Annotated in this window: 54 protein-coding genes and 7 pseudogenes (1 of these 61 running past the window's edge); 26 read left to right on the forward strand and 35 right to left on the reverse strand. The window is 61.3% G+C overall.

What is annotated here, in order from left to right:
• Window positions 1–608, forward strand: a 608-nt coding sequence (locus tag NKI25_RS25765) for a tyrosine-type recombinase/integrase (protein ID WP_352999726.1), incomplete at its 5' end; no start/stop codon positions are given.
• Between the two features lie 2 nt (window positions 609–610).
• Window positions 611–1,802 (forward strand): annotated as a pseudogene (locus tag NKI25_RS25770) (IS91 family transposase).
• A gap of 588 nt (window positions 1,803–2,390) precedes the next feature.
• Here the strand turns inward: NKI25_RS25770 and NKI25_RS25775 are convergent.
• Window positions 2,391–3,546, reverse strand: a pseudogene (locus tag NKI25_RS25775) (IS110 family RNA-guided transposase).
• Between the two features lie 274 nt (window positions 3,547–3,820).
• Here NKI25_RS25775 and NKI25_RS25780 point away from each other — a divergent pair.
• Together NKI25_RS25780 and NKI25_RS25785 are read left to right on the forward strand one after the other, a co-directional pair.
• Complete coding sequence (locus tag NKI25_RS25780; protein ID WP_352999727.1) at window positions 3,821–4,678, forward strand: alpha/beta fold hydrolase; 858 nt, start codon at window positions 3,821–3,823, stop codon at window positions 4,676–4,678.
• Between the two features lie 130 nt (window positions 4,679–4,808).
• Window positions 4,809–5,444, forward strand: coding sequence for an SGNH/GDSL hydrolase family protein (locus tag NKI25_RS25785; RefSeq protein ID WP_352999729.1), 636 nt, complete (start codon window positions 4,809–4,811; stop codon window positions 5,442–5,444).
• 319 nt (window positions 5,445–5,763) lie between these two features.
• Here NKI25_RS25785 and NKI25_RS36530 read toward each other — a convergent pair.
• The 13 genes and pseudogenes from NKI25_RS36530 to NKI25_RS25845 form a co-directional block, all read right to left on the reverse strand.
• A pseudogene (locus NKI25_RS36530) lies at window positions 5,764–5,962 on the reverse strand (ISAs1 family transposase); the annotation flags it as partial.
• Between the two features lie 251 nt (window positions 5,963–6,213).
• Window positions 6,214–6,537, reverse strand: coding sequence for a hypothetical protein (locus tag NKI25_RS25790; protein WP_352623662.1), 324 nt, complete (start codon window positions 6,535–6,537; stop codon window positions 6,214–6,216).
• A gap of 76 nt (window positions 6,538–6,613) precedes the next feature.
• A pseudogene (locus NKI25_RS25795) lies at window positions 6,614–6,925 on the reverse strand (hypothetical protein); the annotation flags it as partial.
• A gap of 487 nt (window positions 6,926–7,412) precedes the next feature.
• A complete protein-coding gene (locus tag NKI25_RS25800; RefSeq protein ID WP_352708057.1) occupies window positions 7,413–7,859 on the reverse strand; it encodes a cupin domain-containing protein in 447 nt (148 codons plus the stop codon).
• Window positions 7,860–8,050: 191 nt separating this feature from the next.
• Window positions 8,051–8,233, reverse strand: coding sequence for a hypothetical protein (locus NKI25_RS25805; protein WP_352637940.1), 183 nt, complete (start codon window positions 8,231–8,233; stop codon window positions 8,051–8,053).
• An 895-nt stretch (window positions 8,234–9,128) separates the two neighbouring features.
• Window positions 9,129–9,821: an amino acid ABC transporter permease gene (locus NKI25_RS25810; RefSeq protein ID WP_352623666.1), complete on the reverse strand. Its 693-nt coding sequence runs from the start codon at window positions 9,819–9,821 to the stop codon at window positions 9,129–9,131.
• An 18-nt stretch (window positions 9,822–9,839) separates the two neighbouring features.
• Window positions 9,840–10,556 (reverse strand): amino acid ABC transporter permease, encoded by a 717-nt coding sequence (locus NKI25_RS25815; RefSeq protein WP_352623668.1) that lies wholly within the window; start codon window positions 10,554–10,556, stop codon window positions 9,840–9,842.
• A 69-nt stretch (window positions 10,557–10,625) separates the two neighbouring features.
• Complete coding sequence (locus NKI25_RS25820; protein WP_352623670.1) at window positions 10,626–11,453, reverse strand: transporter substrate-binding domain-containing protein; 828 nt, start codon at window positions 11,451–11,453, stop codon at window positions 10,626–10,628.
• Between the two features lie 24 nt (window positions 11,454–11,477).
• A complete protein-coding gene (locus NKI25_RS25825; RefSeq protein WP_352623672.1) occupies window positions 11,478–12,218 on the reverse strand; it encodes an amino acid ABC transporter ATP-binding protein in 741 nt (246 codons plus the stop codon).
• Window positions 12,219–12,272: 54 nt separating this feature from the next.
• Window positions 12,273–12,836, reverse strand: a complete 564-nt coding sequence (locus tag NKI25_RS25830; RefSeq protein WP_352623674.1) for a peroxidase-related enzyme — start codon at window positions 12,834–12,836, stop codon at window positions 12,273–12,275.
• Window positions 12,833–13,315: a CMD domain-containing protein gene (locus tag NKI25_RS25835; protein ID WP_352623676.1), complete on the reverse strand. Its 483-nt coding sequence runs from the start codon at window positions 13,313–13,315 to the stop codon at window positions 12,833–12,835. Before NKI25_RS25835 ends, NKI25_RS25830 begins: the two co-directional genes overlap by 4 nt.
• Window positions 13,312–14,772, reverse strand: coding sequence for an NAD(P)-binding domain-containing protein (locus NKI25_RS25840; protein ID WP_352708054.1), 1,461 nt, complete (start codon window positions 14,770–14,772; stop codon window positions 13,312–13,314). Before NKI25_RS25840 ends, NKI25_RS25835 begins: the two co-directional genes overlap by 4 nt.
• Window positions 14,769–15,782 carry a LysR family transcriptional regulator gene (locus tag NKI25_RS25845; protein ID WP_352623679.1) on the reverse strand — a complete coding sequence of 338 codons (1,014 nt, stop codon included), beginning with the start codon at window positions 15,780–15,782 and terminating at the stop codon, window positions 14,769–14,771. The genes NKI25_RS25840 and NKI25_RS25845 overlap by 4 nt, the downstream gene beginning before the upstream one ends.
• Before the next feature lie 200 nt (window positions 15,783–15,982).
• Here NKI25_RS25845 and NKI25_RS25850 point away from each other — a divergent pair, with 200 nt between their 5' ends.
• The 5 genes from NKI25_RS25850 to NKI25_RS25870 all read left to right on the forward strand — a co-directional run bounded on the left by NKI25_RS25850 (window position 15,983) and on the right by NKI25_RS25870 (window position 21,021).
• The gene (locus tag NKI25_RS25850; RefSeq protein WP_352623680.1) at window positions 15,983–17,053 is read left to right on the forward strand and encodes an NAD/NADP octopine/nopaline dehydrogenase family protein; all 1,071 of its coding nucleotides are present in this window, start codon (window positions 15,983–15,985) and stop codon (window positions 17,051–17,053) included.
• Window positions 17,054–17,559: 506 nt separating this feature from the next.
• A complete protein-coding gene (locus NKI25_RS25855; protein ID WP_352623682.1) occupies window positions 17,560–17,841 on the forward strand; it encodes a metal-sensing transcriptional repressor in 282 nt (93 codons plus the stop codon).
• 23 nt (window positions 17,842–17,864) lie between these two features.
• Window positions 17,865–19,193, forward strand: a complete 1,329-nt coding sequence (locus tag NKI25_RS25860; RefSeq protein WP_352786104.1) for a cation diffusion facilitator family transporter — start codon at window positions 17,865–17,867, stop codon at window positions 19,191–19,193.
• Window positions 19,194–19,248: 55 nt separating this feature from the next.
• Complete coding sequence (locus NKI25_RS25865; RefSeq protein ID WP_352623686.1) at window positions 19,249–20,571, forward strand: MFS transporter; 1,323 nt, start codon at window positions 19,249–19,251, stop codon at window positions 20,569–20,571.
• A gap of 9 nt (window positions 20,572–20,580) precedes the next feature.
• A complete protein-coding gene (locus tag NKI25_RS25870; protein WP_352623688.1) occupies window positions 20,581–21,021 on the forward strand; it encodes a YqaA family protein in 441 nt (146 codons plus the stop codon).
• A 77-nt stretch (window positions 21,022–21,098) separates the two neighbouring features.
• Here the strand turns inward: NKI25_RS25870 and NKI25_RS25875 are convergent, their stop codons facing one another.
• From NKI25_RS25875 to NKI25_RS25885, 3 genes are read right to left on the reverse strand one after another with little or no spacing between them, the layout of a single operon-like run.
• The gene (locus tag NKI25_RS25875; protein WP_352999731.1) at window positions 21,099–21,974 is read right to left on the reverse strand and encodes a DUF1259 domain-containing protein; all 876 of its coding nucleotides are present in this window, start codon (window positions 21,972–21,974) and stop codon (window positions 21,099–21,101) included.
• Window positions 21,975–22,012: 38 nt separating this feature from the next.
• Window positions 22,013–22,483 carry a chromate resistance protein ChrB domain-containing protein gene (locus NKI25_RS25880; protein ID WP_352623691.1) on the reverse strand — a complete coding sequence of 157 codons (471 nt, stop codon included), beginning with the start codon at window positions 22,481–22,483 and terminating at the stop codon, window positions 22,013–22,015.
• Window positions 22,480–23,454: a Fe-Mn family superoxide dismutase gene (locus NKI25_RS25885; protein ID WP_352623692.1), complete on the reverse strand. Its 975-nt coding sequence runs from the start codon at window positions 23,452–23,454 to the stop codon at window positions 22,480–22,482. The genes NKI25_RS25880 and NKI25_RS25885 overlap by 4 nt, the downstream gene beginning before the upstream one ends.
• Before the next feature lie 111 nt (window positions 23,455–23,565).
• Here NKI25_RS25885 and NKI25_RS25890 point away from each other — a divergent pair, with 111 nt between their 5' ends.
• Both NKI25_RS25890 and NKI25_RS25895 read left to right on the forward strand, forming a co-directional pair.
• The gene (locus NKI25_RS25890) at window positions 23,566–24,543 is read left to right on the forward strand and encodes a chromate resistance protein ChrB domain-containing protein (protein WP_352999733.1); all 978 of its coding nucleotides are present in this window, start codon (window positions 23,566–23,568) and stop codon (window positions 24,541–24,543) included.
• Window positions 24,540–25,485 (forward strand): annotated as a pseudogene (locus NKI25_RS25895) (chromate transporter). Before NKI25_RS25890 ends, NKI25_RS25895 begins: the two are co-directional and overlap by 4 nt.
• Here NKI25_RS25895 and NKI25_RS25900 read toward each other — a convergent pair.
• Both NKI25_RS25900 and NKI25_RS25905 read right to left on the reverse strand, forming a co-directional pair.
• Window positions 25,406–25,810 carry a TetR/AcrR family transcriptional regulator gene (locus NKI25_RS25900; protein ID WP_352623695.1) on the reverse strand — a complete coding sequence of 135 codons (405 nt, stop codon included), beginning with the start codon at window positions 25,808–25,810 and terminating at the stop codon, window positions 25,406–25,408. The pseudogene NKI25_RS25895 and the gene NKI25_RS25900 sit on opposite strands and share 80 nt — an antisense overlap.
• Before the next feature lie 175 nt (window positions 25,811–25,985).
• Window positions 25,986–26,345 carry a hypothetical protein gene (locus tag NKI25_RS25905; RefSeq protein ID WP_352784683.1) on the reverse strand — a complete coding sequence of 120 codons (360 nt, stop codon included), beginning with the start codon at window positions 26,343–26,345 and terminating at the stop codon, window positions 25,986–25,988.
• Window positions 26,346–26,355: 10 nt separating this feature from the next.
• On the opposite strand from NKI25_RS25905, the gene NKI25_RS25910 reads away from it, so the two are divergent.
• The 4 genes from NKI25_RS25910 (at window position 26,356) to NKI25_RS25925 (ending at window position 29,085) form a co-directional block, all read left to right on the forward strand.
• On the forward strand, window positions 26,356–26,958 hold the full coding sequence (locus NKI25_RS25910) for a class I SAM-dependent methyltransferase (protein WP_352623774.1): 603 nt from the start codon (window positions 26,356–26,358) through the stop codon (window positions 26,956–26,958).
• A gap of 137 nt (window positions 26,959–27,095) precedes the next feature.
• Window positions 27,096–27,623 (forward strand): hypothetical protein, encoded by a 528-nt coding sequence (locus NKI25_RS25915; protein WP_352784680.1) that lies wholly within the window; start codon window positions 27,096–27,098, stop codon window positions 27,621–27,623.
• 87 nt (window positions 27,624–27,710) lie between these two features.
• Window positions 27,711–28,355 carry a DUF1007 family protein gene (locus tag NKI25_RS25920; protein ID WP_352623700.1) on the forward strand — a complete coding sequence of 215 codons (645 nt, stop codon included), beginning with the start codon at window positions 27,711–27,713 and terminating at the stop codon, window positions 28,353–28,355.
• Window positions 28,356–28,371: 16 nt separating this feature from the next.
• Window positions 28,372–29,085 carry a HoxN/HupN/NixA family nickel/cobalt transporter gene (locus tag NKI25_RS25925; protein WP_352786113.1) on the forward strand — a complete coding sequence of 238 codons (714 nt, stop codon included), beginning with the start codon at window positions 28,372–28,374 and terminating at the stop codon, window positions 29,083–29,085.
• 222 nt (window positions 29,086–29,307) lie between these two features.
• On the opposite strand, the gene NKI25_RS25930 is transcribed toward NKI25_RS25925, so the two are convergent.
• The 3 genes and pseudogenes from NKI25_RS25930 to NKI25_RS25940 form a co-directional block, all read right to left on the reverse strand.
• Window positions 29,308–29,646, reverse strand: coding sequence for a hypothetical protein (locus NKI25_RS25930; protein ID WP_352623701.1), 339 nt, complete (start codon window positions 29,644–29,646; stop codon window positions 29,308–29,310).
• A gap of 588 nt (window positions 29,647–30,234) precedes the next feature.
• Window positions 30,235–30,429: pseudogene (locus NKI25_RS36535) on the reverse strand (phosphoribosyltransferase family protein); the annotation flags it as partial.
• Between the two features lie 538 nt (window positions 30,430–30,967).
• Window positions 30,968–31,168, reverse strand: a complete 201-nt coding sequence (locus tag NKI25_RS25940; RefSeq protein WP_352786116.1) for a hypothetical protein — start codon at window positions 31,166–31,168, stop codon at window positions 30,968–30,970.
• Window positions 31,169–31,655: 487 nt separating this feature from the next.
• Here NKI25_RS25940 and NKI25_RS25945 point away from each other — a divergent pair, with 487 nt between their 5' ends.
• Window positions 31,656–32,663 (forward strand): alpha/beta fold hydrolase, encoded by a 1,008-nt coding sequence (locus tag NKI25_RS25945; protein ID WP_352623706.1) that lies wholly within the window; start codon window positions 31,656–31,658, stop codon window positions 32,661–32,663.
• A gap of 4 nt (window positions 32,664–32,667) precedes the next feature.
• On the opposite strand, the gene NKI25_RS25950 is transcribed toward NKI25_RS25945, so the two are convergent.
• Entirely contained in the window at window positions 32,668–32,970 is a 303-nt protein-coding gene (locus NKI25_RS25950; RefSeq protein WP_352784672.1) for a hypothetical protein, read from the reverse strand.
• A 73-nt stretch (window positions 32,971–33,043) separates the two neighbouring features.
• Between NKI25_RS25950 and NKI25_RS25955 the strand changes: the two are divergent.
• A pseudogene (locus NKI25_RS25955) lies at window positions 33,044–33,340 on the forward strand (ABC transporter permease); the annotation flags it as partial.
• 273 nt (window positions 33,341–33,613) lie between these two features.
• Here NKI25_RS25955 and NKI25_RS25960 read toward each other — a convergent pair.
• From NKI25_RS25960 to NKI25_RS25995, 8 genes are all read right to left on the reverse strand, one after another.
• Complete coding sequence (locus NKI25_RS25960; protein ID WP_352999735.1) at window positions 33,614–36,040, reverse strand: heavy metal translocating P-type ATPase; 2,427 nt, start codon at window positions 36,038–36,040, stop codon at window positions 33,614–33,616.
• 38 nt (window positions 36,041–36,078) lie between these two features.
• Window positions 36,079–37,506 carry a multicopper oxidase family protein gene (locus NKI25_RS25965; protein WP_352708044.1) on the reverse strand — a complete coding sequence of 476 codons (1,428 nt, stop codon included), beginning with the start codon at window positions 37,504–37,506 and terminating at the stop codon, window positions 36,079–36,081.
• A gap of 78 nt (window positions 37,507–37,584) precedes the next feature.
• Window positions 37,585–38,253, reverse strand: a complete 669-nt coding sequence (locus NKI25_RS25970) for a methyltransferase family protein (protein WP_352623715.1) — start codon at window positions 38,251–38,253, stop codon at window positions 37,585–37,587.
• A gap of 2 nt (window positions 38,254–38,255) precedes the next feature.
• On the reverse strand, window positions 38,256–38,570 hold the full coding sequence (locus NKI25_RS25975; RefSeq protein WP_352642943.1) for a DUF2933 domain-containing protein: 315 nt from the start codon (window positions 38,568–38,570) through the stop codon (window positions 38,256–38,258).
• A complete protein-coding gene (locus tag NKI25_RS25980; protein WP_352784663.1) occupies window positions 38,567–39,085 on the reverse strand; it encodes a hypothetical protein in 519 nt (172 codons plus the stop codon). Before NKI25_RS25980 ends, NKI25_RS25975 begins: the two co-directional genes overlap by 4 nt.
• On the reverse strand, window positions 39,060–39,275 hold the full coding sequence (locus NKI25_RS25985) for a DUF5676 family membrane protein (RefSeq protein ID WP_352784661.1): 216 nt from the start codon (window positions 39,273–39,275) through the stop codon (window positions 39,060–39,062). The genes NKI25_RS25980 and NKI25_RS25985 overlap by 26 nt, the downstream gene beginning before the upstream one ends.
• 75 nt (window positions 39,276–39,350) lie before the next feature.
• A complete protein-coding gene (gene copM / locus NKI25_RS25990) occupies window positions 39,351–39,938 on the reverse strand; it encodes a CopM family metallochaperone (protein ID WP_352999737.1) in 588 nt (195 codons plus the stop codon).
• A 183-nt stretch (window positions 39,939–40,121) separates the two neighbouring features.
• Window positions 40,122–40,499 (reverse strand): hypothetical protein, encoded by a 378-nt coding sequence (locus NKI25_RS25995; protein WP_352642947.1) that lies wholly within the window; start codon window positions 40,497–40,499, stop codon window positions 40,122–40,124.
• Window positions 40,500–40,793: 294 nt separating this feature from the next.
• Here NKI25_RS25995 and NKI25_RS26000 point away from each other — a divergent pair, with 294 nt between their 5' ends.
• The 4 genes from NKI25_RS26000 (at window position 40,794) to NKI25_RS26015 (ending at window position 47,943) form a co-directional block, all read left to right on the forward strand.
• Window positions 40,794–43,217 carry a phosphoketolase family protein gene (locus NKI25_RS26000; protein WP_352642949.1) on the forward strand — a complete coding sequence of 808 codons (2,424 nt, stop codon included), beginning with the start codon at window positions 40,794–40,796 and terminating at the stop codon, window positions 43,215–43,217.
• A 51-nt stretch (window positions 43,218–43,268) separates the two neighbouring features.
• Complete coding sequence (locus NKI25_RS26005; protein ID WP_352623727.1) at window positions 43,269–44,489, forward strand: acetate/propionate family kinase; 1,221 nt, start codon at window positions 43,269–43,271, stop codon at window positions 44,487–44,489.
• A 1-nt stretch (window position 44,490) separates the two neighbouring features.
• Window positions 44,491–45,786, forward strand: coding sequence for an ATP-grasp domain-containing protein (locus NKI25_RS26010; protein ID WP_352623729.1), 1,296 nt, complete (start codon window positions 44,491–44,493; stop codon window positions 45,784–45,786).
• 1,926 nt (window positions 45,787–47,712) lie between these two features.
• Entirely contained in the window at window positions 47,713–47,943 is a 231-nt protein-coding gene (locus tag NKI25_RS26015) for a glucoamylase family protein (protein WP_352623777.1), read from the forward strand.
• Window positions 47,944–48,249: 306 nt separating this feature from the next.
• Here the strand turns inward: NKI25_RS26015 and NKI25_RS26020 are convergent, their stop codons facing one another.
• Window positions 48,250–49,836, reverse strand: coding sequence for a serine hydrolase (locus NKI25_RS26020; protein ID WP_352708042.1), 1,587 nt, complete (start codon window positions 49,834–49,836; stop codon window positions 48,250–48,252).
• Between the two features lie 384 nt (window positions 49,837–50,220).
• Window positions 50,221–50,439 (reverse strand): hypothetical protein, encoded by a 219-nt coding sequence (locus NKI25_RS26025; protein WP_352623737.1) that lies wholly within the window; start codon window positions 50,437–50,439, stop codon window positions 50,221–50,223.
• Between the two features lie 161 nt (window positions 50,440–50,600).
• Here NKI25_RS26025 and NKI25_RS26030 point away from each other — a divergent pair, with 161 nt between their 5' ends.
• On the forward strand, window positions 50,601–51,323 hold the full coding sequence (locus tag NKI25_RS26030) for a hypothetical protein (RefSeq protein ID WP_352999740.1): 723 nt from the start codon (window positions 50,601–50,603) through the stop codon (window positions 51,321–51,323).
• A gap of 42 nt (window positions 51,324–51,365) precedes the next feature.
• On the opposite strand, the gene NKI25_RS26035 is transcribed toward NKI25_RS26030, so the two are convergent.
• A complete protein-coding gene (locus tag NKI25_RS26035) occupies window positions 51,366–51,626 on the reverse strand; it encodes a hypothetical protein (protein WP_352641576.1) in 261 nt (86 codons plus the stop codon).
• Window positions 51,623–52,519 (reverse strand): LysR family transcriptional regulator, encoded by an 897-nt coding sequence (locus tag NKI25_RS26040; protein WP_352708035.1) that lies wholly within the window; start codon window positions 52,517–52,519, stop codon window positions 51,623–51,625. Before NKI25_RS26040 ends, NKI25_RS26035 begins: the two co-directional genes overlap by 4 nt.
• Window positions 52,520–52,679: 160 nt before the next feature.
• Between NKI25_RS26040 and NKI25_RS26045 the strand changes: the two genes are divergently transcribed.
• The 4 genes from NKI25_RS26045 to NKI25_RS26060 all read left to right on the forward strand — a co-directional run.
• Window positions 52,680–53,126, forward strand: coding sequence for a (2Fe-2S)-binding protein (locus NKI25_RS26045; protein ID WP_352623742.1), 447 nt, complete (start codon window positions 52,680–52,682; stop codon window positions 53,124–53,126).
• A gap of 10 nt (window positions 53,127–53,136) precedes the next feature.
• Window positions 53,137–55,377 carry a xanthine dehydrogenase family protein molybdopterin-binding subunit gene (locus NKI25_RS26050; RefSeq protein ID WP_352623744.1) on the forward strand — a complete coding sequence of 747 codons (2,241 nt, stop codon included), beginning with the start codon at window positions 53,137–53,139 and terminating at the stop codon, window positions 55,375–55,377.
• Window positions 55,374–55,742 carry a c-type cytochrome gene (locus tag NKI25_RS26055; protein WP_352623746.1) on the forward strand — a complete coding sequence of 123 codons (369 nt, stop codon included), beginning with the start codon at window positions 55,374–55,376 and terminating at the stop codon, window positions 55,740–55,742. Before NKI25_RS26050 ends, NKI25_RS26055 begins: the two co-directional genes overlap by 4 nt.
• 64 nt (window positions 55,743–55,806) lie before the next feature.
• On the forward strand, window positions 55,807–55,991 hold the 5' end (the start) of the coding sequence (locus tag NKI25_RS26060) for an arginase family protein (RefSeq protein ID WP_352999743.1). It continues 235 nt past the right edge of the window; only the first 185 of its 420 coding nucleotides appear in the window; the start codon lies at window positions 55,807–55,809; the stop codon falls past the right edge of the window.

Genomic DNA, 55,991 nt, shown 5'->3' on the forward strand with positions numbered 1-55,991 from the left:
TGGCGCACCCGCGCAAGCTGCCGGTGGTACTGAGCCGCGACGAGGTTGCCCGGCTGCTCAACGCCACCACCTGCCTCAAGCACCAGGCCGCGCTGTCGGTCGCTTATGGCGCGGGCCTGCGCGTGGCGGAGGTGTCGACGCTGAAGGTCGCCGACGTCGATAGCGAGCGCATGCTGCTACGTGTCGAGCGCGGCAAGGGCGGGCGATACCGGAACGCCATACTGTCGCAAGACCTGCTCTTGTTGCTGCGCCAGTGGTGGAAGGTCGGACGCCAGCAGGGGGTGATGCACCGCGAGGGCTGGCTGTTTCCGGGGCAGCATGCGATGAAGCCCATCAGCACCCGCCAGCTCTATCGCGTGGTCGTCGAGGCAGCGCAGGCCGCCGACATCGCCAAGCGGGTCGGGCCGCACACGCTGCGCCACAGCTTTGCCACCCACCTGCTCGAAGACGGCACCGACATCCGGGTGATCCAAATCCTGCTCGGGCACGCCAAGCTCGACAATACCGCCTTCTACACCAAAGTCGCGACCCGCACGGTGCGCACGGTCACGAGCCCGCTCGACAAGCTCGGCCTGTTCAAGGAGGCAGAGATCTCGCCCGACAGCTGAGCGTGCACTCCTCTGTCGAGGCCGCCGACATTTTCCGTGCTGCTGGGCCAGCCTACCGGGCCGCCCATGCAGGGCACCTGAGCCTGCAGCAACTCAAGGTCATGTCGGCGATCGAGCATTATCGCACCGCCGTACTGGGCGGTCATGTCGAAGCCTGCGAGGACTGCGGGCATTGGCGCATCGCCTACAACAGCTGCCGCAACCGGCATTGTCCGAAGTGCCAAGGTGCGGCCGCACGTACATGGCTTGCCGAGCGCGAAGCCGACCTGCTGCCGGTCGGCTACTTCCATGTCGTGTTCACGCTGCCGGCAGAGGTCGCCGATATTGCCTTCCAGAATAAAGCGCTGGTCTACGACCTGCTGTTCCGTGCGGCATCGGAGACGATGCTGACGATCGCGACCGATCCGAAGCATCTGGCACGCGCATCGGCATCACCGCCGTCCTCCACACATGGGGCTCCGCGATGACCCACCATCCGCACGTGCACATGATCGTGCCGGGCGGCGGCATCGCGCTCGACGGGAAGCGCTGGGTATCGTCGCGCCCGGCCTTCCTCCTTCCGGTGCGCGTGCTCAGCAAGCTCTTCCGCCGCCTGTTCCTTACCCGGCTGATCGCGCTTCACGACGCGGGCCGGCTCGCCTTCGTCGGATCGATGGCCCATGTAGCCGACCGACGCGCCTTTCTGCGTCATCTCAATCCTGTTCGCAGTAAGCGATGGGTGGTCTACGCCAAGGCGGGTTCACAGGGCCGGAGGCGGTCCTCGCCTACCTGTCGCGCTACACGCACCGGGTCGCGATCTCGAACAGCCGCCTCATCCGCCTCGACGAGAGCGGCGTCACCTTCCGCTACAAAGACTATCGCCGCGACGGCGTCGACCGGCAGCAGGTCATGACGCTCGCTACCGACGAGTTCATCCGCCGCTTCGTGCTCCACGTGTTGCCAAAGGGTTTCCACCGCATCCGGCACTACGGCCTGCTTGCCGGCTCTGCTCGCAAGGCCAGCCTCGCGCTTGCTCGTGAACTCCTGAACGTCGCCGCACCGTCCGACGATGACACCACGGACGAACCGGACAACTTCCGCCCGCCATGCCCCTGCTGTGGCGGCCGCATGATCGTGATCGAGGTGTTCGAACGACGGAGGCAGCCGCGCGGACCGCCACACGGTTCCCCGTCGACCGGGAGCAGTACGCCATGACCCGGCATGGAATGGTTCAGCCTTCAGCTGCAGGCACTCAGCCTCCGGCAACGGATCGACGCACGTCTATGGTGATTATCGACGCCGACAGAGCCGCGCCCAGCCGCCCACCGTCCCGACAACACCGCGCGAGGGCGCAACGAAGCGGTCTGTCCGCATTCACCCCAGCGCGGCGGTCACGCCATCGCCGACATCTGCCGAAATCCGAAATCCCCATAGCCATCGTCTGCGGCCCGCGGGTTCCTTCCTCGGGGACTTTCGTACGCCTGCCGGCGCCCGAAACTCTTATATGGGGATGGTCAACTACAAACGGCATCACGTCGACATTGTCATGTACCTCCGCGGCAATCCGTAGATCCATTCGATGGGTCCGTTAGCGTGACGCGGTTCGCGAACGAACCCAGTCCACCTTATATTCGGTCAGGGCGCATGCACCTGTTCCATGATCCCGCTTGCGGCGGATTCGGAACCCAAGAGACGAAACCATTCTTCAACGGCGGCTGTTTGAGGCCATGAGTTTCGTCGGTTCGTCTACCGAGGATCTGCCAGGCCCTGGTCGGTCCTGGAGATTATTAGAACGATTAGCGTCTACGCTGATGGTTTCGTCAGGAGAGCTCCTTCTATAACGACTCCGGCGTTCACGTATTTCCACAGCGCAACAAGCAGTTTCCGAGCGAGGGCGATGATCGCCGTCTTCTTGTACCGGCCACCATTCTGGATGACTCGCGCCCTGAACCACTGGCTGAGTGCGGAATTGGGTTGATGGCGAACCCAGAGCCACGCAACCTGGACAAGCGTCGACCGGAGCCTTGGATTGCCGGACTTCGAGACTCCCTGCTCGCAATTAATCTGCCCACTTTGCCAGGGCGTTGGCACCAAACCAGCGTAGGCGGCAACCTGTCGTCGATTGTCAAATTTGCGCGACAATCCCTCAGACCACAGGACGGCCGCGAACTCCGGACCTATTCCCTTGAGGCTGAGCAGCAGGGCCGGTGTTGGCTCATCTGCCGCGACGAGCAAGGCGTCGCGTGCCTCTTCAACATCCTTGATCTGCTGGATCAGCAACTCGATGCGATCAAGCTCGCGGCTGATCTGCGCCATGAGCGCTGGCGGCAGTGGACGCCCATCTCCGGTAATGAGCGCGTCGAGGCATCTGCGTCGATCGCCTTTCAACGGTTCGTATCCGGACACACCTTGGCTGAACAAAAGGCCCTTTATCCTGTTGACGTGCCTGATCCGCTCGTTCGTCAGCGCCTTCCGCTCCCGCACCAACCGGCGACGGTCTTCCTCCTCCGGCGTTGGCACTCGCAACATCGCGCAAACCCGAGGCTCGCCGCGGTTGTAGGCCAACAACGCTCGAACCAGTGCTTCCCCATCAATCCTGTCGGTCTTGGCCCGCCGGCGGCGACGTGATGTGGCAATGGATGCCGGGTCCACGACTAACTCTCGATGCCTTCGCGTTCGAGGACCCGATGTATCCAGAATCCATCCAGACAGCTTCCTGGATTGATATGACCCGGAAACGCTGCCCTGTCCGCACTTCCGCCTTTCGTTGCAGCTCTGCGAAGTGATCGAGCAAACCCGGAATGTCGCCCCCCGACACGAGGTGTCTCGACAATCTCTCGCCTCCACCTGGCGAAAGCGAAGTCACGAGCCATTTTTAACGAGACAGTTCTAACGAGACAAATATTGCGGCAAGATCGACGCGGATAGCGGCCGGGGCTTTGGTGGTGTTGGCTTGCATGCTGACCTCCAGGTGATGTTTAGCGACTTCACTCTGGCAGAGCGCTGGTCGCCTTCCATCCCCATAGGATCTTCACGAGTGCCGATCGGCAGCTATCCGCCCTTGAGCCTTTCAAGCCGGACAGTCCGCTACCCGGCCTCCACTTGGACCTTCGGCTCCCATGCCCATCTGCCGGGGGGATGCGACGGCTGAGCGTGCATGTTGTCGGGACGACGCAGCCTGATCTAAATCCTCATTGCGCTGGATCAGTTTTAGGACACCCGCGTTTCCAGCCATGATCTCACTCGCGCCTGAACATCAGTTCGTCAACGCCGGAAGCATTCGGCTTCATGTCGTTCAGGCCGGGCCTGCCGGGGGTAAGCCGGTCATGCTCCTGCACGGCTTCCCGGACTTCTGGATCGGCTGGAGACGGCAGATCGGTACGCTCGCTTCCGCCGGATATCGGGTCATCGTTCCCGACCAGAGGGGCTACAACACCAGCGACAAGCCAGAGGGCATCCGCGAGTACACGCTCCCCAAGCTCCTCGGCGATGTCGTCGCCCTGGCCGACGCGCTCGGCATCGGAAGGTTTCACCTCGTCGGCCATGACTGGGGCGGCATCGTCGCTTGGGCCGCCGGGGCAAAGTTGCCTCATCGCCTGGACAAGCTCGTCATCCTGAATGCGCCACATCCCGAGGTGGTGTTTACCCATGCCCTGCGATCTCCGACGCAGTTTCTGCGGAGCAGTTACGTGGTTTTCTTCCAGATCCCCTTGCTGCCCGAAGCCGTTTTGGGTGCGCGCCGCTCGGCCTTGCTCGCACGAGCACTCATGACATCCAGCCGGGAAGGCGCCTTCGAAGAAGAGGAGATTGCAGAATATCGGCAGGCTTGGGAGCGGCCGGGGGCGCTGACCAACATGCTCAACTGGTATCGCGCCTTGCGCTTTCGCCCGAGCCTGAAGGAGCGGATCACGACGCCCACTCTTGTTATGTGGGGGATGCAGGACCAGACTCTGGAATCCGGGCTGGCCAAGCGCAGTCTCGCCCTTTGCGACGATGGCCGCCTGCAGACTTTCGAGGAGGGGACGCATTGGGTTCAACGCGAAGAAAGCAACGCGGTGAATGCGGCGCTTCTGGCGTTCCTGGAGGGCTGAGATGCGATACGGTTCTGCAGGCGGTTCGAGCCGGCGCGAGCTGTTGACGACGCTCGCCGTCACCATCACAGCCTACCACCTTACCTCCGTCGCTGATGCATCAGAGGCAGAGGCCTCAACGGAGCGTCCCATGCCGCATGTCGTCCTTCTTGGGGATTCGATCTTCGACAACGCGGCTTATGTTGCCGGCGGACCTGACGTCGCGTGGCAGTTGCGGGAGCGCCTGCCCGAAGGGTGGCGTGCAACTCTCAATGCCGTCGACGGTGCTGTCACGAGCGGCGTCGAGCGGCAGCTTGAACGGCTCGCGCAGGATGCGAGCCATCTCGTCGTCAGTGTCGGTGGCAATGATGCTCTTCGTCATGCGGGTCTTCTGGATCAGGCGGCTCGTTCGGTAGCCGAGGCTCTGGACAGAATCAGCGATGTCCGGGAGCAGTTCGAGCAGGATTACATGAGGATGCTCGAGGGGGTGCTGAGCCGGGATCTGCCCACGGCCATATGCACGATCTACGAGGCACGCTTTCCCGACCCGCAGCGTCGCAGGATTGCCGCAAGTGCCCCAACGATCTTCAATGACGTCATCACCCGGTCGGTCTTCTCCCGCGGTTTGCCGCTCATTGACCTGCGCCTGGTCTGCAATGAGGATGCGGACTTCGCCAATCCGATCGAACCTTCCGTTCGTGGCGGCGCGAAGATCGCGACAGCCATTGCGGCTCTCGTGGCGGAACACGATTTTGCTCGGCGCCGGTCGGAGGTCTTCGCCGGTTGAGCGGCTTCTCGTTCGTCTGATCAGGCAGCGCTCGCGCAGGTAAGGCCGGTTGGATGCACGGCAACCAGTCACTATCTTTTGTGGCGCGTCGAGCAGGGGCTTTAGGATTAGAGCCGCAGCTTCATGTGCACGTGGTCGATCCGGAGACGAACCAAGGGCGGCCGGTGTATTCACGGACGAGTGCCTGCCTCTACCCCTCTGCGTAAACGGACGGGAGTGGTCCATTATCTGAGCACTGGCTACATGACGTGAGGCAGACGACGAAATGTCGCCTTGCACATCGAACGTGCGCTATCAATTCCCGCTCATTGAAAGACGACGAGACGGTGACAGTGCGTTCCTCGATGCGGCCATGGGCCTTGTCGAGATCGACACGCTGTCGAGGTAATGGCAGAGGCAGCATCGAAGTAGCATTCGATCTCGGTACGCAGCGTCGGCTGGTTGGCCTTGACGGCGAGCAGATAGTCGGCGCTGGCATTGCGAATGGCGGTAGTGATCGAGGCGTTGGTGGCGATGGCACAATCTCGACCCGGCCTTGGGGCCCTCTGATATTGCCTTCCAGAAAGTCGTCGAAATCTGGGGCTGCAAGCATGTCTTTGAACTGGTCGCCGAGTACGGACCTCGTCTTCCGCGCCTCCCAGCTCAGCAACCAACTCTTCTCGGCCGTCGACGATCAAGAGTATGTCCTCGGCATCCCGGCTAGAAAGCAGATCCTTTCCACCTCTGCCAAGGTATGCCTCCAGCTTCGTCGCGACGAAGAGTGCCGGTGTCAGGCGACGGAGATGAGCTTATCGTCCAACGGACAATCGACCGCCGTCTCAATACCCGCTTCATACCAACGATTGCTGAATCCGAGGATTTTGGGATCGTCCGGCATGAAGTCGACTTTGATCCGGCCAAGATGCGTTCGGCAAATGACACTGTCGTTGGGTGACTCCGAGAAACCCCGCTCTCGAAGCCGTTCCAGGAGCTGCGCCCATTCCGAAAAGCCGGCCAGATCGACAATTAGGTCGACGTCGTCAGTCGCCCTGACATCCTCGAGCGTGATGGCATCGGTGATGAAAAGAGCGGTCGTACATCCGCCGACGAACACAAGAGCTTGCGCAGGTCATCGCCTAGAGCTTCCGCGACAGCCCTTAGCATTGCTAGTAGCTGGCCTTGGATGCTGGTCATTTCTGCGCGAGCCTTTCCGCAAGACGCTCCGCCGCGAGGGCAGCCTCGCGCTGGTTTCCGAGTCTTATTGCGTCCGCAAGGGCAAGATACTCATACAGCCGATCATCCCTTTGAACGGCTTCAGGAACGCTTTTAAACATCGGCGTCACCGATTGTCCCATGTCGCGGCCGCTGGCATAAGGCCACACATAGATGTAGGTGCCAGCGCTTATTAGCACGTTCTTTAGGATGGGCGCCGCAAAAGCGGTCGGGATTCCGCGCTGCATTGCTCCAGGCTTCGCTGGAAAAACGAACTTCAACCCGTGCACGCGCTAGGAGCAGGCAAATATCGCAATCCAGGTAAGGTTCCCAGCTATGGCCCGCTCGACCCCGCCACGATCTCAGCATACCGCTCCCTGGGATCTCCCCAATCGGTCTATGTTCAGATGTTATGGCGCTTCGGTTTGATCCGTTCAGAGCGCATGGGAGAGGTGCGGGCCTGTAGGGCAAGGGCTGGCACCGTCCGTTCCGCCGCCCTAGTCGAGATCAGGTGGGAGCGGCGGGACGGCTGCGTGACGAACAGTGTCGGGGCTCCTCATTGAAGAGCCGCAGCTTCGGTCTGTTCGTATCATGCGCCTTTTTCGCCCTGAGCATTTGAGACGTCGCGTCGTTCCGAGTGCCGGAGCACTATGCTGAGCGGGGCGCAGCAAAGGTGGCCTTCATCTCCGCGTCCAGACCCTCGAAGGCCATTTCTTAGTGCCGAAGCTACCGGTCATTCGGGCCGCTGGCGCCCTTTGTGTTTTTCTGACTTGCTTCTCAGTAGGCGATCTGCCCGTCGCGGTTCGGTGTGCCAAGGACGTGGGTTCTCGGCGGCAGCATCACCTGGTCGAAGCTCTGCGTGAACATCGCTGCCGCAAAGAAAGCCACGGCGCGGAGCGTTTCGGTCCCGGTATTCTCAAGATCGTGGCGAAATGGTGTGGGCAACACAAACACGCTACCGGGCGCGACGGGGTGAGTGGTACCATCCTCGCAGTACAGCAGGCCGGTGCCTGCAATTATGTATTGGGTTTCCTCAGTGGCGTCAGTATGCCAGCCCAGGCGACCCCCTGGCTCGATCTCATATACAATTGTCGAAGAAGCCGTTGATCCGTTCCCGCCAAAACGGGCGAAGGCACCCTGCCAACGCACAGCGGGGTCGCTCTCACCCCAAACCTTGGAGCGAGGCAGATTGTTAGAATCGATAACCGGACCCATGCTGATCATGCCCCACAAGTTGTTTGACGTGGTCACCGTACTGCATGATATCAGACACCCAAAGCCGTTGCTTCGGACGCGGTTAAGAATAGCTTCCCGAGCACCGGGGCGTGCGCTTCTATTCGCTTGCCGCGCAACGGCTAATTTGGCTTTGGTGAGTCGAGGTTCAATCGCTGTGGGGCTTTTGGGCAAGCGCGCAGCTAGGCCGCCTTCTTGATCTCCGCGACCTGAACGCCCAGTCGGAACGCCTGACCGTCTGCAAACGAACGCGCGTAGCTCTCAGATGTAAAAGCGACCGTGGTGGTGGTGCCGTTGACCGTCACGCGAACCGACCACTCTTTGTCCCTAATGATTTCAACGGCATGTTGCTCATGCGCAGCCATGCATTCCTCCCAGAATCTTCCGTTGAGGATGGGAGGATAGCGTCGTAAAACTGGTTTGCATGCAAATAATCCGACACCGCGACGTCGAAATGCCGAAACACGCACAGCTAGGCTCGTTCCTTGGCGAGGTTGAAAAGTGCGGTGGCAGTCTCTTCAGCCGTCCAGCCTTGCTCGATGCAAGAGGACACCAGAGCGGCGTACGCACCTTCGAGGGCGACTGCGCAGTTCACGCTCCTGTCCGGGCTGTCCTGGGAGAGAAGGGGCGGTTCGACTTGTGCTGTTTGGGACATGCAGATAATTGGCGGAGTGCCAGCAAGTTCCTCCGCACTCGCGCTTCGCACCGCGGTGCCGCCCAAACACGCGGATTACCAGGCGGACAAAAAAGCCCCGGCGCTGGGTCGTTGCGCCGGGGCTTTGGGCAGGTACAAGCTACACCAACATGTCCGTTTATGAATGTACGCTAATATAAAGTAAAAAAACGGTGAACCACGCATAGGCCGAAGGGCGCACGCTCAAAGCTGGGGTGAAGCGGCAATATCAGTGATGACAAGTTGCGCACCCTGATTGTTCCACCCAGCTTTCGACCGAACGAGGGGCGAGGATGCTGGCTGTGTTGATTTGCCATGATGATGTACTCCGTGACCGCTCATGCCGATGAAGCGGCTCGAACCGCAAATCTCAAAATGTCTAGTGATGGCCACTGGGACCCCGGAGGGAGAGGAACCGACATCCCACCTTCTCTAGCTGAGGAACTGTCTCTCGTGCCTGACGCCGCCGGCGATTACCGGAAATTGAACCGCCACATTGGTGGCGCGCCATCTGAAAAAATTTGTACGGGCGGCGGAGCCGTTATCGAGCATGAAAGGGCTTTTCGAGGGTGCCGACGAGCCTTCGTTCATGTCCGCACCCTAAGGGCTTGCTCCAGTCTGTCGGCGATCTGTGTGACGATATAGGCAATCACCATGTAGATCACGACGGCAATCACGAACGCTTCGAGGTAGTAGTAATTCAGCGCGGCGGTCAACTGGGACTGGGCGAAGATGTCGACAACCTCGATGGCGAACCCGAGGGAAAGCGCCTTCATGATCACCATCATCGAGGTTGTCAGGTCTGGAATTGCGGTGAGGGCCACCTGGGGAAATAGGATCCGTCGGAACAGTTGGCCGCTTGTATACCCCAGCGAATGGGCGGCGTCCGACTGACCGGTATCGAAGGCGTTGAGGGCTCCTTTGATGATCTCCGCTTGGAACGCCGCAACACAACCGGTGACTGCAATGACAAGGATTACCCAGTTGGGCGTTTCGTGGGCGTTGAAGTTGATCCCGAGCAACGAGAGCAGGAACTGGAGTGCTGGGGGCAGACCGAAATAGGCGAGGAAAATCACGATCACCATCGGAACGCCCTTGAAGACGACCTTGTAGGCCATGATGAGCTCTCGCAGCACGGGGATCCGCCTATGTTCGACGAGCGCAAAAAGGCTGCCGACAATCGTGGACAGGATGAAAATCGTGAAAGCCATGCCGAGCGTCACGGGTACGGCGCCCAGAATTTCCTGCGAGTCCTGGAGCATAATATCGGTATCAAACATGGTCGGATTACCCCTACGTCACACGCTCGCGACGGCCGCGTTCTTGATCTGAGCTGTTGTCGTCGTCTCTGGCGCTTGCATCGGTGAGCGGAGCTCGAAGAAGCGCACGACGAGCCACGCGACAAGGCACATCAGCGAATAGATAACCGCCAGCACGAGGTACGTTTCGAACTGGTACTGGTTATAGTCGCGCTCCATGATCAAGTGCGCGGTCGCCATCACGTCCGCAGCCCCGATGTACATGACCAGCGCAACGTTATGGATCAGGTAGATGATGGAGTTTCCATAGCCCGGCAATGCGAAGTGCACCGCTTGCGGTCCGACTACGCGGGTGATCTTCTGTCGGAAGGTATATCCCAGACTGTCGGCCGCATCATGCTGGCCGCGATCGACGGCCAGGTATGCAGGTCGCATGACTTCCGACAGATACCCTCCATGATAGAGGCTCAGCCCCACCATCGCAGCGATCGTTGCAGAAATAAAATCCTCGGCGCCGAACAGGATCACCAACAAGGGCAGCCCGTAGAACGCGACGAACAACTGCAGGACGACGGGAACACTCCGGGCATAGGACACGTAGAGGTCAGTCAGGTGACTGATCACCGGTATCCTCCGAACCCGGAGTGTTGTCGCGACGAGAGCCAAGCAAAAGCCGACGACCATGGCCGTAAAGGTGATGGCGAGCGTCAGCGGCAACGCCGAGAGCAGCTCGGGAATCATAGCAGAAACATCCACTTTGAAACGCTCCTTCTTTCAATTCAGCCTTACCGCTGGCTATCGCTACAAGGTTGGGGAAAGGTCCTGTTACTTCATGTATTTGACGATGTCCTCGCCGAACCATTTCTGCGAGAGCTTTTCGATCGTGCCATCGTCTTTTAATTCCTTGAGAACCTTGTTCACGTCGTCGGCTAAAACCTTGTTTTCGTCCGACCTGTGAATCAGCATGTAGGTGTTGTTGCTGAAGACCGGATCGGACGCCACAATATCGAGCTTCTTTTCCTCGATGACGGTCTGCTCACCGAGATTCGAAGGCAGAACAAGCGCGTCGAATTTACCGTTCTGAACTTCGTCCAGTCGGTTCGGATAGGGAATACCGGCGCTCGATGCCGTAACATCAAGCTTGTATTTTGGATTTTCTTTTTGCCAGTTCATAATAAACTTGTATGTTCCACCGCCGGCCGTGGTCGGAACGATCCTCTTGCCGACAAGGTCCTTCATTTCCTTGATGCCGCTGCCTTTTTTGCTGTAGATCTTCATCAGGCTGGCGCCCATGGGGTTTTCCGGAATGAAGAACTGCTTGGCGCGCTCAGGCGACTTGTAGTAGCCACCGACGGCGATGTCGTACTTGCCCGTGGCGAGGCCGGTTTCCTGCGCGATATCCGAAACACCTTCCATTTCGAACTTATACTGCGGCAGCTTTGCGTTGATCGCTCTCAGAAGATCGGGCTCATAGCCTTGCGGCTCGACGCCGATCGCGCCCCATGCCAGCGGCTTGGATTCCGCCGACGTCGCGATCTTGATCGTGCGAACGGTCTGACCATAGCTGATCCCTGCGGTTGCAAGGGCAATTGCGATGCCGCCGGCAACAGCCAGGGCAGCGCGACGGGAAAAACTGGATGTGATTGCAGACATTTCTTTGGTTCCCTTCTTGTTGGATTATTGAAATGCGAGTTCGGACTGCAGGAATTGAGCAAGTCGTGGGCTGGATGGCGCATCGAAGATCTCAGCTGGACTGCCATCGGAGGCAATCACGCCACGATCCATGAAGACGATCCGGTTCGAGATGTTCTTTGCGAATTGCATCTCGTGGGTCACAAGCAGCGAAGTGATCCCTGACGACGTGACATCCTTGATCACCTTCAGAACTTCACCGACGAGTTCAGGATCCAGCGATGACGTAGGCTCATCGAAGAGCATTACGTCGGGACGAACCGCCAGCGCACGCGCGATTCCGGTGCGTTGGAGCTGGCCGCCCGACAGCTGGGACGGATAGCTGTCCCGCTTCGCTGAGAGGCCGACCCTTTCAAGCTCTCGCAGCGCGACTTCACGCGCCTCGTCCGTGGACTTGCGCTGCACGACGACCAGCGGATCCATCACGTTCTGGAGGACCGTCATGTTCTTGAAGACATTGAATTGCTGAAAGACCATCGCTGTCCGGAGCCGGATCGCCTGGACAGCTGTCTTGTCGGCGCGCTGGTAATCCATCCGAATCTGATCGAACGCGATGGTTCCTGACGACGGCTTGGCCAGGTAGTTGATGCATTTCAGCAGCGTGGTCTTGCCGGTGCCGCTGGGGCCTATGATCGACACCACGTCACCCCGCTTTACCGAGAGATTGACGCCGTTCAGGACCTGCGTGCTTCCGTAGGACAGCCTTATATCTTTGAGTTCAAGCATTTCTGGTTAGCCCTTCAGAGTGTGGGACGGACTGCCTTGACATGTGGGTCATCATCATCCGCTCTCCGCGTGGCCGAGAACGTGCATCAGCCGGTTTGCCCAGCCGAAGATCGATATGGCGTGGATCAGGTCGATGATCTCGGCGTCATCCATGCCGACGGATCGCAGCGAGGCGATGTCGTCTACCGTTGCTTCCGACGGTGCCGCCGACAGACGGCGGGCAAAGCTGTAGATTGCCGCATCGCGTGGCCCGAGCGCTTCCGGTTTGTCGAGGTACAGCGCGGTGACCACGTCATCGCTCTTGGTCAGCTCTGCATGGCGGCGGGCGTGAACAACGGCGCAGAATTTGCAGCCATTGACGATCGAGGCACCCAATGCGCCAAGTTCGCGGTCGGGACGGGCAAGCCCGCCTTCGACATACATGATCGCGTTGAACAAGACGGTGCGGGCAAGATAGCTCTCGGGATCATGCACAAGGGTGCGCACATACTCCGAAACTTTCTTGGCCGATGGCGTGACCTTCATCGCTTCGAGCTGTTCCGGCGTGGCCTCGGAGAGCTCGACCGGTGCGATGTAGGGATGCCAATTGAGCGGTTTTAGGCGCACCGAGGAAATCATGCCGACCTCAACAATCGCAGGCCCGTCGCAACCCGCGTCTGGAAGTTTACGAAAGCAATCAGTTCGGAGAGCGCGACGATCTGAGGATTGTTCAGTCCGGCCGCAGCGAGGAGGGCGATGTGGTTCGCCTCCGCCTTTTTCGGCGTAAGGGTGATCAGGTCAACATGACGGACGATGGTCGCCAGGGGTTCATTCAAATCCGTTTCCCCCCGAGCCAAGGCCAGAAGCGGCTCCGTCGGACCAAGCTGGGCCAGTTGCACATCATATTCGGCCATTAGGACGGGATCATCATTCAGAGCCGCCATACGACGGGCCAGAGCAACCCGCAGGTTCGGGGCCAGCCCCTGATCGTTTGCCGGCTGCAGGACGGAGAGGCGACATTCCTCGGCCCCTTGCACGAATTCGGCCCGAAACCGCCGCGCGGTGAAAAGAGCATCGTCCGGGGAAATCCCCGCGGCCTTGTCCATGGCGTCGATCACAGCGCGGCCTCCTTATGTAGCAAGGGTGTTGAATCGACCCACTCGTCGCCCAGAAGCTCGGGCGTGTCGTAGGCGATCAGATTGGCGAAGTGGGTTTCGACATCTTCGGCAAACAGCGACGCGGCAATGCCGCGGACCAGACGGTCGGCACCGGCACTGACGGCCGGGATATCGCCGGAGACCTTGCCGTGGGTCAGCATGGCGGCGTCGTTGAAGCAGTGGATATGTGCTAGCATCGGGCAGGAGCCGGGGACGCGTTCGCGAAATTCGAAGGCAGGACCGAGATCGGGCGCGTCCGACATACCTGCGCGCGGCGGCCCCATATCGGGCGTATATCGCCCATCCGACCAAGTGCGGATACGTGGCGCGAGTGCTGCAAATTCCGGGCGGCCGTTGAAGTCGTTTGAAAATCCGGTTGCCGCGATCATGAAATCGTAGCGCATCGGCCCTTGTGTGGTTTCGACCAGAAGGCCTCCGGCATCTTCCTTTACCGCGACTATGCCACAGTCGAGAAAGAACCGCGCATTCGGGTGGCGAGACACGCGGAGCGTCGATGAACGCGGCGGCGGTGTCTGGGCCGAGGCGGTGTAGTCGAAGAACTTCCACTTCCAGGCATCGGGCAGGTGATAGATGCCATGTACAACGCCCTGGCTGCCGATGCCGGTCAGCTTGTTGATGCGCGGCATTTCCTTGCGGCGGATCAACATGTCGACTGAGCCGGCGCCACCCTCGAGGGCTGTTGCGGCATTGTCCATGGAAGAGGCACCGGCGCCGATGACGGCCACGTGCCTACCTTTCAGCGAGTCGAAATCGATGTCGTCGGCAGAATGAGCCCAATGGGCGCGATCGATGCCCTTGAGGAAATCGGGAACGGCAAAACCGCCCAGACCGGACCGACCGGTCGCCAGAACGAGACGACGGGTGAGAACCCGGCCGGTTTCCGCGCCCTCGATATCGATCGCAATCAGATCTCCAACGGGTGCGAGGCCGGTCATGCGCACGCTGTTGCGCACTGGCAGACCGAGAACCTTGCGGTACCAGACCAGGTAATTCATCCACTGGCCCTTGGGGATTTTGTCCAGCGACCGCCAGGCCTCAACGCCCCATTGCGCCGTGAACCAGGCGCGGAAGGTTAATTGCGGCAGCCCGAGCGACGGACCGTGCAGGGTCTTCGGCGACCGGAGCGTTTGCATGCGGGCAAACGTTACCCATGGCCCTTCGAGCCCGGTCGGAGCAGCATCGTAGGCGACGACATTGGTGATTCCGGTTAGTACCAGCTTTGCGGTGGCAGCAAGTCCGCACATGCCGGCGCCAATGACAACCACGTCACGGACCGGGACGCCGTCATGCAAGCGCTGTGGGACCCAGGGCTTGGCGGGCAACTCGAGATAGTCGAGATCTTGCGCAAGCTGTGCTTCCAGTGCAGCAAGGCCTGCAGGAGTGGGAGTATGCTTCATATTCCCGTTCCGTGATTTGTGCCCGATGCAGGATCGGTGACCAATTGGCCGGCCAAAGCTGGATCGAGTTTCCTGAAACCGGCAATTGACCGTTCAGCCACCGCTTCGACCGCATCCATCAACGCCTGCGCAACTGGGCGAAGGGGACGGTTTGCGGCAGCCACAACGCCCCAATAAAAGAGAACGGTTACGTCGAGAGGGCGAATAACGACACCGGGCAGGGGCACGCCGTATGCCGTGAGGGGATCGATGACAGCGGCAACCCCAGTCTGACGCACGATCTGCAACGCACCATAGGCAGTATTGGTCCGGATCACTGGGCCGGTGTCGATGCCGCGAGCCGCCAGCGCTTTAGCGACGTGCAACTGAAAACGCAGCGGATTGAGCAGCGTGGCGACGCGGCGCCCGGCAAAACCCGAAAGCGGAACCACGTCAAGTTCAGCCAGCGGATCGTCCTCCCGCACGGCAGCGACATCAGGCGCCGAATAGAGCCGCAGGACATCCAGACCGGGCGTATCGAGCGGCAGGCTTGAAAATCCGATTTCGGCGCGTCCGCTGCGCACTTCCTGGGCGACGATCGAGGGAAGAAACTGCCCGAGATGCGTCTCGTGCGGAAGCTCCGCACCCTGGAGCTCAGCCAGCGCCGTCGGGATCAAGCCGGTGCCGATCGCAGAGGTTGTGACAATCTGCAGGATTCGCCCCCTGCCGGCGGCGATCATCTTGGCACGTGCTGCGAGTTCGGTGAAGGACATCAGCAGGCGTCGCGCTTCTTCCTCGAAGGCCACTCCCTCTTCAGACAACTGCACCCGTCGACCGATCCGATGCAGCAATTCGAAGCCAAGCTCGGCCTCGAGATCCTGAATGGTGCGTGTCACCGCAGGCTGGGACCGCCCGAGCATGTCAGCCGCCTTGGTGATGCTGCCGCTGGCGGCAACCGCAAGGAACGTCTGAAGGTCTCGGGTTTCCATGGTCTCCTTCATGCGCAATCCGTATGATTGACATCGTCTCATTCGTTTTTGATATATGTCAAGCGGAAACTAATGTTCGTTACGGCTTTGTGCATTTGGCCGGCTTCAGAGCCGGAACCCGATCGGGAAGCGGCCGAGGACGTCAGACGCGACTCCGGCCTGCGGAACCTCCTGATGAAAACTTTCATGTGTGACGACGGCAAGGATTCTCGAACCACAAAGCCTGCAACAGGAGGAATATTATGCGCGTGAGTATTCTGGGCGCCGGAGCAATTGGTTATGGCCTTGCCGCCTATTTGGCAGGATCAGGACATTCGCCAATGCTTTGGTCACCGTCGGGACTGCGCACCAGGGCTTTAGCTGGCGGCGAATTGTTAAAAGCGACGGGGGACATCGCGGCGACGGCACCGATGCGCATTGCCAGGGATTGTAAGGATGCCGTCGCCAACGCGGACGTGGTGATGATTGCGCTTCCGGCTTACGGCCACAAGATGGTGATGGATGCCGCCGTCCCCCATCTCATTGATGGAATCCCGGTCATCATCAGTTCGCATTGTTCGTTCTCGGCGCTTTATCTCTCCAAGCGGTTGGCGGAGCGCAAGGTCAGGTTGCCGATCGTCGTTTGGGGCACAACACTACTGACCGGCCGCCAACTCGGACCAACCGAAGTCCATGTCACCACCATTCGCCAGAAGCTTGACGTTGCGACGCTGCCTTTCAGTTATCAGGATCAAGGACACGAGCTTTGCGCGACCTTGTTCGGCGATCGTTTCGTCAAGCGCGACGGTATGCTTGCGATCGCGCTCAGCAACCTCAATCCGCAAAATCATCTAGGAATTGCGCTTCTTAATCTGACACGCATGGAAAAGGCCGAGCAATGGAGCCAGGGGGGAAACGTCACCCCTGCCGTGGGCCGCCTTATCGAGGCTCTGGATGCCGAACGGCTCGCCATCGCCAGCCATTTTGGTATCGCGGTTCGTACCGTCAAAGAGCATTTTTCATTGTCGTTCCATGTCCCGCTGGGAACCGTTTCGGAGATGAACCAGGAGATGGACCGCCAGGGCCGTGGCGGCTTTGGCCCGACAACCATCGAAAGCCGCTATATTCTCGAGGATGTTCCGTTCGGACTGCTGCCGACCGTACTACTGGGGAAGATAACGGGGAAACCGGCGATACTCCACGAGTCTGGAGTTTCCATATTGTCGGCGGCTTATGGTCGCGATCTCAAGGCAGATAATGATATTCTTCCTGCTTTGGGAATCGAAGGGTTGTCAGACGTGGACCTCGCGAACCTTTCGCGTGAGGGATTCTAATGGTCGCAAAATGCTCAGCCGACTCGGGCAGGTGCGGGCACGAGGTAGGGTTCAAGGGGGAGTCAGGCGGACGGTCGCCGACGCCAGAGGCCGATCGAGCCGCTACTGGCGGTTACAGTTTCAGCGAGCAGCCTTGGATATGAGGGCCTACTCAAGGAAGCCGCGAGCAAAAAATTCAAATAGCTCGCGTTGTCCCTGAATATCACTCGTAGGCCGGACCAACTTTTTTGAAATCTTAGCACTTCAGTCGGGCCTTCCTGCCAAGTTCGTTGGTTGCTACAAGTGCGGCCAGTTCGTGCGCTCTTGCTTGGCACTTTCAAGCACCTTCTCACGAAGAGTGGATGCTCGCCGGACGCCTATCAAGTCAGTCCTGCGATTATATCTGACGCCGACCGCGCTGGGAACCAAAAATAGCCGCGGGCTCTGATGAAGGCGGAGCAACATTGGCGGGCTGAATACGCCTCCTGTCGTTGACACGATGCTCTCCAGGGGGATAGGACCTTCTCATGAATAGACCCCCCCATGTCCACGAGACACATCCCGATATTATCAAACGTCTGAAACGCGCCGATGGCCATCTACGAGGCGTCATAGAGATGATCGAAACGGGCCGACCTTGCATCGATATCGCCCAGCAGCTTCACGCCGTCGAGAAGGCCATATGCCAAGCCAAGAAGACGCTCATCCAGGACCATCTCAACCACTGCCTAGAGGATGTCGTGGGTCCGCTCCCGCGTGAGCAGAGGCGCTCGATCGACGAGTTCAAGGACATCACCAAATATCTTTGAGCAAGGAATTTTGAGGCCTCGCCATGATGGACAGCATACGCGATTGGTTCGGCATCAGCCCTGGAAGCCAGGGCTTCGGCGGGCATGGCCATGACCGTGCCGAGGGCGGACACGGCCACACGCACGGCGTGGTCGATCCCACCATCGCGACGACCACACGTGGCATCTGGGCGATCAAATGGGCGTTCGTCCTGCTAGCCATCACAGCGGTGCTGCAACTGGTCATCGTATTCCTCTCGGGTAGCGTGGCGCTGCTTGCCGACACCATCCACAATGTCGGCGACGCGGTCACCGCCATCCCGCTGTGGATCGCCTTCATGCTGGCGAGGCGCAAGCCGAGCAAGACCTTCACCTACGGCCTTGGCCGCGTCGAGGACCTGGCCGGCATCGTTATCGTCCTGATCATCCTGTTCAGCGCCATCGTCGCCGGCTATGAGGCGATCGACAGATTGGTCAACCCCAAACCCATCGCTTTCCTCGGCTGGGTAGCGGCCGCCGGCCTGATCGGCTTCGTTGGCAATGAGGCTGTCGCCGTGTTCCGCATCCGCGTCGGCCGCGAAATCAACAGTGCTGCGCTGATCGCCGACGGCTATCATGCCCGCACCGACGGCTTCACCAGCCTTGCGGTGGTGCTTGGGGCCATTGGCGTTTGGCTCGGGTTTCCGCTTGCCGACCCGATCATCGGCCTTTTGATCACGGTGGCGATCTTCGCCATCGTCTGGCAGTCGTCAAAGGCGGTGCTTACGCGCATGCTCGATGGCGTCGAGCCCGGCATCGTCGATGAGATCCATCATGCCGCCGGGCATGTGCGGGGCATCGAGCGGGTCGCCTTGGTTCAGGCGCGCTGGATCGGCCATCGCCTTCATGCCGACATCGCCATCAAGGTGGCCGACACCGCGACCGCGAAGGAAGTGGTCGGCATCACCGATGCCCTGAGGGAGGAGTTGTTCGACCACCTGCCGGCCCTCTCGGAAGCGAACATCCGCCTGGAAGGCGAGGGCGGACCTTTGGCTGCAAATACCGGCCATGCCCACCACGCACCCGACCCGTTCAAGGTCGCCTGCGATATGGCAACCGGCACGCTTGAAATCGTCGACACGCCCGCAGGCGAGCGCCTGCGTCTCACCATCGACAGCCATGCCGACGACCTCGGGGCAACCGTGATCATCGACCGGCCCGGGGGACCCGAGACGCTGCCGCTCGGACCCGTCGCGGGCGATCACCACCGGCTCGAAAGCAGCGTCGCCCCCGCCGAGCCGCATGAGTTCGCGGCGAGGCTGATTCTAACCGCGAAGGGCAGGGAACAGATCCTGCCGTTCAAGATGGTTGAGCCGGAGGGCCACCATCACTGATCCCTCGACTGGCGCGGCACCTTGCGCTGCCCAAGCACCCGAGAAGACAGACATCATGCTGGAAGTCCTCGCCGACCGTACGTATCGGCACCTGTTTCTGGCGCAGGTCATCGCGCTCATCGGCACTGGCCTCGCTACCGTGGCGCTCGGGCTGTTGGCCTATGATCTTGCCGGCGCCGATGCCGGTGCCGTGCTGGGCACTGCGCTGGCGATCAAGATGATGGCCTATGTCGGCGTGGCGCCCGTGGCGGCGGCTTTCGCCGAGCGCCTGCCGCGCCGCACCATGCTTGTATCGCTGGATCTGGTGCGGGCCGCGGTCGCCGTCTTCCTGCCCTTCGTCACCGAGGTCTGGCAGATCTATGTATTGATTTTTGTCCTGCAGGCGGCCTCAGCGGGCTTCACGCCGACGTTCCAGGCGTCGATCCCCGACGTGCTGCCCGACGAGAAGGACTACACGCGGGCGCTGTCGCTTTCACGGCTGGCCTACGATCTGGAGAGCGTCATCAGTCCGATGCTGGCGGCGGCCCTGCTTTCCGTTGTCAGCTTCCACAGCCTGTTTGCTGGCGCGGTGATCGGCTTCCTGGGATCCGCGGTGCTGGTCGTGTCCGTGGTGCTGCCAAGCCCGCAGCCGTCTGAACCGCGCGGCATCTATGAACGCACAACGCGCGGCATCCGCATCTATCTGGCGACGCCGAGACTGCGCGGCCTTCTGGCGCTCAACCTTGCCGTCGCCGCCGCCAGCGCCATGGTGATCGTCAACACCGTCGTGCTGGTGCAGGCGAAATTCGGGCTTTCCCAGAGCGACACGGCACTTGCGCTTGCAGCCTTTGGCGGTGGCTCAATGATTGCAGCTCTCGTTCTGCCAAGGCTGCTGGAGAGCATCCCCGACCGGGTGGCGATGCTTTGGGGCGCGGGGATACTGGTCGCCGGCGTGTTCGTCGGTCCGCTCGCTTCCACTTATGAGCTGCTTTTGCCGCTCTGGTTTGTGCTTGGGCTCGGCTACTCACTTGCGCAGACGCCGTCCGGACGGCTTATCAAGCGCTCGGCCAATCCCGTCGACCGGCCGGCGCTGTTTGCGGCGCAGTTCGCGCTTTCGCACGCCTGCTGGCTGATCACTTATCCGATCGCCGGGCGCGTCGGCGCCGCGATGGGCCTGTCCTTCACTTTCATCCTCCTTGGCGTGATCGGCGCCGCCGCACTCTTCGCAGCGATGTGGTTGTGGCCGCGTCATGATCCCGATGTCCTCACCCACACCCATGACGATCTGCCCGATGGGCATTCGCATCTCGAGGACGCCGTATGGACCGAAACGGGGTTCGAGCATTCGCATGGCTATGTCGTCGACGATCAGCATCCAAAATGGCCAAAGGCGAGCTGACCGGCTGCGATGCTCGGGGACCTTGCCGCCTGTGGCGGACTTTTCCTAACCGCGTTCGCAGCCGCGACCGTGTTGCCGCTGCAATCGGAAGCGGTGCTGGCCGGCCTGCTGGTGGCCGGCAGCCACTCACCGGCAGCGCTGATCCTCGTCGCGACCGTCGGCAACGTGCTGGGCTCGGTGGTCAACTGGCTGCTTGGCCGCGGCATCGACCGCTTTCGCGACTGCAAATGGTTTCCAGTTAAGTCTGCCGCGCTCGACCACGCCGCGACGCGCTACCGCCGCTATGGACGATGGAGCCTGTTGCTGAGCTGGGTCCCCGTCATCGGCGACCCGCTGACGGTGGTGGCCGGAGTGCTGCGCGAGCCGCTCTGGAGTTTCGTTGCGATCGTCACGATGGCGAAAGCCGGCCGCTATCTCATTCTTGCCGCCGTCACGCTGAACGTGATCTGACAGGTCGGCAGAGAAGGCCAGGGCAAGGTCACAGCATGCGGCCTCGCCTCTGATCCACATCCCCGTGTGGTTCCAGGCTAACTATTGGCAAGGTTCATCTTGTCCAGAGCCGCCTTGAGGCCACGCGCCAACTTGACGGCGTCGTCGTTCGCCCAGAAGTGCATGAAGAAGAGTCGCGGCTGCTCATCCAGCATGTGACTATGCAAAGCCGTTACCTCGATGCCGTTCTCGCGCAGAGCACGCAGCACGGGGTCGATGAGGACGAAATCGCCTGTGATCGCAGCCTTGTCCCCTCCGGTTGGCTGGAAGTTTATGCCTATGGCGCTGCCCATGGACGCAGGAACCGTCATACCGCCGTCGGTGATCGTTTCGGCTCGCGCGATGGTGAATTGGTAGATGCCGCCGTTGGCCTTGCCCTTGCGACCGATGGCCTGCTCGACGGCGGCCGTGTCGAACGCGATCTGCGGCTGTGTCGCAGCGGGCGTGGCATTCACCATTGGCGTCTTGCTCAGCGCCAGCCCGGCATGAAGAGCCGCCGCCAGCGTCACGGGATCACCCTGACCCAGGACGTGCATGTAAAGGGTCATCGGTTCTGCGCGCAGCAGATGGTTGTGCAACGCGGTGATCTCGATGCCACTTTCTTCAAGCTTCTTCATGACGGGGTTCACTTCGTCTTGCGTCAGGACGATATCACCCATGACCATGACCTTGTTTCCCATCGGTTCGAACGCGACCCAGCCACCAAGGGCAAAGCCAGGCTTAACGGCTACGCCGTCAAGCGATACCTTCAGGTCGGTTCGCGGCAGGCCGACCCTGTAGACGCCATCAGGCATTTCGGTTCCGGATTTGCCGAGTGTCTTTGCAACCATTTGCCAATCGGGAGCCGCGGCGGCGGGCTGGAGCGACGCTGACATTGCAATCGAGATTGCACCGATCATGAGTTTTGCATGCATGGGATATCTCCTTGTGATCTGCCCCATTGCCCGATCTGTCATGCGGCCGCCGGCTTCGGCGCGGGTGGCCAGCTGTGGGTCTCCGCTTTGCGGCGCGAGGCCCAGGCGTAGAGTGCGTCATAGATGACGAAGCCGTGCTTCAGCACCTCGTGATCGTCGGGTGTCACATCACGCAGACCCATGGAGATCGCGAGTAGTCCTGCCGACTGTGGCGTGAGATCGTGCCGGTCGGTGTCGGCACCGCGCACGATTGCGGCAATGGTCACGATCGCCGGGTCGCGCTCGAGGCCATATTTCGAGACGAAGGTGTCGAAGCTGCAGCCGTCGCCGACATGCGTGAACTCGACGCCGGGCACGTCATAGGGCGTCGCGCCGGTTTCCTCGGCAACATGGATCACCTGATCCGGCGCCACAAAGAGAAACTCCGGCTCCTTGTCGATGAAGCGCGCAATCAGCCAGGGGCAGGCAATGCGGTCGATGACCGGACGTTCGCGAGTAACCCATTTCATGATGAAATCCTTTCTTCGCTCATCACCAGGGGGACGGTTGGCGCGCCGATCGCATGCCAGGCGGCGACGCCGCCTGAAAGTGCACTTGCATAGACGCCGCGGCGGCGCAGTTCGGCGACGGCGTCGCCGCTGACCTGGAAGCCATAGAGGCAATAGACGATCACCGGCCTGTCTTTCGGCACCTCCTCCGCCCAATCGGCAATCTTTTCGGGTGCGCGGACCTTGGCTCCCGGCAGCATATCGCTGCGCTTTGCCAGATCCTCGGCTAGGCACACGTCGAGCAGAACGAGATCTTCTCCCCGATCGAGGCGCGCGCGCAACTCCTCCGGCCCGACTGCCGGAATCCTTTCAACCGACTCAGCCCTAGCTGCGGGATCGCGTTGCGCAACCGCTCGCTGATGGCGGAGAGCGACCCGATCCCAATGGATGTTCTTCATGAAGGCGTCTACATAGGCACCGGCCTTCGCGCCGAAATCGAGATGATAGGCGTGTTCGTACATGTCGAGCGCGAGGATCGGTATGCCGCCAGCGAGGCAGTTGGTGTGGTCCGCCGCCCATTGGATCGTCAGCCGGTCGCGACGCTCCGACCAGGTCAGCAAGGTCCATCCAGAACCGCCGGCTTGCGCCTTTGCGCATGCCATGAACCTGGCGCGCCAGTTCGCTACACTGCCGAAGTCGCGCTCCAGCGCGGCGGCGAGATCGCCACCGGCATCGCCGGTGCCACCCAGCCCATCAAAATAGATTTCGTGGAGGATCGCTGAATTGGTGGCAACCAACTCCTCGCGCTTCAACCCGTTGATGTCGAAGACGGGCGCCGTGCTCCAATCGAGTTCGTCGAGCCGCCGTTCGATGGCGTTGAGGCGGCGAACGGCACCTCCGTAATTGTTTTCGTAGTGGCTGGCCAACAACCGTTCGGACAAGCCGACGAGCCTGGGCGGCTTGAACGGTAGCGGCATGATCCGGTGTGGCATCGGGTTCTCTCGCTCGGCGGCACGGCCCATCCGCGAGGAAGCGAAGGCTATGCTCAAACGAAAAATGATACAAGTGTTGCATTTCACTTTGTTCGTGATACGGTTTCATTTATGAATGAGGGGCAACCGCAGGAGCAGCGCTGGCTGCTTCTGATCCATCAACTGCCAAGCAAGCCCGCCTACTTCCGGGTGAAAATTTGGCGACGGTTGCAAGGCATCGGCGCGCTCGCAGTCAAAAGCACCGTTTATGCCCTGCCGGCCAATGCCGAGATGCAGGAGGATTTCGAATGGCTTCTGAAGGAGATCGTCGCTGGCGGCGGCGAGGCCATGATGTGCGAGGCGCGCCTCGTCGATGGTTTGTCGGACGCCCAGGTGCGGGCGCTGTTCGACGCAGCCCGTGATGCCGACTATGCGGGGGTCGCTGGGGAAGCGCGCGAACTGGCTGCAGCGATTGGGGCCGACGCGACATCGGAAAAGGATGCCGAGGCACGTTCGCAACTGGGTCGCTTGCGCAAGCGGCTCGCTGAAGTGGTGACGATCGACTTTTTCGGCGCCAGCGTTCGCCTCACCGCCGAGGGTTTGATCGCCGAACTCGAGGCACAGATTGCAAAGGACGACGGCATGACCGACGAGCCCAAGAAGGCGGCTGACCCGGCCGAGCTCAAAGGCCGGATCTGGGTCACGCGCCGGGACGTGCATGTCGACCGTATTGCTTGCAGCTGGCTGATCCGTCGTTTCATCGACGCCGATGCGATCATCCGCTTCGTGGCGGGCAAGGGATACGTGCCAAAGGAGGGGGAATTGCGCTTCGACATGTTTGAAGGCGAAATCACGCATGAGGGCGATCGCTGCAGCTTCGAAGTTCTGCTTGCCCGCGCCGCCATCAACGACCCGGCGCTGCAGGCCATCGCCGAGATCGTCCATGACATCGATCTCAAGGACAACAAGTTCGGTCGCGAAGAGGCGACAGGCATTGCTAGCCTGATCGCCGGCATCGCCATGGCGAACAAGAGCGACGAGCAACGGATCGCGCAGGGCGCTCCTGTCTTCGACAACCTCTATCAGTATTTCGGCAAGAAACGCGGATGACCGAAAGGACGCAAGCAATGGCCAATCTGGAGCAGACCGTCGCGACGACGCCCTCTTCAGCCGGGACTCACGACCACGGCGTTTCGTTTGCTGCAGCCATGCGCGTATGGGCTCGTGTGGCAATGCTCAGTTTCGGTGGGCCGGCGGGCCAGATCGCCATGATGCATCGGATCATCGTCGAGGAAAAGCGCTGGATCGGCGAGACCCGATTCCTGCATGCGCTCAACTACTGCACGCTGCTGCCCGGTCCTGAGGCGCTTGCTATGGCTGGTCCCGGTCCTCGCGCTGCTTGCATTCCTAGGGCAGGGCAACGTCTTCACCGATATCGCGATCTTCTTCTCCAAGATGGCGATGGTCACCTTCGGCGGCGCCTACGCAGTCCTCGCCTATGTCGCTCAGCAGGGTGTGGAGCACTATGGCTGGCTGAAGCCAGGAGAGATGCTTGACGGTCTCGGTATGGCCGAGACTACGCCTGGTCCACTCATCATGGTCACCCAATTCGTCGGCTTCATGGGGGCCTACCGTGCGCCAGGTGTGCTTACCCCGCTGGTAGCCGGAACACTCGGCGGTCTTCTGACAACGTGGGTAACCTTCATCCCGTGCTTCCTATGGATATTCCTAGGCGCGCCGTTCATGGAGACCATGCGCAGCAACAAGGCCTTGTCCGCAGCGCTGGCTGCCATCACTGCAGCGGTGGTTGGTGTGATCCTAAACCTGGCGGTATGGTTCGCGCTTCATGTGTTGTTCCGCGAACTGCATGACTTGAGCTGGCTGGGCATGACGCTAGACGTGCCGGTGCTCAACTCCATCAATATCCCGTCGCTGGTGCTGACGCTCGTCGCGCTGCTGGCGGTATTCCGTTTCAAGGTCGGCATGATCCAGGTCCTCGCGACCTGTTCGATATTGGGTGTTCTTTACGGCGTCGCCACGGGTTTGGTCTAGGCTGTGCAGTCGGCCTCCCGACTGGCATGCAGGAGGTGTGTTCGGTTCGCACGGCGCGTCGGATCCGTTCGCGCAACTGGTCGTGGATCGTATCGCCGCTGCTCAAAAGCAGCGCGTGGTGCACCGATTGGAAGGCCTGCGCGTGCTCGAACATCGGCAGGCTGAATTCGAACAGGCGGCGGTTTGCCTGCTCCCTTTCCGACATGCGCCTGTTCAGCGACTGCAGATGCGCCTCCAGGGTCGCACCGCGCAGTTGGTCCTTGCCGGCGTAATGGGTGTAGAAGGTCGACCTGCCGACATCAGCCTTCTGGCAGATGTCCTCCACGGTGAGTGCCGCGTAGCCGCGCTCGGGAATCAGGGCAATCAGCGCGTCCTGCAGCAGGGCGCGCGTGCGCGCGCGACGCGCCGGTCGATCGTGCCCCTGTCGTCGGTCCGCTCAATTTTCATGGTCACTGCGCCCTGCCGCGTGCGGTTCCGGACATTCAGCGGTCCGGTGCCTCTCAACAGCTTTTCCAGACACTGTGTCCAGTATGATACGCCAAGTCCAGAAGCTGAATGATCATTTGAGCACACCGAAATAGAGAGGCGGCAAAAAATTCATGCACCAATTTGGTCATCGGGCCGGCGACGCACAGCATTCCCGCAAGGGCGTTATCGCGCTTGCCGTAGTTGTCAAACTGTCGCTGGTCGCGGGTTCCCTGCTGATGCTTCAATTCGGGGCCGGCTATCTCAATGCCGGTGCCTGGACGGCTACGATCCACGGTCTCATTCTGGCAGTGATCGTGGCCGTGGCGCTGGGGCGGACTTCGCCACAAGCGGTCCGCCGGCAACGGAGCGCATGCCGGCAGCGTCAAGGGCATCGGCATCGTCCTGCACAGGGCGGCAGGCTATCACCTGCTTGCGCGCGTTCTGACCTTCGGCCGCGAGGGCCGGTTTCGCCACTCTATGCTTCGCCTGGCAGCGCTCCAGTCCGGCGAAGCCGTGCTCGATGTCGCCTGCGGAACCGGCACGCTTGCCATTGCCGCAAGGCCCCTTGTCGGCACGGATGGTCGCGTCACGGGCGTCGACGCTTCGGCCGAGATGGTCGAAAGGGCACGCGTCAAGGCTGCGCGGGCGGGTCTCGACCTGACCTTCGTCAAGGCGATTGCTCAGGAACTTCCTTTCAAGGATGGGCAATTCGATATCGTGATCGGCACGCTCATGCTGCACCATCTGTCGCTGCCCGTTCGATCGGCCTTCGTCCGGGAAGCCGGGCGCGTTCTGAAGCCCGGAGGCCGGCTGCTGCTGATCGACTTCGGCAGGCCGCTACGCGAATCCAGAATGCCGAGGCTCCACCGGCATGGACATATCGACATGAATGCGGTCGGCGCGCTATTGGCCCAGCGCGGGTTCAAGGTGAGCGACATCGGCGCCGTTGGGACCATGAACCTGAACTATGTTCGCGCAACGACCGACAAGGTCCAGCCTGGCTGATCGCCGCATGCGGGGGCGATCGGACCGAGGACGCTGCCAGAAGACAGGGCGGGCTGGGCCGCGTTGCGTTCGCAGCCGCCCGGGCGTTATCTTGCTGGACTGGCTATACCGGCCTGCTTCGATACCCGGGTCCAAGAATGCCCAAGCCCGTCTTTTCCATGACGCTCGCGGCCGTGTGGTTGGCATCGCCGCTTGCGCATGCCGATACCGTCGACCGGGCGCTCAATGCCTTCCACGAAACATGCCTGGCGCACGGCCCAGACTTCGAACGAACCGAGACATTGGCAAAGACCCGTGGATGGAAGCCGCTCTCCGATGGCGAGGCACTTGCTCCTGTCGCTGCCATGAAAGAGTTCCGTGGATGGCAGGTCGGCGGCAAGGACCTACCAGCCGGAACGATGGTCGCGGTGACCAGGGCGACCATGGACGGCAGGTCCGTCCAGACCTGCTCGGTCAAGCTCTTCGATGTCGATCGCGCAGAATTTGAAAAGCGGTTCTTTGACCGCACCGACGCCGAGAAGATCGGCGAGGAGAGGAAGGGCAGGCAGGTTTCCCGGCTGTTCATACTGATCGCGGGCAATCGCAAGCAACTCGTGCATTTGACGTCGCCGGCCGCTCGGGGCGCACCGGACGCCATCATTGCAAGTTCGATCGTCGATGACTGAAAGGCTTCCGGTCGCGTCCCAATTTGGCCTGCTTGCGCTGCCAGATCAGTCGGCTGGCGTGAAACGACAAACGAAAAGCCAGCGCAAATGCGACTGACCGGAACGATTTTTGGCTCGGCGCTCCTGCTTGCTTCCAGCGTTGCGGCTGGCGCCCATCCTCACGTTTTCGCAGAGGCGCGGCTGGACCTGACGGTCGGCCCCGACAAGTCGGTCAAGTCGCTCAAGCATCTGTGGCGGTTCGACGAGCTCTTTTCCTCGACGGTGCTGATGGAGTTCGACAAGAACGCCGATCTCGTGCTCGAGGCAAAGGAACTCGACGCCGCCGCTCTCACCATCCACGCCTCGCTTGCCGAGTACAATTACTTTCAAATGGTCACAGTGGATGGCGAGGACGTGGCGATGACGCCGCCGGCCAGGTTCGTCACCAGTTATGAGAACAATCAACTCGTCATCCAGTTCGAGACGCAGCCGAAAGAGACACTGCCGCTTGCCGGCAAGGTCAGCATTGGCGTCTATGATCCGACTTTCTACACGGCGATTGATTTCACCGACGACGACAAACTTGCGGTGGCCGGCCTGCCGCAAGGCTGCGCACGCGCCGTCGTGCGTCCCGATCCGGACACGGCGATCGCGCAGAACCAGAAAAGTCTGACAGATGCGTTCTTCAGCGATCCGACCGGCACCGATCTCGGCAAGATTTTCGCCACACGCCTCGAACTGACTTGCGCGTGAGGGATCGGCTCGCTCAATGTTCCAGATCCTCGTCGAATTCCAGCGCACGATCTATCTGGCGCTTGCCGAGCAGATCAAGTTGCTGTCAGCCGGCGGTGATTGGCTGGGGTTCATGGCGTTCCTGCCGATGGGCGTGCTCTTCGGCGCCGCGCACGCACTGACGCCAGGCCACAGTAAGGCGGTGCTGGCGACCTATCTCGCCGGATCGGATGCGAAGGTCTCGCGCGGCCTTCTCGTATCGACTACTTTATCCGTCACCCACGTGACGATTGCCGTGGTAATTGCCGTCCTCTCCCTGCCGCTAGTCTCGATCGCCCTCGGCAGCGTCGGCCGCGCGCCGCTGCTCGAGGACGTCAGCCGCGGGCTGCTCGGTCTGATCGGCCTGTGGATGATAGGGCGCGCATTAAGGCACGGCCACCACCACAAGCATGAAGGCGAGGCGGTCGGCATCATGGCCGGCCTGATCCCGTGCCCGCTCACGCTGTTCGTGATGACCTTCGCCATCTCCAGGGGCGTTCCGGTCGCGGGCATCCTGTTTGCCCTCACCATGATGGCCGGGGTGGCGCTGACACTATCCACAGTCGCCGTTCTGTCGATCCTGTTTCGCGAACGGCTGGTACATTTTTTTGAGAGCCGGCCGCGGTTGTTTGATGCGATCTCTCGAAGCATCGAAGGCGTTGCAGGGCTGGTACTTGCTGGCGTCGCTCTTTGGCAGATAGCGTTGGCCTGAAGCCATGAGCTGGATCAAAGTGGCGCACCAAGGGCTGGTCCCCGGAGCGCAGAGCGCGAGACACGCCGAACGAGCTGGGAGGCCAAATTGAGCGACTGGAGCAAAATTGTTGCCATGATAGTCTTGGCTGTGGCGGCCGGATTGTTGACGATCCTTTTGAGGCATTGGGTAGATGCCCAACCGCGCATGGGCGACGGGGGAACGCTGCTCGTGATCGGCAGCCTAATTGCCGTACCTAGCGGGGAGGGCGTTTCGTGGGAACAGTTGTAATAATTGTGGTATAGGCAGCCGCCTGCCTTTGAACGAACCATTGTGGGCGAGCGTTGCCAGCCGGGCCGCTGGCGCGACGAGGAGCGCAGTGGCTACCTTCCTTCCAAGGCGCTCGCGCAGAACCGCCAGTTCTGCAGCATACGCCTGCGCCTGACCGGCTTGGAAATCAGCCGTGACCTTGCTTTCGATTAAGACGCAGGCCCGGAGCGTCTGATCATCGTCGAACCAGCCGATCCGCACGTCGGTCTGACGGCGATCGTTCTCGCGGGGCGGCGACTTCTGCAGCAACACGTGTTGGCTCATCGGCGCCGAAAAGGAGTTCCCAAGCTTCGACACCATCCATGTAAGGAAGGCCGGGGATGCGAAGAGCTCCTCAACCAGAAAGTTGTCGAGATCGCTCCCTGACCCGGTCGCGGAAGAGGACGTCCACCTGGCTCATTTCGACGTCGGCATACCGAATTTTCATAAGCCACCACTCCTAGGCGGAATCGCTCTAGCCCATGCATCTGAGAATCCGCGGTATGGCGCAAGGGGCTAACTGGCTTAGCGTGGAAGCAGGGCGGCTATCGCCGATTACTTTCGAAACCTGTCAGACCGCTTTCGGCCCCGCACACGACATTAAATGTATCTGCTCAGCAATGGCCGATGCTGGCCCGTCGCGGCCATTTCACCTTCGCAGGCCGGGACTGCCCAAGAGGGCCATATTCGTATCGCCTAGCGAATGACCTGCTAAACTTCGCATGGTCCCGCTATCACGAAACCATTGAAATTGTTCACCTCTATACCTGAGAACCAAAAGTGCGAGGTTGACAGCTTTGGAGAATATCGGCCGAGAGAACGATTATTGAAATATCCGGCGGCGCAGTTGCCAGCTTTTCTTGAAAACTCGCAATTGCCCGGCGCGCCCACCTTGCGCACGATGATGAGGTCAAGCGGCGCCTTCAGGACTTTGGCCACTTCAGCGGCAACAGGAACGCCACCGCGCGGCAGGGCCAGAATGACAGGTTGGTGCAACTGGAGTTTCATCAGCTCGATGGCAAGCCTCTGCCCCGCCTCCCGACGATCGTGGAACATCGTTCAACCCACCGGCCAGAGGTGTCGGAGGTGGACCACTTCGCCAGACAATACGTGGCGGGCAAGCCGCTTCGATCGCCTTGGTGATATCGACGCCAAGCTTGCGCCCAAAGCTATTCCGGACGCAAATGAGGAAGCCGCTCTTTTTCGTTCCGCCACGGGCTCCCCCGATAAGTCCAGCGCTCGAAATGAAGTGTGGGTCATGCGGAGATCCTTCAATCTGGCTTGCCATTCTGGCCGACGGGAAGACTGTCGCATTGAGCCGGATCAATTTGGCTGGACCCATGTCGGTCAAGCAGTCCACGAGGGGTGGAACTTCCGTGTTGGAGTCGGGGCAACCGCGCCGACATGTATTCAATCCAGCAAGTTCCGATCACAAGACGGGCCTTCAAATCCTTCAGCAGATCTTCAAGCAACCATCGAAGTCCAGCGCCTCTGTGATGTGTCTGATCGCGCGACTGGCTGGACTGGAGGCTCTATCGGGGCTTTGCCTCGACTAACCGCCTCACGTGGATGCTGGCCGGGTCCGGGGTGAAACTCAGGGACGAGCCGCTGGCAAGTGCTGGTCGTGGTCGTCCAACGGGAAGAAGTGGACAGCCTTCAGCGTGACCGGAAGGTCATAGCCCTCAATCAGCACGGTCGCCCACTGATCCCCTAGATCATCCTGCCAAGTCTCGAGGACGCGGCACCTCACAGCCACATCCATGCCAACCTCGATATTGTCTGTTCTCTTCGCCATCCCGAACTCCCGTTGCTTGGCATTGGTGCTGTCATCGACGCTTCGCTGTCGCGCCAGTTCGAAGCAATCGGCTGATCGCCCCCTGTTTTAGGAGGGAGCGGCTAACACCCATTCACGGCAGCGGTTGTGAGCGTAGCCGCCCAACACCCTTTCCGACTGCTTGTGTCGAAGTACCAGGGCTGCATTCAACTGGCTTTGATGCGCATCAATTGAGGACGATGATCAGCGGGCGGGCGAACCTCTCGACTGCGTCAGCCTCACGTAAGAGGCAGCGGCTCCGGTCATTGCTGTACAAGGGCCTGCTGCTCACGCCTGTTGGGCGAGTCGATGGCTTTTGGGATTAACGATGCACAACCCGGAGAAGTCTTGGCGATATTCGACCGTCTTCGTATCCAAAGTTCACAGCATCCGACTTGAAGCAGGGAAAATCAACTTGCCTCCAAGCCAGACAGGCTAATATTCGGTCGTGCTTTGTGGAGCTTTTTTTATGTGGCAAATTGGTGGTTTCCTGCTGGCCATATTTGTCGCCCTCGCGGCCGCGGTCTTTGTGACCTTCTTAGCTTACGAAACCCAGCTGAGCCGTATACGCAACGCCGCCAGCCGAGGCAGTGTGGTCGCTAAACTCGACGCAGGTCCGATCGAATACGTCGACAATGGAGTGGGTCCTGCGCTTCTATCGATCCACGGGGCCGGTGGCGGCTTTGACCAAGGGCTTGCCAATGCGGCTGATCTTGTGGGCGAGGGCTTTCGGATCATCGCGCCGTCGCGCTTCGGGTATCTGCGCACCCCCGTTCCGCAGGATACCTCTCCAGCCGCGCAGGCCGATGCGCACGCGGCGTTGCTGTCCAAACTGGGCATTCCCGAAGCGATAGTCGTCGGCGTTTCGGCAGGCGCGCGTTCTGCGGTCGAGCTGGCACTCCGGCATCCGGACAAGGTCACCGCTCTCGTTCTGATCGTCCCAGGCCTTTATTCGCCCACCAGTCCGGTGTCGATCGAAGCGAGCCGCGGCAACAGGTTCGCATTCTGGGCCGTCAATGCCGGCGGCGACTTCGCCTGGTGGGCCGCTGAGAAGATCGCGCCGTCAGTGCTCGTTCGTTTCCTCGGCGTTCCGCCGACGCTGGTTGCGGCTGCGCTTCCGGCCGAACAGGACCGCGTCATGAGCATCGTCGAGAGTGTCGAGCCGCTGTCGCTGCGCTTCGCCGGGATCAACATCGACAGCACCCCCGCCTTGCATGAACTGCCGCTGGAAGTAATCACTGCGCCGATGATCATTATTTCTGCGCGCGACGATCTGTTTAACACCCTGCCGGCAGCTGAGTTCGCTGCAGCCAAGATCCCGGGTGCCAAGCTGGTCATCTACGACACTGGAGGACATCTTCTTGTCGGACGACAGCAGGAGGTTCGCATGGCAGTCCGCATGTTCCTAGCTGGCGCCGGCCGGATCCCGTCATCCGAGAGCCCGGACAGTCAGACAAGACCCGCTCGGGGGCAGTAGCGCCTCACAGATCGCGTCGTTGTTGTCCCCGATCGATGGAATGGTGGCAGAAGAGGGACAGCGCATCACGACGTAGCTCTCGAACCGGCGTTCGATGCCCATCCACTGGAGCGTGGAAGGACCAGGACGTGGCACGCTCGCTCCGTGGTCCGTCGCCGCCTCCCTGCCTTGTTTCGATCAGCGGTGCACCCGCCTGGACCACTCCTTCGCTCTCCTGAATGATCTTCAGGACGCTGCCGGCAAGAGGGACGCTGGCGAGCGCTTTTTCCGACATCCAGATGAGGCCGAAGCGGCGGTCGTCCGGCATGATATCGCTTGGTCCGACTGCATAGATGAACTCGGGCGACAGCGCGATCCCGACAATCGTCAATTCGCGCCCCTATGACCTCGATGATGCGTTCTCGTCCGTTTCGTTGAAGTTGCTGCGGGGCGCGTCCGAGAGTGAGGTCATGATGCGCCTCGACGCGATGCTCGAGCGCTATGGCGGCCGAGCGGCCTATGGCCGGAAGGACCACACTTCGCACGCCTGGCTGAACCACGAACTCGATATGCTCAACAACATGAGCCGGACGCTGCCACCGATTTTCCTTTTGGTGTCGGCATTTCTGGTCAATCTCACACTTAGCCGGCTCGTTGCACTGGAGCGCGAGCAGATCGGGCTCATGAAGGCGCTGGGATAACTAACGTGGAATGCCGTCCTGATCGGCATGCTCACCTTGGCTGTTACCTGCTTGCGAGCATGATTGCCCTTCTGGACCAGCCATACGATTCGGCAGCGGTCAAGAAGCCGATCTGCGGCGCATGAATGTCGGGTCTGCCGAGCCGGCAAGCCGCTCGATCATCATCGGCAGGACCGGCAAGACAATCCAGTAGCCGAGCGCAACGACAAAGGCCGAGAAGGGCGCTCAGGACCCATCGCGACGTAGGCAAGCCAGCCCGCATCGACACACTCATGCCTGTGCGCCTCTAGGGTGCTCATGTGCGACCCCCTCGGCCCTCGATGTGGTGGCAGGACGGATGCCCTCAAGCCTCGTCCGCTTGAGCAAAAGCGCATTGACGGCCACAAGCGCAGAACTGCCCGACATTGCCAGCGCCGCAAGCTCGGGGCTCAAAAGGAACGGGTAGAACACGCCTGCCGCGATCGGGAAGGCAATGAGATTGTAGCCCACCGCCCACCACAGGTTCTGGTGCATCTTGCGCAGCGTGGCACGCGAGAGTGTCATCGCACCGACCACATCGTAAGGATCACTCTTCATCAGCACGATATCAGCGCTTTCGATGGCGACGTCGGTGCCCGCACCAATGGCGAACCCCACGTCACTCTGTGTCAGAGCCGGCGCGTCATTGACGCCATCTCCGACCATGCCGACCTTCAGGCCCTGTCCCTGCAGTTCCTTGATCTTTTCGGCCTTCTGGCCCGGCAACACGTCGGCGAGGACAATGTCGATGCCGAGCATGTCCGCGATGCGCTTGGCGGTGCCGGCGTTGTCACCCGTGAGCATGGCCACGCGAACGCCCTGCTCGTGCAGTTTGGCAATCGTTGCGATGGCTGTCGGGCGCGGCGTATCGGCGATCGCGATCAGCCCGAGCAGCTTGCCGGACCGTGCAACATGGATGACGGTGCGGCCTTCGCCCTTGAGCGTCTCGGCCCTGACGCCAAGCGCCAGAAGATCGATCTTCTGCTCTTCCATAAGTCGCCGGTTGCCAAGGAAAACCTTGGCTCTGCCAATGGCGGCGCTGGCACCCTTGCCCTCGATATTGAGGAAGCCCGAGACCTTGGGAAGCTTCATACCCTTGGCCTGCTCGCCGATGGCAACGGCAAGCGGGTGATCCGACCCTTGATCCACGGCAGCTGCGACCTGCAGAACCTCGTCGGGCGAAACGCCGGCAGCCGGGACGATTTCGACGACCTTGGGCTGCCCCATGGTGAGCGTGCCGGTCTTGTCGAAGACGATTACGTTGAGCTTGGTCGCCTCCTCGAGAGCGGCTGCATTCTTGAAGAGGATCCCGTTTGTAGCGCCAAGGCCAGTGCCGACCATGACGGCCATGGGCGTGGCGAGGCCGAGCGCATCGGGACAGGCGATGACGAAGACGGTTATGGTCAAGGTCATCGCGAACAGCAGAGGCTGGCCGAGCCACCAGAACCAGACGGCGAAGGTCGCAAGGCCGATGAGGATCGCGGCGAGCACCAGCCATTGCGAGGCGCGATCGGCCAGCAGTTGCGCCGGCGCCTTCGAATTCTGGGCCTCCTGGACCAGCTTGACGATCTGGGCCAGGGCCGTGTCGGCGCCGACCTTGGTAGAGCGGTAGCGCAGCGTCCCGCTCTTGTTGATCGTGGCGCCGATGACCTTGTCCCCGACCTTCTTGGTCACCGGCATCGACTCTCCGGTCAGCATCGATTCATCGATCGTCGAGGTGCCTTCGATCACCTCGCCGTCGACCGGAAGCTTGTTGCCAGGCCGGAGGACTACTATGTCGCCGAGCACGACCTCGGCGGTTGCAACCTCGACCTCCTTGCCCTCGCGGAAGATGGAGGCCTTGGGTGGAGCAAGGTCGAGCAGGGCCCTGATCGCGGCCGAGGCCCCGGCGCGGGCACGCATCTCGAGCCAGTGGCCAAGCAGGATGAACACGAGCAGCACGCTCGCGGCCTCGTAGAACTGCTGCCCCTCGAAGAAGAAAGTCGCGCCGACGCTGAACAGGTAACCAGTGCCGACGCTCAGCACCACCAACACGGCCATGTTGAGGACGCGGTTGCGCAGGGCACGCCAGGCGGCAACCAGGAAAGGCCAGACGGGATAGAGGATCGCGGCGCTGGCGAGGAAGAACATCGCAAGGTCTTCGCTGAGGCCGAAGGGCGGACGCAGCCAGGGCTCGCCCAGGCCCATCGGCTCCATGGCGAAAATCGGCAGCGCGAAGACCAAGCTGATGAAGAACCGGTTGCGCATGTCCTTGACCATGCCCTGCATGTCCATGCCGGCGCCGTGTCCCATCTCATGGGCCATGGCGTCGTGCGGCATCTTGGCCGCAGCCGTCCTGAGGCCCGCTGCACTTGGTTCGATCATGGTGGCGTGCCCCGCATGATCATGCCCGGCCTGCCCGGACGTCCCCCGCGGATGCCCGGGCGGAATGGTCGTGCTATCGGGAATGCACAGATGCCGCGGCACGGACTCGCCACGGCAATGGAAGCCGCAGGCCTCGATGTCCCTGGCAAGGGCCCCGGGGCTCGTCCGTCCTTCGTCGAATTCGACGGTCGCGGTCGTAGACCCCGCGTTCATGGCAACACCGGCGACGCCTGGCAGAGCCGCCAGACGTTTTTCGACCGCTGCGAAATCCATCATGCCGACAAGGTCGCGCACTTCCAGATTGACCTTTTTCATCGTCGTTCTCCGTGCCGGCATTCGCGCTGCTGCGTGCCTCAGCTTCGATAGGCAAAGGTCGACATCATGCCGCTCGCCATGTGGTAGAGGTGGTGACAATGGAATGCCCATTTGCCGGGATTGCCGGCGTCCACGGCAATGGTGACCGAGCGCATCGGCGGCACCAGCACGGTGTCGCGAACTGCGCCCTGAAAGCGCTGCCCATCAATCGCGACCACCTGGAAATGATGGCCGTGAAGATGCATCGGGTGGGCCATCATGGTGTCGTTGCGCAGCGTGACCTCGACGCGATCGCCCCTGTCCACGAGAAGCGGAGCGTTGGTTTCGAGGCCCCAGCGATAGGCAGCCATATCGCCGGTCAGCGCCATTTCGAACGTCTTTTCGGCAGAGCGTGATGCAAGCGGCGACATTGCCCGAAGCTGCGCCTCGAGCGCCAGGTCGAGAACCGGAGCATCGACATCAGCCGCCGGCCCGATCTTGGCCACCGCCGCTCCCGCCGGACGCAGGACAATTCCCGTCTGCTCCTTGCTTCCCTCGCGCAGCGCCAGGATCGGAAAGGAGTTGAGTTCGCGCGGCAACTGCAGGCGCACGTCGATGCGCTGTCCCATTGTCATCGGAAACCGCCGGCCCCTGACCGGCTCGACAGGCTGACCGTCGACCGCGATCAAGTCGCCTTCAAGCTCGCCGAGGTCCATCGTGAAAGCGGTCGCCGTGGCGCCATTGATGATCCGCACCCGCACGCGTCCGCCTCGTTCGACCTCCACGATCTCGGGATCGTTCAGGGACCGGTCATTGGCCAGATAGGCGTCATAATCGATGTCGTTGATATCGGTCGCCATGCCGCCATCGTTCATCCCTGCCATGGTGTTGCCGGCGCCACCCGACATGGCCATGCCGTCCATCGGCATGGAACCGCCAGTATTCTTACTCTGCAGCCGGGCCAGCAGTTCCTCCGGCGATGAGAACGAGAAATCGTGAAGCAGGATGACGACCTCCTGCTCATCCCTCGCATCGTCCTTGGGATCGGTGACGATGAGCGGAGCAGCAAGCAGCAGCTGTTCCTGCAGGGTGTGGGCGTGCATCCAGAAGGTGCCGGGCTCGCCGACCGGAAAATCGAAACTGCGATCGGCTCGAGCGCCAATGAGCGGCAGTGGCGCGTCGGCGACGCCGTCGCTCGGCCACGGCGTCGTCAACCCATGCCAATGTATGATTGTCGGCTCGGGAGTCTCGTTTCGAAGCAGGACATTGAAGCCATCGCCGGCGCGAAAGCGCAGGCCGGGCGCACCCTCGGCCCCTCGCAAGCCAAAGACACTTGCGGCCTTGCCATTCACCTCGATCGTGCGGCGTGAGATGCCAAGCATCTGGCCTTCTGACTGGCTGGCGGAGGCTGCAGCGAGCAACGATGATGGGATCGCAAAAGCTGCGGCGCCTGCAACTGCGCCCTTCAGGATATCTCGACGTTTCATAATCGTTCCTTCGTTTTCGAGTTCAGATTTTTCTTGCTTGGTTCAGCACGCAAGGACAGGGCTATCGACCCCCGCGCTTCAAGGCGCACGGCGCTCGCCGGCCGAACTGAACAGCCTGGTCACATGCGGAAAAAAGGCGGGCACACGGGCGGCGTATCGGTCGTATGCATCGCCGAACTCCTTTCTCGCTTCCCGCTCCTCGATGAAGGAAAGCCGGACATACATGCCGACGAGAATGGGAAACATCGCCAGCGTCAGCAGCGTCGGCCACTGCACGAGGAATCCCGCCATGACGAGGACGAAGCCGACATATTGCGGATGCCGGATGGAGGCATATGGGCCGCCCGTTGCGAGGCGATTGTGATGCTGCGCGTCGTAAAGCACTCGCCACGCGGTCGAGATCAGCATGAAACCGCCGCCGATCAGGAAGAAGCTGAAAACGTGGAAGGGCCCGAAATGCGGATTGAGCCGCCAGCCGAACATCATCTCCGGGAGGTGACCCGCATCATGCGAGAACCAGTCGATGCCTAGGTATCGTGACTGCAGCCAGCCCGAGAGCAGGTAAATCGTCAACGGAAATCCATACATCTCGGCAAACAACGCCACCAGGAAGGCGCTGAATGCTCCGAAGGAGCGCCAGTCACGGCCGGTTCGCGGCTTGAAGAAGCTGAATGCGAATAGAACGAAGACCGCCGAATTGATTATAACCAGGACCCAGAGGCCATAGGCGGGAGATTGCTCGACCATCGTCATGTTCCTTTATGGTGGGTAATGCCGTCTTGCGCGCCCGGCTCGGGTTCCTTGCGCCTGGCATGGCCGCCGTGGCCGCGGTGGCCGCCATGCATGGACATGTGAAGCAGAGGACAGGCGAGCAGCAGCAGAAAGGGAAGGACACCGAAGGTATGAGCTCGGTGCTCAGTGAGCAGGAAAAACGCGGCGATCAGCAGAAAGGCGATCGTGACCAGGCCGGCCTTCGAAGTCCAACAACCACCAGCCTCGGCCTTCGGTTCTGGTTGGGACCCGGTCGGCGGATCCGACATGCGGTGAACGTTGTTGGTATTCATGGGATGGGTTCCTTTATTTGTGTCCGATTGTCATTGCGGGAGCTTTCGAGCCCAAACGCGACGAGGCTTACGGCCCAGACCAGCGCGCAGGCGAACAGGGGCCACCTGAAGTCGGAGCCGATCGTGAAGTTGACCACCGACATCAAGCCGATGGATAACGCTCCTCCGACCAGAGCGCCGGCCACCGCGACCGGATGGCGCGCCCGGAACGCAGTGATTGCCAGCGCAACCAGGAGAACGCCGGTGGCCAAGGCGTAGCCGCCGAGCACCCGGAAAACCTGCGTGAGCCACACAGCAAGACGCGGGCCGATGGCTTCGAGTTCGGCCGCCGAGAGGTGCATGTAGCGGACGTCCTCGGGCAGCAGGGGTGGCCTGAGGGCGATGAAATACAATCCGATCCCGGCGATGATTATTCCCGCCAGAGCAAGAGTGACGGACGACGTCGTCCATGGATTGACTGTGGCTTTCATGGGCTGAACCTTGACTTGCCTACCGGCGCCCGGTTGCGACGACATTGTAGATCGACGCGTAAACGACACCCGCCGGCAGCCCGACGATGCCAAAGCCGACGACGCCGTAGAGAACGCGGCCCAGCTTCATCGGCGCCGCGGATCTGACCGCGCTGAGGTCGAGCCCGTGCATGAAGGCGCCGAAGAAATCGAGTGTTGCATCCGGCCAGATGACGAAGGCCAAAGCACAGAACATGCTTATCAGGGCCGACGTCACGCCCAGCGCAATGCCGACGGACAGGACGCTGAGTTTGTCCGTGTCTTCCTCCTGTCACTTTGCGTGTTGCTTGAGCCATTCCTGCATTGCGGCGATCTCGGCCTGCTGAGCCGTGATGATCTGATTGGCCCAAACCTTGACCTGATCATCCTTGCCGAATCGCAGGACCGCCCGGGCCATGTCGATCGCGCCCTGGTGGTGCGGAATCATCGCCTGGACGAAGGCGACATCGGGATCGCCAGCCTGGACGGCCTGCATCATCGGCCCGTCCATTCGCTTCATCGCGTCCATATAGTTTCTAGAGGCTTCGGACATGGTGGCAGTGTCCATCGGCATGTTCGTCATGCCCTGCATCATGCCGCCCTGGCCGCCCTGCATCATGCCGCCCTGTCCGCCTTGCATTCCGCCGCCCTGCATCATCGGCATCATTTGCTGCATCACGGGAATCATTTGCTGCATCATCGGCATCATCTTTTGCATCGTGGACATCATCGCCGTGCACTGCTCGGGCAATCCGCCCGGCATCGCCTGTGCGGCCGGAGCCGCTGTCGTGGCTTGCGGCGCATCGGCCGCCGGATGGTGCGGGTCGGTCTGGGCAAATGCCGCGCCGGAAAGAGTTGTCAATGCTGCAAACGTGATCAATCGAAGGTGAGTTTTCATGACAGTTTCCTTGTCGTTGGTGTGAAGCGACAGGCGAGCCCTGAAATGGGCGCGGAGGCAGCCCAGATCGCGGCTGCCGGTTATGTTTCGCGGATCGTTCGCGCGCTATGCGCCTTGACGGGCACTGCTGGATTCAACAGCCCCAAGCACCGCGACGGCGCGATATCAGGCGAAGGTCTGGGGTGGTTGCAGGAGCGCCTCGGGGTCGATGCCCGTTGGCAGGAATGCCTTGCCCGCCATAAACCGGGCGGCAACCGGCGCATCATGAAGAATGTCGCATTCGCCGGCGAAAATGCTTGCAGCACAACAGCCAGAGCCGGGCGAATGCACGCAATCCAGGCAGCCCTCACATGAGGCGCGATGCTTGTCCTGGTCTGTGAAAGCGTGGTTACCCATCAACTTGTGCAAGGCGCTCGTCGAGAGCGTCGCATCGTCAGTTGTGACGCCGCCATCGGCCCCAATTGCAGAAGCGGCAGCGGCACCGCCCGCGATCAGGAGGATCACGGCCAGCCATAACCGAAGCTGAGCCAACGCGATTTTCATGCATTCAGTCTAGCCCAATTGTGCGCCGCCACTTTGATGCAAATCAATGCCGCGGCTCTGGGAGAGTGCCTAGTTTCAGCGAGCCTCTTTTCCCAGCTCTTCCATGGGGAATGAACTGGAGCTGAAACTATGTCGGCAAAGCCGCGTTCCACCGAGACTCCCGTCAGGATAGAATCGCCGGCCGACTTTCGTATTCGCCCATGTGCGCGAACGCGTTGGTATCCATTCGCTAGGGTTCGATGAGCACGGGTGTCGCGAACCGGCGGCATTCCCAATCGGCAACGAGAGACAGGCATGACCCAGCACAAGGCAATACCGATCCCCACCAGCCGGTTGTCCGAACACGAACTGAGTGACATCGACGCCTATTGGCGCGCCGCCAACTATTTGACGATCGGGCAGATTTACCTGCTCGACAATCCGCTGCTGCGCGAGCCCTTGCAGTTGGAGCACGTCAAGCCGCGCCTGCTCGGGCACTGGGGAACGTCTCCGGGCCTGAGCTTCATCTATACCCATCTCAACCGCGCCATACGGCTCCGGAACGCGAACGTCATCTATGTCTGCGGTCCCGGCCATGGCGGCCCGGCCATGGTGGCAAACACCTATCTGGAGGGCACCTACAGCGAGCTCAATCCCGACATTTCGATGGACGAGCAGGGAATGCGCAGGCTGTTCCGGCAGTTCTCCTTTCCAGGCGGGATTCCTAGCCACGCCGCTCCCGACGTGCCGGGTTCGATCCACGAAGGAGGCGAGCTGGGCTACGCATTATCCCATGCCTATGGTGCTGCCTTCGACAATCCTGATCTCGTCGTGGCCTGTGTCGTCGGCGACGGCGAGGCGGAGACCGGGCCGCTTGCCACCGCATGGCATTCGAACAAGTTTCTCAACCCGGCACGCGATGGTGCGGTGCTACCGATTCTGCATTTGAACGGCTACAAGATCGCCAATCCCACCATCCTGGGCCGCATTCCCGAAGAAGAATTGCGAGCGCTGTTCGTTGGCTATGGCTATGAACCGCTGTTCGTCGAGGGGCATGATCCGGTGTTGATGCATGAGCTGATGGCGACCACGCTCGACGATGCGCTCGACCGCATCCAGGCGATCCAGCGCGCGGCGCGTGATGGTTCCGCGGTATCGGCCTTGAGACCGAAATGGCCGATGATCGTGCTGCGAAGCCCCAAGGGCTGGACCGGCCCGAAGGAGGTCGACGGGCTGAAGACGGAAGGATTCTGGCGCTCGCACCAAGTCCCTTTATCCGGCCTCGCGGAAAACCCGGCGCATCTGAAGCTGCTTGAGGAGTGGCTGAGAAGCTATCGGCCTGAGGAACTGTTCGATGATGCCGGCGTCGCCATCGCATCGATCCGCGCCACCACGCCCCAGGCCACGCGGCGCATGGGATCCAACCCGCACGCCAATGGCGGCCTGCTGCGCCGGTCGCTCGATCTGCCCGCGCTACGCGACCATGCTGTTGCGGTCGAACAGCCAGGTGCGGTGAAAGCGGAGTCGACGCGGGCCATGGGCAAGTTCTTGCGTGCCGTCATGCAGTTGAATGAGGCGGCAAAGAACTTCCGCATCGTTGGTCCCGACGAGACCGCCTCGAACCGGCTTCAGGACCTATTCGAAGTCACCGAGCGCGCCTGGATGGAAAAGATCCTGCCCGAAGACGTTCATCTCGGCCGCGACGGCAGGGTTCTGGAAATCCTCTCCGAGCATACCTGCCAGGGCTGGCTTGAAGGCTACCTGCTGTCCGGGCGGCACGGTCTGTTTTCCTGCTACGAGGCGTTCATCCATATCGTCGATTCCATGTTCAACCAGCATGCGAAATGGCTGGATGCCTCCCGACACATTCCGTGGCGGCGGCCGGTCGCATCCCTGAACTACCTGCTGTCGAGCCATGTCTGGCATCAGGAACACAATGGCTTCAGCCACCAGGATCCAGGCTTCATCGACGTTGCCCTCAACAAGAAGGCCGACATTGTGCGCGTCTACCTGCCGCCGGACGCCAACACCTTGCTTTGCGTGACCGATCACGTGCTGCAGACATGGAATCGCATCAACATCATCGTCGCTGGCAAGCCGCCATCGTGGCAGTGGCTGTCGATGGACAAGGCCATCGTCCATTGCAAGACAGGGATCGGCATCTGGGACTGGGCATCGACCGAGAATGGCGAAGAGCCGAACGTGGTCATGGCGTGCGCCGGCGACGTTCCGACACTTGAAACGCTTGCAGCCGTGCAGATCCTCCGGCATCACGTCCCCGAGCTCAGGATCAGGGTGGTCAACGTCGTCGACCTGATGACACTGCAGCCCAAGGAGCATCATCCGCACGGGCTGCCAGATCGCGATTTCGACGCATTGTTCACCGCCGGCAAACCCGTCATCTTCGCCTATCATGGTTATCCCTGGGCCATTCATCGCCTGACCTATCGGCGCACCAACCACGACAACATCCACGTGCGCGGCTATAACGAGGAGGGCACGACGACGACGCCCTTCGACATGACCGTTCTGAACCGCCTCGATCGGTTCCATCTCGTCAAAAGCGTGCTTGAACGGGTCCCGGAACTCAAGAGCGTTCAAGTCGGTCTCAAGCAGGCGATGGACGGCAAGCTGCTTGAACATCGAGCCTATATTCGCGCCAATGGGCAGGATATGCCGGAGATACTTGATTGGAAGTGGGATCAGGACCTGGATGTGACGCAGATCCGCCCGGCTTGAGCCGATGCCACGTCTTCAGCGAACTGCGGTGACAGCCCATCGGACGGCCCCATGACTGACGCTATCCTCATCCTGAACGGCGGTTCCTCCAGCCTGAAATTCGCTGTCTTCGAGGAACGCGATGGCCTCCCCGTGCTTCTGCGCGGCCACATCGCCTCGCTTGGCGGACATCCGCAGCTGCATGCCGAGGCCGCAGGCGACAGACCGGAGATCTTGAAGAGCCTGGGCGAGAGACCGATCGACATCGGCGAAGCATTCACTTCCGTCGTCTCCCTCCTTGCCGATCGCGATCTCCTGCGCCGCATAGACAGGGTGGGGCATAGGATCGTTCATGGCGGCCGCGACTTCACGCAAGCGACGCTTCTGGATGCGCCCGCGCTCGACGCGCTCGCCCGGCTCGAGCCGTTGGCGCCGATCCATCAGCGGATCAATCTCGAAATTGTGGCGCTGGCTACCGACCTCCTCCCGCAAGCCATGCAGGTCGGATGCTTCGACACAGCGTTTCATTCGACCCGACCGAGCGTTGCGAAGATCTACGGCATTCCACGTGCGATGACCGAGGCGGGTATCGTTTCCTACGGCTTTCACGGCTTGTCCTACAGCCACATCGCTTCGCGGCTGCGCGACCGCTATGGCGCCGGCGCCGGCGGCCGGGCAATCGTTGCCCATCTCGGCAGCGGCGCCAGCGTGTGCGCCATGGACGCCGGACGAAGCATTGCGACGACAATGGGGTTTTCGACGCTGGATGGCCTGATCATGAGCACGCGTTGCGGCGCGCTCGACCCGGGGATCATCCTGCATCTCCTGCAGGACTGGAAGCTGCCGACCGACGAGCTGGTCACGCTTCTCTATGAGCAGTCCGGCCTGCTCGGCATGTCTGGTATATCCGGAGATATGCGGACGCTCATCGGCTCGGACGATCCTGCCGCCGCCGAGGCCGTCGATCTATTCGTCTATCGCATCGGGCGCGAGATCGGATCGCTGGCCGCTGCCCTTGGAGGTCTTGATACGGTGGTGTTTACCGCCGGCATCGGTGAAAACGCGCCATCGATCCGGGAAAAGATCGGAGTTGCTGCCGGCTGGCTTGGCGTCGGTATCGATCATGACCAGAACCGAAGAGGCGAGGAGATCATCAGCCTTGCCAATTCACACGTCGAGGTTCTTGTAATCCCTACCGATGAAGAGAGAGCCGTTGCCAGCCAGCTGCGCTCTGCGCCTTCGCCGAGGCGGGCAAGACCCAGCTTTGCCCTGCCATCGCAGAGGAGACTCTGACATGCTTCCAGTCTCCGGCGTGTCGGAAGCCGCCATGTCCCCGTCGGCGCGACGCAATCGCAACTGCTTCTGCATCACGCTCGACCGAACAGCGCTTTGGGCAGCGCTGAACCATGAGGCCGGCGATCCCGGCTTCTGCGAAACCTTCATGGCGTCGAGGCCGCATCTGTTTTCCAACGTTCCGGTCTTCCTCGCCGCGTCAGCTCTCGATGAGATGCAAGCAATCGTCGTCGCCATTGAGGCAACAGCTAACCTACAGGGTTACCGCGATACCGTCCTCTCCTGGGCCCCGGAAATCGCCCAACGGGATTTTGGACCCGTTGGCGCTCTGATGGGCTACGATTTCCACCTCGACGATGATGGTCCCAAGCTGATCGAGGTGAACACAAACGCCGGCGGGGCTTTCCTCAATGCCTTGCTGGCCAGGGCACAGAAGGCCTGCTGCTCTGAAGTTGACCGGGCGCTGATTGGCGCCAGGGACGATCACTTCGAAACCAATGTCATCGCGATGTTCGAGAACGAATGGCGCCGCCAGCGCGGAGCCGGCTCGCCGCGAACGATTGCGATCGTCGACGATCAGCCTGGGGAGCAGTATCTCTATCCTGAATTCGTGCCAGCCCGGCAGCTATTGCTGAAGCACGGCATAGACGCGATGATCGGGGACGCGAACGAGCTGACATATGATGGCGGCAGGCTTCGGCTCGACGGACAGGAGATTGACCTCGTCTACAATCGCCTGGTCGATTTCACACTCGATCGCCCGGAACATGCCGCACTCAGAGTGGCTTACCAGGACGGCGCCGTGGTGCTCACTCCCAATCCGCACAACCACGCGCTCTTTGCAAGCAAGCGCAATCTGACATTGCTGTCCGATCCGGCGGCGCTGGAAGCGTTCGGCCTTCCTCCGGAGATGCGCTCGCGGCTCGCCGGCGTTCCGCGGACCACACTAGTCACGCCCGACAATTCGGATGCCGCCTGGCAATCCCGCAAGGATATGTTCTTCAAGCCGCTCTCAGGCCATGGCAGCAAGGCGGTCTACCGCGGCGACAAGGTGACAAAAGGGGTGTGGGCCGAGATCGCCCGGGGCGGCTATGTGGCCCAGGCATTTGCTGCGCCGGGGAAGCGTGTGATCGAAATCGATGGCGCACCCGCGCCGCGTAAGATGGACGTGCGGCTTTATACTTACGATGGCCAGGTGCTGCTCGCCGCCGCACGCCTCTATCAAGGCCAGACCACCAATTTCCGGACACCCGGCGGCGGCTTTGCTCCGATCTTAGTTATCTGCGATAAGAGCTAAGGCAAAGCCGCCCACAGATGACAGAGGATTGAACTCTCCAGCAAGGCTGCTCGGGACGCGCGGCCATTGCGTACGGGACTGGGCGCCGTTGGATCGAACATGGCGACCCCGCTCGACGTCGCGGCTCAAGGCTGCCCGGGGGTAGTGAGGAGCGACCCGAGGAATTTTCGTCGATCTCCGCAGGGAAACCCATTCGCCGCTCACGTTCAACGACTCTGTCTTGGAACGACACCGCGATTTCATACCGAGCGGCGACACCGGTGAGCCGTCCTGAGTTGTGTGCGTCAAGTTCTGCAAAATGGCGTGGCATTGCGTGACGTCGGCGTGTCCGCCGCGCAGCCCCCGTGTTTAGCGGAGCGGCATTGGGCTTGCCGATATTGTGGAGATGAAGCAGGAGTGGACCTACCGGACCGACATTAAGGCGCCATTGCCGGCGCCGGATTGAGCACACCGTCGTTGGGTCACCGCTCCGCAGCACACGCCAGATGTCAGGAGGGCCGTATGCTGAAAGCGAGCGCGTTTTGCGACCAGCCGGCAACCGTGCGGAACAGCTTCAAGTCGTAGGGCTGTAACGAGGCCTGTTGCTCGTCTGTTTTCAGACGACGGGGCACGGGCGTTGCTGGGTGATTGGCGAACCACTCCATTCATATCCCCGCGGCCGCTGTTCGCCGCGCCTCGGCGACCAACGCGGCAATTTCTCTGCGCTGCTCGACGGCCTCGCAAGTGAACTGACCGTGCCTATAACGGCCATGGGCCTTGAGGGACATCGGCACCACTCAAACGAATGGCAACTATCTGTCTGAATGCGATTAGGGTCCATTCGCAGAGACCCACGCATCCGTCGCGTGGGGGGACACAGTAACTTCCCCTTTAAAGGCGTCGAGATGCCACGAAAACCGAAAAGTCAGTTCCTTAGACCTAAAGATCGAGCGATCTGCCAGCGGGTTGTCGACCAGATAGCCGCCGACGCCAAATCGTACAGCACGTCGGTAGACAGCCAGATTCTAGCCTCGACCACGCTGTCTCTCTTTCAATCCGGGGTCGTCAATGAAGTGAATTTGCTGGCACATGTTCGCGCGCGCCTCCATGACTTCACGAAGCAGACCGGCACTGCTTCGCAGCACTCACCACCTTAATTCCCCGGTAGCCCTCCCCCGCTGTTTCCTCGCTGTATTATCAGCGGGGAGGCATCGCCGACGAGCGGCCGAAAATTTGGATAAGCCCCCTAGGCCGAACCCTCAAAAGGTTCAAAAGCCTAAGATTGGGCCCGTCCCCTTTCCCATCTCAGACGGAAGTGTCTGCCCTTGAGCATCAGGACATCCGGATCATTTTCCTCGTCTTCATCGGGTTCGTAAGCGGCCGGCGCCTCCAGCAGGTCGACTCGCCGGAGGTCTGTCCCGCCCATCTGCCAGGGCAAATGCGGCGTTTGCCAACATGCAACACAGTCAGCCGAAAACAACGACTTGCAACCCATTCGGTAACACAGTGAATTGCACGACTTATTGATTTCGGCCTATTGCGAACGCTCGACTGCACACGTTGGCGCGTCACTCGCCCCTGGCCTGAAAAAATTCGGCCGACGGCAGAAGGAAGATGCTCGGCCAAGATGGCGATTATATATTCGACAGTGGGGGGTTAGAAAATGAGTGCTGCTGAGTTCATCGACAAGGTTCTAACCCCGCTTGGAGGCGGGCTTGGCGTCCTGCTGGCTTGTCGGTTTTCACCGCGACTTCGTGCACAGGTTAAGCCGGGGCGGGAGTATGTGGCGGCAGCAATCGTTGTGCTGATCCTGGGAGCCATCAAATGGCTCTTTTAGGAGTGGCCGTTTCCTAAGCCGTCGCTGATTGAAACCTGCAAGCCAACGGCGTTGAGCCGCTGGGCTATCTCGCCGATGTCCTCGCACTGCGCCATTTCCACGAGATCGACCTGCACGAGGGCAACCCTTACGGCTTCACCGCAAGCTTCAATCCGACAATAGCAGCCGCCGACGGCCGGCCATGCGGTTGGGTATCGCCGGACCATGTCGGCATCAATCAGGGGCCGATCACTCTGATGATAGAGAACTACCGCTCGGGCTTCCTGTGGCGCCTGATGCGCTGCGTGCCGGCGATCATCGCCGGACTGCACCGAGCCGGTTTTTCGGGCGGTTGCCTATAACAAGTCGAGATGACAAAGCTCCCCGACTGACCGGGACTCTTGACTGCTAGCGCATGCCGCATTTGCTGCAAACGTCGACTCAGCGGCGCATTGCAACATAGGGGCCGGGAGCCGTCGGTCTGCTCGGATCAGCGGCTGGCCAAAGCCGACATAGCTTGTTGGAAGCTCCCGAGCAAATGCCGGCTTCCTAATCGCCACGCCCCGAAGCGAACCGTCACAAATCCGCCATCTCAGGCATCACCTTGCAGACGGCCGGTTCGCCTTTTCGACGGCATGGGGTGTATGAAGCACCGGACGCCTCCACCCCTACCTCTGAAAATGCCCCAACCCGTTCTCATTCAGATAGTCCACCGTCATCACCCGCGCGCGAATGCCGCCGGGGGAACCGACGAACTTCACCGATGACAGCGAGCCGGTCGGCGCGTTCTCTCCGCGGGGCGTGAGGGCGTAGGTGTCGCCGTCCCAGTGCTCGAGCGTGAACTGCATGGGCTTTGGGCCGAGTTCGAGCATCAGCTTGTCGCCATCGGCCCGCACGGTGGCGGTGTCGAAATAGTTGCTCGTATATTGGCCCTCGTAGAAGGATGGACTGCGCGCCTTGGCGGGGTTCGTCGGCTTGCCCTTGCCGGCAAGGTCGCCCACCGGCTTGTAGTAGGCCATGAACCGCGGCTTGATGTAGGGATACCAGTCGCGGGTGACCTGGCCATATTGCACGATGTCCATGAAGCTGGCGGCGACCGCCTCGGCGGCGCCGACGGGGGAGCCGTTGGTGAGCACGACGATGCCGACATCGGCCGAGGGCAAGATCTGGAAGGTGGTGCCGGCACCGAGCAGGAAGGCGCCGGAATGGCCCATGGTGGTGCGCCCATTGGCGTTCACCCCCACGTTGAAGCCATAGCCATAGGAACTGGCCCGCGTATCGGGCGTCTCGCCGCGGTAGGTCACGCTCTGTGGTGTGATGGCGGGCTGCAGGATCTTGGGGTCGATCATGGGCTGGCCGTTATAGGTGCCGTCGCCAAGCAGCAGGATCATCCACTTGGCAAGATCCTGGGCGCTGGAGGAGACGCCGCCCGCCGGCGCCTGCTGGTCGGGGTCGCGGTCATAGAGCGGCTCGAACACATTCTCCGCCACGCGCGCATGCAGCAGGGCGCGGTTCTTGCCGGCGGCAATGAAGTCCTCGTGCCGATAGCTGCTCGAGCGCATGCCGAGCGGATCGAACAACAGGCTCTTGGCCAGCGGCTCCCAAGGCTGTTTCTCGGCGTGGGCCACTGCCTCGGCGCCGATCGTCGTGCCGAAATTGGCGTAGTGATAGGAGATGCGGAAGGGATCGAGCGGCACCATCCACAGGCTCCCGACGATCTGCTTGCGCTGGAAGCCGAGATCCTCGAGTTCGTCGCCCGCCGCCATCGGCAGGCCCGAGCGATGGGCGAAGAAATCGCCGATAGTGGCGTTGCCCGAGACATAGTCGAGATTGAGGCGGAAGCCGTCCCAGACCTCGCCGACCGGGGTATCCCAGTTGAAGCTGTGGTCCTTCGTCATGGCGATCGCGGCCACCGTGGCCGAGATCGACTTCGACACCGAGGCGACCTGGAAAATGGTGGTGCTGCTGACCTTAGAAGTGTCGTCCCGGTTGTCGCGAAGGCCATAGCCCTCGTCAAAGATCATTTTGCCGCCATGCACCACCGCCACGGCGAAGCCGGGAACGTCGGATGCTTCCTTGACTTTCTTGACGATGTCCGGCAGCGCGGCCAGCGCCTTCTCGACACCGCCGGGGTACAGCTGCGTAGCATCCTGCGGCGGCGATGGCCCAAGCTCCGGCAGGTAGGACTGCGCGGCTGCCATGGCGGGCAGCATGATAACGAGGGAAAGTACCAGGAGAGCAGCGACCTTCTTCATTGCATGTCCTCAAACTTGCACCGGCAGATGATCGGACCATACGCGGCAAGATGAAAGATGGTTGCGGTTATTTTCCAATGATATGTTTAAGTTCAAAGATCAGACAGAGACGGCGGCTGCGTGTCATGTGATTTCGGAGTGGTGAAGTAGCCGCGTTACCTACGCGCCCGGCAATTGGATGGGCAGGGGTCCTAAGAGGAAACAGGCGGCGAAATGGGTCAATGTATTTCTCTAGGGCTGCCGGTTGGTAGACGCGACGCCGCCGACGCGCATATGATTTTCCACGATCCGTGCACCGGGCACACCCGATCCCCGCCCACACCCTGTGCTTGGTGAATGACTGATCGCCCGCCGAGCCGAAAGGTGCGGCGCGCTTTTTTGCGTTTACGGGTCGCTCATCGCTTGGCAAATGAGCGCAACTAAGCGATGGAGCGCGCCTTTAGGGCGCCAGGCAAGGAAATCATCCACGCTCAGCCAGTTCACCGGATTTGACTCAACATTTGGCCGGCTGAATTCCACATTGCGATGCCGATCGTCAGGCACAAAGACGAGTCGCCACGTTCCCTTTGCGTCGGCGGCGAGGCTGTAGGCGAGGACGGTCATGGCGATCACTCCTTCGCCCCGAGATTGCCTAGTCCGCAGGGCAAATCCATCGCAAGAAGTTGGTATTGACAGCGCTTTTTTGCGTTTGTCGGACGCGATTGACCTGCACTCCCGATCATGAGCGGAATGAGAACATCCAGTTGGGGGCAGGGGGTCGGGAAATGACATTTCAGGCAGTCGCATTGATAGTGACATTGGTCGCCGCAACGCCCAACAATGATTTGCCTCCCAACGCCGTTGAAAGTGTGTGGATGAAGGCTGAGACCGTGATCACCGAAAGCCGCAAGATGAAAGCAAAAGGGATGATGCCGGCGTCCATTGATTGCCGAATCGATAGCATCTCCGGAACCGCAGCGGTTTACTCGATGAAAATCGTCTGGGTGCCAAACGACGCCGGCATTATATGGCGCTTCGGAGTAGGCACGGCCGAAGAAAACTTCAAACTAGAAGAAGGAAATCGGGCGTCAGGTATTCGCAACGTTTGGTCGAAGCAATTGATTGACAAGGCTTCGGGCTGGCACGCCTCGTGTGTGCTTTGGGAGGGGCCTGGCTACAGACGAAATGCCGGATGCCCTTGCGCAGCGCGTAGGTTCTCATCGATTTTGCCATCGACATTTCCGGCATGCCTGCCGGGGACGAGGTCGACAGCTTCATCATCCTGCCGCCGTCAGGCGGGCGGTCGCAATCGGCCCTGCGCGGGGGCTCGAGGCATTCCTGAAGAGCTGTTTTCCCGAATACGATTTTACTGCCAACGGCGACATTTTGCGTTCGACGACGACTACCAGGTGTTGCCGATCTGCGGCATGGGCGACGAGCCGGGCACGCTGCGGGTGCTCGACTATCCCAAGCAATCAGTGATGATGGGCATCGCTGCCGCACTTTAAGGCCTCCAGGCTTAGCCGGCCCCCGGCGCTGAACTAGCTGGACTATTGCTCGACCGGAAGCCGCTCGTGCTGCGGCTCGGCGTGGTGGAACACCTGTCCAAGATCACGCGCGTCGAACGTCTGGCCGCAGACTGGGCAGTAGACAAAGTGCTTCGATTCGTCCTCCACCGCCCCGTCATGCGGCTTGCCTTGGTAGCCCGTCCGGTTGGCCGAACGCGTTTTCGGCAGCGCCGGTGGCGCGGGAGGTTTTCGAGAAACGTGCGAACCCTTGATGGAGGGTGCGAGGTCGCCGGGTCGCCTCAAGCCGCCCCCTGCCTCAGTGCATCGACGATGACCTTGAAGGCGGGCAGATTCTGCCGTCGGCTCGGATAGTAGATGTAGTAGCCCGGAAACTTCGGGCACCAGTCGTCCAGTACCTGGACGAGATTGCCAGATGCGATGTGACGCTCGACGAGGTTCTCCGGCACGAAGGCGATGCCGTACCCCTTCAGAGCCGCATCCACCATGGCGTAGGAGGCGTTGAAGGTGAGCTGCCCGTCCACCCGGACGCGAAGCTCATGACCCTCCTTCTCGAACTCCCAGCCATAGAGCCCGCCGCCACGTGTCTGGCGCATGTTCATGCAGTTGTGTCCAATCAGCTCCTGCGGGTGGCGAGGCGCAGGATGTGAGGCGAAATAGTCGTGCGAGGCGACGGCGACCATCCGCCAGTCAGGACCGATGCGGACCGCGATCATGTCCTTCTCGACACTTTCGCCAAGACGCACCCCAGCGTCGAAGCCATCCTCGACGATGTTGCGCAGCCCGTTGTCGATGCTGAGCTCCAGCTTGATGTCGGGATACGCCGCGAGCGCCGGCCTGAGCTTCGGCCAGACGAGGCTGTCGAACGCGTGATCCGAAAGAGTCAGCCGGATGGTTCCGGCGGGCTTGTCGCGAAACTCCATGAGCGCGGCGATTTCCGCCTCGATTTCCGCAACACGCGGTGCAAGCGCCCGCCCTAGGCGCTCGCCGGCCTCGGTCGTCGCCACGCTGCGGGTCGTGCGCATGAGCAGGCGGATACCCATGCGTGTTTCCAACCGCTTGATCGTGTGGCTGAGTGTGGACTGCGTCATGCCGAGCTTGGCGGCGGCGCGCGTGAAGCTCTTTTCCTCGGCAACGGCCAGGAACCACAAGAGGTCGTTGAAATCTTCCTTGGCCATGTCGCTGCCTCGCACCGATCGGGGAAGATTTATGCTTCCCATCGATCAATGCAAGCGAATTAGCGCCCCTAATCCTCTTGATCGGGAGCAGCTACCCTGCAGGTCCGACAAGCCAACAGCCAGTCGTGTTGGCTTTCCCGCGAACCGAAAGGTGAAGGCCATGGAACTGACCATTAACGGCTCGACATTTCAGGTCGACGTCGAACCAGACACGCCTCTGCTCTGGGTGCTGCGCGATGTGCTGGGCATGACCGGCACAAAATATGGCTGCGGCGTCGCCCAGTGCGGCGCATGCACGGTGCTGATCGATGGACAGGCCACGCGGTCCTGCGTGATGACCGTGGACAGCGTCGTCGGAACGGCGATCACGACGATCGAGGCGATCGAGCAGGACACCGAGGGCCGGAAGGTGGTCGAGGCGTGGGTTGCCAACCAGGTGCCGCAATGCGGCTACTGCCAGTCCGGCCAGGTGATGGCGGCGACGGCGCTGCTCAAGCAGACGCCGCAGCCCACTGAGGACGACATCGCCGGCGCGATGGTGAACCTCTGCCGCTGCGGCACATACAACGCGATCTCGGCTGCCGTCCGGCAGGCCGTCCGGGCGTGAGGAGGCAACCATGAACGACATGACCCCCATCCGGGACCGCTCGTCCACGCGCCGCGAGGAGGGACCGCTCAACATCTCTCGTCGCGGCTTCCTTGGCGGCGCCGCAGCGCTCGTTCTTTCGGTCACCGTGCCGGTCGGACGTGCCAGGGCGCAGGCCGGTACACCATCCGTTGCACCTGGCACGCGAATCGCCGCCTTCCTGGAAATCCGCCCTGATAGCACGGTGCTGTTCCGTAGCGCCTTCATCGAGGGCGGGCAGGGCATCTTTACCGCCATGGCGCAGATCGTCGGCGAAGAGCTGGATCTCGATCCAACGCAGTTCGTCGTGGAAGGAGCGCCTCCCGGTCCTGACTATCTGCTGACCGGCGGCGGCCGTTTTACTGGCGGCAGCATGTCGGTGCGGATGAGCTACGAGACGATGCGCAGGCTTGGCGCATCCGCGCGCCAGATGCTGCTGCAGGCGGCCGCCGAACGACTCGGCGTCCAGCTATCGGAGCTTTCCACGGAACCGGGCCAAGTCGTGCATACCGCGAGCGGTCAAGCAATCCCTTACGGCGAGATTGCCGATGCAGCCGCCGATCTGCCAGTGCCAAACGATATCGTGCTGCGCTCTCCCGACAGCTTTCGCTGGATCGGCAAGCCCGTTCGGCGGCTCGACGCGCGCGACAAGTCCACGGGGCGCGCGCAGTACGCGATCGACCTCAAGGTGGACGGCATGCTTCACGCCGCCGTCCAGCATAGCCCGCGCCTCGGCGGTGAGCCGGGCGCGCTGGCGAATGAGGCGGAGGTGCTCGCCATGCCCGGCGTGCACTCGATTCACCGCTTGCCTGGGGCAGTGGCGGTCGTCGCCGACGGGTGGTGGCGGGCGCGCCGCGCGGTGGAAACTCTGCAGGTGACCTGGACGGAGCCTGCGGCTGCAACGCCTCGCGCCATGCCGGCTGATTTCTCCTCCGAGACCCACAAGGCCATGTTGAAGTCGACACCCGGAGACGGCGTCGCTTTCGAGCAGGAAGGTGACGCCGCGGGTGCCCTTGCAGGTGCGGCCCAGGTCGTGGAGGCGACGTACGACGCGCCCTATCTCGTGCACGGCCAGCTCGAGCCGCCATCGGCGATCGCGCGCTGGAACGAGGGCGGGACTCTCGAGCTTTGGATCCCAAACCAGGCGCCCGAGATGTTCCAGGCCGAGGCTGCAAAGGTCGCGGGCATCGAGCCGGGCAAGGTGATCATCCATTCGCCGATGCTCGGCGGCTTCTTCGGGCGGCACTTCCTTTATCAGACGGCCAACCCGTTCCCGCAGGCGATCCTGCTGGCGAAGGCGGCAGGTCGTCCCGTCAAGCTCATCTGGAGCCGCGAGGAGGAATTCCTGCGCGACACGTTGAGACCAATGGGGGTCGCCCGTTTTCGCGCCGGTCTCGACGCCGACGGTTTGCCGGTCGTTCTGGATGCCGTTGCGGTGGGTGAAGGTCCAACAGGACGTTGGTTCGGCCGCCAGCCGGACAAGGTGGACAGCTCCGCCGTCGAAGGCATCGCGGGCAAAGTCTATGCGATTCCGAACCGGCGCGTCGGCCAGATTCACGTCGACGACCCGGCGATCATCGGCTTCTGGCGGTCGGTCGGTCATTCGATGAACGACTTCTTCTACGAGACGTTCTTCGATGAAATGGCCGACGCAGGTCAGCAGGACCCCTACGAACTGCGGCTGCGGCTTCTCGCGGACAGCCCGCGCCACAGCAATCTTCTGCAGGCAGCCGCCGATCTGTCCGGGGGGTGGAAGCGCGGTCCTTTCGCGGCAGAGGACGGCAGCCGCCGCGCGCGCGGCGTCGCGATGGCCTCGCCCTTCGGCAGCGAGGTGGCGACGATCGCCGAAGTCTCGCTGCGCGACGGCGAGGTCGTCGCGCACCAGATCTGGGTGGCTATCGATCCCGGAAGCATCGTCAATCCGGCCATCATCGAGGCGCAGGTGAACTCGGCGGTCGCACTTGGCCTGTCCTCGGCGCTGCTGGAGGAAGTCGTTTATGTCGACGGCATGCCGCAGGCCCGCAACTTCGACGCCTATCCCATCCTGCCGCCCGACAAGATGCCGCGGGTGCATGTGCGCATCGTCGAAAGCGGTGCGCCGATGGGCGGCATCGGCGAGCCTGGCCTGCCGGGCGTGCCGCCTGCGGTGGTCAATGCCGCCTCGGTGCTCACCGGCCAGCGTATCCGCAGCCTGCCCCTCTCGAAGCTCGACCTGAAAGGCATGAAAGGATGAGGAATTTCGTACTACCTGCCTTGATTGCAGCAACCTGGGCAACGGATTTGTCCGTTGCCCAGGAGGCGAATCCCGGTTCAGGGGAGCGCCTGTTCCGGCAGCGCTGCGGGGCCTGCCACCAGATCGCGACCACCCGGAACGGTGCCGGACCTCACCTGCAGGGTGTGGTCGGCCGCGCCGCCGCCAGCGTCGAAGGCTTCAACTACTCTCCCGCCCTGCGCGACTCAGGCATCACCTGGACGCCCGAGACGCTGGAAACCTACCTCGCGAATCCGACTGCCATGGTGGGCGGCACACGAATGGTTCAGCGCTTCAACAGCGCAGACGAGCGGCACGCCATCATCGAGTTCCTGAGTAGCCTGTAGCGCGGCTCCAAGGCTTGCTTTGGGCCGTACCCCGGATCGAATCGGACCGCCCGGCATTTGCGACTTGCCCGCCGATATCCGTGGCGGCGCTTACATGTCGGTATTCGAACGCATCGTGCTGCCGGCGCTCACTCGCTACAAGCCTGACTTGATTGTCGTACCATCGGGCTTCGATGCCTCAGCGGCCGACCCGCTGGGACGTATGATGCTGCACAGCGGCAGCTACCGCGAGATGACGCGGCTGCTGAT

The organism is Mesorhizobium sp. M0808 (assembly GCF_040320025.1).
Taxonomy (GTDB): domain Bacteria; phylum Pseudomonadota; class Alphaproteobacteria; order Rhizobiales; family Rhizobiaceae; genus Mesorhizobium.

Excerpts from the sequence above, each read along its gene's own strand:
- NKI25_RS25780 (WP_352999727.1), top strand. The coding sequence starts at position 3,821 with ATGATCTCACTCGCGCCTGAACATCAGTTCGTCAACGCCGGAAGCATT.
- NKI25_RS25785 (WP_352999729.1), top strand. The coding sequence starts at position 4,809 with ATGCCGCATGTCGTCCTTCTTGGGGATTCGATCTTCGACAACGCGGCT.
- NKI25_RS25800 (WP_352708057.1), bottom strand. The coding sequence starts at position 7,859 with ATGATCAGCATGGGTCCGGTTATCGATTCTAACAATCTGCCTCGCTCC.
- NKI25_RS25805 (WP_352637940.1), bottom strand. The coding sequence starts at position 8,233 with ATGGCTGCGCATGAGCAACATGCCGTTGAAATCATTAGGGACAAAGAG.
- NKI25_RS25810 (WP_352623666.1), bottom strand. The coding sequence starts at position 9,821 with ATGTTTGATACCGATATTATGCTCCAGGACTCGCAGGAAATTCTGGGC.
- NKI25_RS25820 (WP_352623670.1), bottom strand. The coding sequence starts at position 11,453 with ATGTCTGCAATCACATCCAGTTTTTCCCGTCGCGCTGCCCTGGCTGTT.
- NKI25_RS25825 (WP_352623672.1), bottom strand. The coding sequence starts at position 12,218 with ATGCTTGAACTCAAAGATATAAGGCTGTCCTACGGAAGCACGCAGGTC.
- NKI25_RS25830 (WP_352623674.1), bottom strand. The coding sequence starts at position 12,836 with ATGATTTCCTCGGTGCGCCTAAAACCGCTCAATTGGCATCCCTACATC.
- NKI25_RS25840 (WP_352708054.1), bottom strand. The coding sequence starts at position 14,772 with ATGAAGCATACTCCCACTCCTGCAGGCCTTGCTGCACTGGAAGCACAG.
- NKI25_RS25845 (WP_352623679.1), bottom strand. The coding sequence starts at position 15,782 with ATGAGACGATGTCAATCATACGGATTGCGCATGAAGGAGACCATGGAA.
- NKI25_RS25850 (WP_352623680.1), top strand. The coding sequence starts at position 15,983 with ATGCGCGTGAGTATTCTGGGCGCCGGAGCAATTGGTTATGGCCTTGCC.
- NKI25_RS25855 (WP_352623682.1), top strand. The coding sequence starts at position 17,560 with ATGAATAGACCCCCCCATGTCCACGAGACACATCCCGATATTATCAAA.
- NKI25_RS25860 (WP_352786104.1), top strand. The coding sequence starts at position 17,865 with ATGATGGACAGCATACGCGATTGGTTCGGCATCAGCCCTGGAAGCCAG.
- NKI25_RS25865 (WP_352623686.1), top strand. The coding sequence starts at position 19,249 with ATGCTGGAAGTCCTCGCCGACCGTACGTATCGGCACCTGTTTCTGGCG.
- NKI25_RS25870 (WP_352623688.1), top strand. The coding sequence starts at position 20,581 with ATGCTCGGGGACCTTGCCGCCTGTGGCGGACTTTTCCTAACCGCGTTC.
- NKI25_RS25875 (WP_352999731.1), bottom strand. The coding sequence starts at position 21,974 with ATGCATGCAAAACTCATGATCGGTGCAATCTCGATTGCAATGTCAGCG.
- NKI25_RS25880 (WP_352623691.1), bottom strand. The coding sequence starts at position 22,483 with ATGAAATGGGTTACTCGCGAACGTCCGGTCATCGACCGCATTGCCTGC.
- NKI25_RS25885 (WP_352623692.1), bottom strand. The coding sequence starts at position 23,454 with ATGCCACACCGGATCATGCCGCTACCGTTCAAGCCGCCCAGGCTCGTC.
- NKI25_RS25890 (WP_352999733.1), top strand. The coding sequence starts at position 23,566 with ATGAATGAGGGGCAACCGCAGGAGCAGCGCTGGCTGCTTCTGATCCAT.
- NKI25_RS25905 (WP_352784683.1), bottom strand. The coding sequence starts at position 26,345 with ATGCCCTTGACGCTGCCGGCATGCGCTCCGTTGCCGGCGGACCGCTTG.
- NKI25_RS25915 (WP_352784680.1), top strand. The coding sequence starts at position 27,096 with ATGCCCAAGCCCGTCTTTTCCATGACGCTCGCGGCCGTGTGGTTGGCA.
- NKI25_RS25920 (WP_352623700.1), top strand. The coding sequence starts at position 27,711 with ATGCGACTGACCGGAACGATTTTTGGCTCGGCGCTCCTGCTTGCTTCC.
- NKI25_RS25925 (WP_352786113.1), top strand. The coding sequence starts at position 28,372 with ATGTTCCAGATCCTCGTCGAATTCCAGCGCACGATCTATCTGGCGCTT.
- NKI25_RS25940 (WP_352786116.1), bottom strand. The coding sequence starts at position 31,168 with ATGGCGAAGAGAACAGACAATATCGAGGTTGGCATGGATGTGGCTGTG.
- NKI25_RS25945 (WP_352623706.1), top strand. The coding sequence starts at position 31,656 with ATGTGGCAAATTGGTGGTTTCCTGCTGGCCATATTTGTCGCCCTCGCG.
- NKI25_RS25950 (WP_352784672.1), bottom strand. The coding sequence starts at position 32,970 with ATGCCGGACGACCGCCGCTTCGGCCTCATCTGGATGTCGGAAAAAGCG.
- NKI25_RS25960 (WP_352999735.1), bottom strand. The coding sequence starts at position 36,040 with ATGAAAAAGGTCAATCTGGAAGTGCGCGACCTTGTCGGCATGATGGAT.
- NKI25_RS25965 (WP_352708044.1), bottom strand. The coding sequence starts at position 37,506 with ATGAAACGTCGAGATATCCTGAAGGGCGCAGTTGCAGGCGCCGCAGCT.
- NKI25_RS25970 (WP_352623715.1), bottom strand. The coding sequence starts at position 38,253 with ATGGTCGAGCAATCTCCCGCCTATGGCCTCTGGGTCCTGGTTATAATC.
- NKI25_RS25975 (WP_352642943.1), bottom strand. The coding sequence starts at position 38,570 with ATGAATACCAACAACGTTCACCGCATGTCGGATCCGCCGACCGGGTCC.
- NKI25_RS25980 (WP_352784663.1), bottom strand. The coding sequence starts at position 39,085 with ATGTCGTCGCAACCGGGCGCCGGTAGGCAAGTCAAGGTTCAGCCCATG.
- NKI25_RS25985 (WP_352784661.1), bottom strand. The coding sequence starts at position 39,275 with ATGTTCTGTGCTTTGGCCTTCGTCATCTGGCCGGATGCAACACTCGAT.
- NKI25_RS25995 (WP_352642947.1), bottom strand. The coding sequence starts at position 40,499 with ATGAAAATCGCGTTGGCTCAGCTTCGGTTATGGCTGGCCGTGATCCTC.
- NKI25_RS26000 (WP_352642949.1), top strand. The coding sequence starts at position 40,794 with ATGACCCAGCACAAGGCAATACCGATCCCCACCAGCCGGTTGTCCGAA.
- NKI25_RS26005 (WP_352623727.1), top strand. The coding sequence starts at position 43,269 with ATGACTGACGCTATCCTCATCCTGAACGGCGGTTCCTCCAGCCTGAAA.
- NKI25_RS26010 (WP_352623729.1), top strand. The coding sequence starts at position 44,491 with ATGCTTCCAGTCTCCGGCGTGTCGGAAGCCGCCATGTCCCCGTCGGCG.
- NKI25_RS26020 (WP_352708042.1), bottom strand. The coding sequence starts at position 49,836 with ATGAAGAAGGTCGCTGCTCTCCTGGTACTTTCCCTCGTTATCATGCTG.
- NKI25_RS26025 (WP_352623737.1), bottom strand. The coding sequence starts at position 50,439 with ATGACCGTCCTCGCCTACAGCCTCGCCGCCGACGCAAAGGGAACGTGG.
- NKI25_RS26030 (WP_352999740.1), top strand. The coding sequence starts at position 50,601 with ATGACATTTCAGGCAGTCGCATTGATAGTGACATTGGTCGCCGCAACG.
- NKI25_RS26040 (WP_352708035.1), bottom strand. The coding sequence starts at position 52,519 with ATGGCCAAGGAAGATTTCAACGACCTCTTGTGGTTCCTGGCCGTTGCC.
- NKI25_RS26045 (WP_352623742.1), top strand. The coding sequence starts at position 52,680 with ATGGAACTGACCATTAACGGCTCGACATTTCAGGTCGACGTCGAACCA.
- NKI25_RS26050 (WP_352623744.1), top strand. The coding sequence starts at position 53,137 with ATGAACGACATGACCCCCATCCGGGACCGCTCGTCCACGCGCCGCGAG.
- NKI25_RS26055 (WP_352623746.1), top strand. The coding sequence starts at position 55,374 with ATGAGGAATTTCGTACTACCTGCCTTGATTGCAGCAACCTGGGCAACG.